Origin of the sequence: Saccharopolyspora endophytica (assembly GCF_018070075.1) — a bacterium.
In the GTDB taxonomy this organism is placed as follows: Bacteria; Actinomycetota; Actinomycetes; order Mycobacteriales; family Pseudonocardiaceae; genus Saccharopolyspora; species Saccharopolyspora endophytica.
Genome location: NZ_JAGPXE010000002.1, coordinates 1 through 56,782, shown reverse-complemented (window position 1 = coordinate 56,782; position 56,782 = coordinate 1). Strand labels below are relative to the sequence as shown.

The window sequence follows — 56,782 nt, the reverse complement described above, 5'->3', positions numbered from 1 at the left end:
ACCGGGGACCGGACGAGAGCGACACGTGGCAGGGCGGTGAGGTCGTCCTCGGCTTCAACCGGCTGTCCATCATCGACCTTGAGCACTCCCACCAGCCGTTGACCTGGGGTCCGCCGGAGAACCCGCGGCGCTACACCATCACGTTCAACGGTGAGATCTACAACTACCTGGAGCTGCGCGCCGAGCTCATCGAGCAGTACGGCGCCCGCTTCGGCACCGACGGCGACACCGAGGTCATCGTCGCCGCGTACCACTACATGGGCCCGCGGTCGGTCGGCCGGCTGCGGGGCATGTTCGCGTTCATGATCTGGGACAGCGAGCGCAAGGTGGTCTACGGCGCGCGCGACCCGTTCGGCATCAAGCCGCTGTTCTACGCCACCGGACCCGGTGGCACGGCCTTCGCCAGCGAGAAGAAGAGCCTGCTCAGCCTGGCCAACACGCTCAAGATCGGCGAGGAGCTCGACCACAAGGCGCTGCAGCACTACTTCGTGCTCCAGTACGTGCCGGAGCCCGAGTCGCTGCACCGGCAGATCCGCCGCATCGAGTCGGGGACCTCGTTCACCGTCTCACCGGGCGGGCAGCTGGTGACCGAGCGGTACTTCCAGCCGAACTTCCGGCCGCGCCCGGCCAACACCGACGCCGACGTGCGGCGGCTGCAGAACGAGATCGTCGATGTGATGCGCGACTCGGTCGCCAAGCACATGCGAGCGGATGTGACGGTCGGCTCGTTCCTGTCGGGCGGCATCGACTCGACGGCGATCGCGGCGCTGGCCAAGGAGCACAACCCGAACCTGATCACCTTCACCACCGGTTTCGAGCGGCAGGGCTACTCGGAGGTGGACGTGGCCGCCGAGTCGGCCGCGGCGATCGGCGTCAAGCACGTGGTCCGCACCGTCTCCGCCGAGGAGATGATGGAGGCGCTGCCGCTGATCATCTGGTACCTCGACGACCCGGTGGCCGACCCGGCGCTGGTCCCGCTGTGGTTCATCGCCCGCGAGGCCCGCCAGCACGTGAAGGTGGTGCTCTCCGGCGAGGGCGCCGACGAGCTGTTCGGCGGCTACACGATCTACCGCGAGCCGCTGTCGCTGGCGCCGTTCGAGAAGGTGCCGGGCGCGCTGCGCAAGGCGATGGGCAAGGTCTCCAGCCGCATCCCGGAGGGCGTGCGCGGCAAGGACCTGCTGCGCCGCGGTTCGCTGGACCTGGAGGAGCGCTACTACGGCAACGCGCGCATCTTCCGGGACGACCAGCTGCGCAACATCATGCGCGCCTTCGACCCGGGCGTGTCGCACAAGGACGTCACCGGTGGCCCGTACAGCCTGTCGAAGGACTGGGACCCGGTGACGCGGATGCAGCACGTGGACCTGTTCACGTGGCTGCGCGGCGACATCCTGGTCAAGGCCGACAAGGTGACCATGGCCAACTCGCTGGAGCTGCGGGTCCCGTTCCTCGACAACGAGGTCTTCCGGGTGGCCAGCACGGTGCCGCTGGAGCAGAAGATCACCAGCGAGACCACCAAGTACGCGCTGCGCCAGGCGCTGTACCAGGTCGTCCCGGCGCACGTGCTCAACCGGCGCAAGCTCGGTTTCCCGGTGCCGATCCGGCTCTGGCTCAAGGACGAGATGCACGACTGGGCGCGCAACATCATCCAGCAGTCCCAGACCGATCACCTGCTGGACCGCCGCGCGATCCTGCAGCTGCTGGAGGAGCACCGCTCCGGCGTCCTCGACCACAGCCGCCGCCTCTGGGCGCTGCTGGTCTTCATGCTCTGGCACGCCATCTTCATCGAGGGCCGCCTCTCCCCCGAGGTCCCGGAACCCCACTACCCCGTGCGCCTCTGACCACGGACCCGCACAACGGCCGGTTCACCTCGCTGGAGGTGGACCGGCCGTTCTCATGTCGCCCGATGGTGAAACAAAGCCAGCTATACCATCTATGGTATGAACTGGGGTACCGTGGAACTCGAGCCGGAAGTTCGAAGGTGGCTGGAAGGGCTCACCACTGCGCACTTCCACGCAGCGGCCTTCTACATCGATCTTCTAGCCCAGCACGGACCATTACTCAGCGAGCCATACACAAAACAACTTCGCGGCAAGCTGCGGGAACTCAGGTTTCACCTGGACGGCGACGCAGTGCGGATCACTTACTGGATCGCATCTGGCAGGCGGATCATCCTGCTCACCGCGTTCCGCAAGACCAGAATGCGGGAGTCACGGGAGATCGAACGGGCCTGGCGAGCGTTTCGCCAGTGCTTGGACGACGTGCACACGGTGGATGAGCATGTTGGGGAGTGAGGGGACAGTGGCCAGAACGGATTGGGAGTCTCTGCGCGAGCGCCGCACGCAGGAACCGGGCGCCGCCGAGGCCTACGAAGCGACCCGAATCGCGTACGAACTCGGCAAGGCCACGCGCGAGCTGCGCGAAGAACGGTCTTGGACGCAGAGCCAGCTCGCCGATGCCGCCGGGATGTCCCAGCCCGCGGTGGCCCGCTTCGAAGCCGGCGGCACGGTCCCGACCATCCCGATTCTCGATCGGCTCGCGCACGCGTTGGGCGTCGAGCTGGTCGTGCGCTTCGACCAGAGCGATTCCGCCGCTAGCGCGTGACTGAAAATCGGCCGGTCCACCTCGCTGGAGGTGGACCGGCCGTTGTCATGCCCCAGGGGAAGTCAGCAGTTGTTCTTGCTGGTGAAGGGGGTGTGGTCGTAGTACGGGACGGCTTTGCCGTTGAGGACGACCCTGCGGTCGGCGCCGTCGAGGATCTGCTCGTAGTGCAGGTGGGGGCCGGTGACTCCACCGGTGGCACCGGCCTCGCCGATCTTGCCGCCTGCCGACACCTTCTCGCCGACCGAGACGGCCTGGCTGGACAGGTGGGCGTAGCGGGTGCGCCAGCCGTTGCCGTGGTCGAGTTCGACCCACCGGCCGTAGCTGGTGTCGCCCTCGTTCTCCGACCTGGTCACGGTGCCTCCGGCGGAAGCGAGGACGGCCATGCCGGTGATGCCCTTGCGCTGGAAGTCGACCGAGTTGGCCGGGCTGTGCCCGCTGAAGGTGGCGGCCGTGACCTCGACGCCGCACTTGAAGGGCACCTGGAAGTTCGGCGCGGCGGACGCCGGCGCCTGGGAACCGACCACGGCGACGACGGACAGCGCCGCCGCTGCCATGGTCGTTGCTAATCGTCGCATCATGCGAGTCACCTCCGTGTCGTTGGTGACTGACATGCGACCACGGTCCTTCGGGCAGAAATAGACCCACTAGGACGATTCTTGGTTAATTCTTCCCGTCCACGAGCCAGACGGTCGTGGACGGCGGCAGCTCTCCCGTCCAGACCTCGGCGCCGTCGCTGCGGAGCAGCAGGTCACCGGGGAGGTCGAGGCTGACCGGGGTCTCGCCGAAGTTGGTGGCGCACGCGAAACCCGGCTCGCGGGCGAACGCCAGCACCTGCTCCGGAGCGTCCAGCCAGGACAGGTCCCCGTCGCCGAGGACGGCCAGTTCGCGGCGCAGCGCCAGCGCCGAGCGGTACAGCCGCAGCACCGAACCCGGGGTGGTGCGCTGGGCCTCCACCGTGGACGACGCCCACTCCCCCGGAACGGGGAGCCAGCTCCCGCCGGGACCGAAGCCGAACGGCGGCTCGTCACCGGACCACGGCAACGGCACGCGGCAGCCGTCGCGGCCGACGTCGGTGCCGCCGGACCGGGTCCAGATCGGGTCCTGGCGGACCTCGTCGGGCAGGTCCAGCACCTCGCGCAGTCCCAGCTCCTCGCCCTGGTGGACGTAAACCGAGCCGGGCAGGGCGAAGCTGAACAGCGCCGCCGCGCGGGCGCGCGACAGGCCGAGCTCGCCATCACCGTAGCGGGTCACCGGGCGCTGGACGTCGTGGTTGCCCAGCACCCACGTGGTGGTCGCGCCGACTTGAGCGGTGGTGGCCAGGGATTCGGTGACGACCTTCCCGAACTCCGCCGCCGACCAGGACGCCTCCAGCAGCGCGAAGTTGAACGCCTGGTGCAGCTCGTCGGGCCGGACGTAGCGGGCCAGCCGCTCCTGGGTGGACGCCCAGGCTTCGGCGACGCCGATCCGCCCGCCGGAGTAGGAGTCGAGCAGCGCGCGCCAGTCGCGGTAGACCTCGTGCACCTCGTCCTGGTCGAAGTACGGCAGCTCTCCCTTCCCCAGCAGGGAGATCTGCTCGCTGCGACCGGTGTCGGGCAGGTCGGGGTGCTTGATCATGCCGTGCGCGACGTCGATGCGGAACCCGTCGACGCCGCGGTCCAGCCAGAACTTGAGCACCTTGCGGAAGTCCGCGCGCACCTGCGGGTTCCGCCAGTTGAGGTCGGGCTGTTCGGGCGCGAACAGGTGCAGGTACCACTGCCCGTCGGGCAGCCGGGTCCAGGCCGGTCCGCCGAAGATCGATTCCCAGTCGTTCGGCGGTTCGTCGCCGCGTCCCTCGCGGAACAGGTAGCGGTCGCGTTCGGCCGAACCCGGCTCGGCGGCCAGGGCTTCGGCGAACCACGCGTGCTGGTCGGAGGTGTGGTTCGGGACGACGTCGACCAGCACCCGCAGACCGGCGTCGTGGGCCTGGGCGAGCAGGGCGTCGAAGTCGTCGAGGTCGCCGAAGAGCGGGTCGACGCCGCAGTAGTCGGCGACGTCGTAGCCGCCGTCGGCCATCGGCGAGGGGTAGAACGGGGTCAGCCAGATCGCGTCGACGCCCAGCTCCACGAGGTGCGGCAGCCGCTCCCGCACTCCCGCGAGGTCGCCGATCCCGTCGCCGTCGCTGTCGGCGAAGCTGCGCACGTAGATCTGGTACACCACGGCGTCACGCCACCAAGACATGCTGCTCCCTTTCCGGAGTGCGGGCGGTTCTGGTCTGAACCGACTTCGATCACGCGCAGTTCGGACCTGCGTCAACGCTCCCGAGTGGACTCCCGGACGATCAGGCTGGGCCGGAACATGCGGCTGAAGCTGGTCGAGCCGTGCTCGTCGCCGTCGGGGTCGAGCTGCCGCAAGAGCTCGTCGACGGCCGCGGCGGCCATGTCGCGGATGGGTTGGGCCAGGGTCGTCAGCGCCGGTTGGCAGTAGGCGGCCAGCGGGATGTCGTCGAAGCCGACCACCGAGATGTCCTCCGGAGTGCTCAGCGCGCGCCTCTTGGCCTCGCCCATCGCGCCCAGCGCCATCACGTCCGACGAGCACAGCACCGCCGTGGGCTGCGGACCGTCGAGCAGCCGGGACATCGCCTCGGCACCGCCTTTGGCGGAGAACGAGCCGTGCGCGACGAGTTCGGCGGCCGGTTCGACGCCGGCCTCCTCCAGGGCCGCGGCCCAGCCCGCGCGCTTGAGCCGGGACGGCAGCGCGCGCGACGGCCCGCTGACGAAGCCGATGCGGCGATGTCCCAGCTCCAGCAGGTGCCGGGCGGCGGTGTGGCCGGCCAGGTGCTCGTCGACGGTGATGTCGGGGACGTCCAGGCTCGGGGCGCCGCCGTTGACGAACACCATCCGGACGCCCTCGCGCGCCAGCTTCTCGTAGTAGCCGCGGGTGCGGCGCTCGTCGTTGTCGGGGTTGGCGATCTCCGGCGACACGAAGATCATGCCCTCGACCCCGCGCGCCTGGAGCATCTGGACGTATTCCCGCTCGCTCATCGCCGCGCGCGTGTTGCACAGCAGCGAGGCGTAACCCGCTTGCGAGGCACGGCTTTCCAGCGCCTCGGCGAAGGCGGGGAACACCGGGTTGGACAGCTCCGGCACCAGCAGGCCGATCACTCCCGTGCGCCGCAGGGCGCCGACGCCCCGGGCGGTGTGCGGCAGCTGGTTGAGCACGTCGAGCACGCGCTGCCGGGTCTCCTCGGCGATGCCGGACTTGCGGTTGAGCACGCGGCTCACCGTGGACACGCTCACCCCGGCCGCTTCCGCGATCTCGGCCAGACCCGCCAACGCCGAACTCCTCCCACTCCGATGGTTCTCGACACGATACTGCACGGCGTAGCAACAATTTGCAATGAAGATCCATTGCCGCTTGCCGGAATCTGTCCATTTCTGCTCGAACACCTTGACGGGCATCACATTCTGGGTATGCAATCAAACGCCAGTCGGTTGCAAAAATTTGCACAACGGGAGGTCTGGAAATGAGACCCAAGGCCACGGTCACCGCTGCCCTGGGCCTGGTCGGAGCCCTCACCCTCACCGGGTGCGGCGGTTCGGCAGGCGACGCGAACCAGGTCGTGTACTGGGACACCAGCGGATCGGCGGAAAGCGCGGTGTTCAGCGAACTCGCCCAGGAGTGCGGTCGCACCGGCGGCTACCGGGTGCGAGTGGAGACGGTGGCCTTCGACCAGGCGCTGAACAACTACAAGACCGCGGCGCAAGGCGGGCAGGGCCCGGACGTGCTGCGCGCCGACGTCGGCTGGGTCTCGCAGCTCGCGCAGGCCGGCCTCATCCAGGACCTCTCCGGGACGCCGCTGACCGCAGGCACCGACGACTTCCTGCCGAACACGCTGGAATCCACCAGGTTCGAGGGCAAGACCTACGCGGTCCCGCAGGTCACCGACGCGCTCGCGCTGTTCTACAACAAGCGCAAGCTCGACGCCGCAGGGGTGAAACCACCGCAGAACTGGGACGAGCTCAAGGCCATCGCCCCGAAGCTGGGCGGCGAGAACGCGCTGTTCCTCAACAACGACGAGTACTACGCGCTGCCGTTCATCTACACCCACGGCGGTGACCTGGTGAACTCCGACGCCCGGATGATCACCGTCAACTCCCCGGAGACCGTGCGCGGCGTGCAGGTCGCCAAGGACCTGCTCGACGCCAAGGCCGCCCGCACCTCGCTCGACCAGCCCAACTCCTACACCAGCATGAAGACCGCGTTCACCACCGGCGAGGCCGCCATGGTCATCGACGGCCCGTGGGCCGTCTCGGAGTTCACCGCCTCCCCGGAGTTCGCCGACCCCGCCAACCTGGGCATCGCACCGGTTCCCGGCTCGGCGACCCCGTCGCCGGTGGGCGGCCACGACTACGTGATCCGGCAGGGCAGCGACGCGACCGAGGCCTCGCAGAAGTTCGTCGCCTGCATGAGCAGCACCGCCGGCCAGGCGAAGGTCGCCGCGGAGCTGGGTCTGCTGCCCACCCGCAAGTCCGCCTACGACGACCCGGCGGTGGCGGCCAACCCGATCGTCACCGCGTTCCGCCCGCTGGCCGCGACCACGCACAGCCGCGCGTGGATCCCGCAGAACAGCGAGCTGCTGGAGCCGCTGCAGACCGCCTACGGCGACGTCCTGTCCGGCCGCAAGCAGACCCAGGCCGCGCTGGACGAGCTGGCGCAGACCTACCAGACCACGATCCTCACCGACTACGCGAAGCGCTGAGCATGCGGAACTTCCTAGCCCGGTACTGGTTCGGCTACGCGATGGTGCTGCCGGTGGTCGCGGTCCTCGCGCTGCTGGTCGTGCTGCCGCTGCTGCAGGGCGTGTACTTCGGGTTCACCGACATCAACGACACCAACATCGCCAACCCGGTCCTGGACCGCGAGGCGCGCTACTCCTTCGTCGGGTGGGACAACTACCTCAACGTGCTGTCCGGCTCGGCGGCGTTCGGGTCGTTCTGGGCGACGCTGGTGCGCACCGTGATCTGGACCTTCGCGTGCGTGGTCTGCCACTACGGCATCGGCCTGGGCCTGGCGATGCTGCTCAACCGGCGGATGCGCGGGCGCGGGCTGTACCGGGTGCTGCTGATCCTGCCGTGGGCGGTGCCGGTGTTCATCAGCGCCTTCGCCTGGCGGTACCTGCTCAACGCCGACTACGGCCTGATCAACTGGGTGTTGGAGGCCCTGGGGCTGGCCGGTCAGGTGTGGCTCGGGCAGTCGGACCTGGCGCTGGTGTCGGTGATCGTGGTCAACGTGTGGCTGGGCGTGCCGTTCATGATGGTCGCCCTGCTCGGCGGGCTGCAGGCCATCCCGCCGGACCTCTACGAGGCCGCCGAGATGGACGGGGCCACGCCCTGGCAGCGGTTCGTCAACGTGACGATGCCGGGGCTGCGCCCGGTGTCGAGCAGCGTGGTGCTGCTCGGGGTGATCTGGACGTTCAACATGTTCCCGGTCATCTACCTGATCACCGGCAACAACCCGCACACCCGGATTCTGGTGACCTACGCCTTCGAGCGGTTCTTCTCCGGCGCCACCAGGGATTACGCGATCGCTTCCACCTACGGCGTGCTGATCCTGTCGGTGCTGCTGGTCTTCGCCGCGATCTACCGCCGCGCGATGGCGCGGCAGGGTGAGGAGCTGTGATGAGCATCGACGCAGCGTCCCTTCGGGCGTCCTCGGCCGCCGCGCGACCGCGCGGTCGGGGCCGCCGCTCGACCCTGGCGAGCATCGGGTTGCACGGCGCGCTGGTCATCGCGTCGCTGATCGCGGTGTTCCCGGTGTTCTGGGTCGTGGTGGTGTCGTTCAAACCGGACGCGAAGGCGATCGAGGCGACGCCGTCGCTGTTCAACGACTCCAGCGTGGACAACTACACCGACGTGCTCAGCGGTGCGAAGGGCTCGTTCCTGGCGTGGTTCGGCAACTCGGTGCTGATCGCGGCGCTGACCACCGTGCTCGGCGTGCTGCTGGCGGCGACCACCGCCTACGCGCTGAGCCGGTTCCGGTTCCCCGGCAGGCACTGGCTGCTGCTGTCGTTCCTGGTCGTGCAGATGTTCCCGTTCGCGGTGCTGATCGTGCCGCTGTACAACATCCTGCTCAAGCTGGGGTTGCAGGGCAGCGCGCTGGGGTTGGTGCTGGTCTACTGCAGCACGGCGATCCCGTTCTGCACGTTCATGCTCAAGGGCTACTTCGACGGCATCCCGGCCGACATCGACGAGGCCGGGCGGGTCGACGGGCTCTCGCCGCTCGGCGTGTTCTGGCGGCTGGTGCTGCCGCTGGCCCGCCCGGGTCTGGCGGTGACCGGCTTCTACTCGTTCATCGTCGCCTGGAGCGAGGTCGCCTTCGCCTCGGCGTTCCTGTCCGCGGCCGACGAGTCCAAGACCCTCGCGGTCGGTCTGCAGGTCTTCGTCCAGCAGAACCGGGCGGAGTGGGGTCACCTCGCGGCGGCGTCGGTGCTGGTGGCGATCCCGGCGGTGATCGTGTTCTACGCCGTGCAGCGCTTCCTGGTCTCCGGGCTGGCGGCGGGCAGCGTGAAGGGCTGAGCCGTTCGAATTTCGCGCGAAATTCGAGTCCGAAGTTCCGGGGTCGAATTTCGCGCGAAATTCGGATCTCCCCACGCCGGGTTTCGAGGGGGTCCGCCCTCCGGAACACCACTACGCTGGACGGCATGCAGGGATTCAGGGTCGATCGGCCGCTGGTGCTCGACGGCGGGTTAGCCACGGAGCTGGAGGCGATGGGGCACGAGCTCGCCGACGCGCTGTGGTCAGCACGCCTGCTGGCCGACGCCCCGGAGGAGATCGTCGCCGCGCACGCCGCGTTCTACCGGGCGGGCGCCGACATCGCCACCACCGCCAGCTACCAGGCGTCGTACGAGGGCTTCGCCGAGCGCGGTCTCGACCGCGCCGGAGCCGAGCGGCTGCTGCGCCGCAGCGTCGAGCTGGCGCGGCTGGCGGGTGAGGTCGAGCCCGGCGAGCACCGGTGGGTCGCGGCCTCCATCGGTCCGTACGGCGCGACCCTCGCCGACGGCTCCGAATACCGGGGCGACTACGGGCTGACCAAGCACGAGCTGCGGGAGTTCCACGTGCCGCGCTTGGAGACGCTGGCCGACGCGGCCCCCGACATCCTCGCGCTGGAGACCATCCCGGACGTCGAGGAAGCCGAGGTCCTGGTGGAAGCCGTCGCCGGACTGGGGGTGCCGGCGTGGCTGTCGTTCACCGTCGACGGCGACCGCACCCGCGCCGGGCAACCGCTCGCCGACGCCTTCGCCCTGGCCGGGTCCGACGCGATCCACGCGATCGGCATCAACTGCTCGAATCCCGAGGACGTCCTGCCCGCCCTCGAAACCGCTCGAGCCGCAACGGAAAAGCCGCTCGTCGCCTACCCCAACAGCGGCGAGGGGTGGGACGCCGAGCACCACGCCTGGACCGGCGATCCCCGCCTGTCCCCGCGCCAGGCCCGCCAGTGGCGCGCAGCCGGCGCGATGCTCGTCGGCGGCTGCTGCCGAGTGCGCCCCGAAGACATCACCGCAGTCGCGGAAGCCCTCCTCGACCCGGAGAGCTGACCGGGCGAAAAACGGTGGTGCTCCGCTGCGGCGTTGGGCACCGTGGTCGTCATGAGCGATGGCGAAAGCACCGACGCCGAGCCGGAATTCGACGCCGAGGGCCCGTTCGACGAGGACTACCTGCACTTCTACGGCCCGCTGATCGACGAGCGCACCCGGGCCGAGTCGGAGTTCGTGCGGCAGCTGCTCGGCGTCTCACCGGGTGATGAGGCCCTGGACCTGGCCTGCGGCACGGCAGGCTGTCCAACCGGCTGGCCGCGATGGGCTGCCGGGTCACCGGCTTGGACAGCTCCGCCACGTTCCTGCGACGCGCCCGCGCGGATGCCGCCGAGCTCGGCGTGGAGGTCACCTACGTCGACGGGGACATGCGAGCGCTCCCCTGGCAGGAGCGCTTCGACGCGGTGCTGAACTGGTTCACCGCCTTCGGCTACTTCTCCGACGCCGGGAACCGCCGGGTGCTCTCGGAGGTCCATCGCGCGCTGCGGCCGGGCGGGAGGTTCGTGGTGGAGCTGAACAACGTCGTCGAACTGCTCACCCGACCGGGCTCAGGTGGTGCACGAGGTCGGCGACGACATGATGATCGACCACCACCGCCTGGACCCGCTGACCATGCGCTCGATCGTCGAGCGGGTGGTGGTCCGGGACGGGCAGGTTCGCCGCATCCCCCACGCGGTGCGCATGTTCACCGCGCCGGAGCTGCGCGATTGGCTGCATCAGGCGGGTTTCACCGACCTCTCGTTCCGGGGCGAGGACGGCGACGCCCTCAGCACCGGGCACCGCCGCGTGATCGCGCTCGCCACCCGGGCATGAGGGCGGGGGTGGAAGTAGTCCCGGCCGGCACTTCCACCCCTCGCGCGCTCAGCCGTGCAGGACCGAGGTGGGGACCGCGTAGCCGCGGACTCGCTGCGGGTGGTCGCCGACGGGGATGCGGGCCGTCTCCTCGGTGCCGTTGAAGTCGACCACCGAGATGTCGTCGCTGTCGCTGTTGGACAGGAAGCAGTACTGGCCGTTGGGGCTGGTCGCGGCCCAGTACGGCTTCTTGCCGACCGGCACGATGGCGTCGGTGGTCAGCGACGGGACCGACACGATGGCCGCGTAGTCCGAGATCGTGCCCGCGTCGCAGAGCTTGGTGCCGTCGGCGTTGGCGCTGAGGCCGTGGTGCGCGGAGTCCAGCGGGTAGTCCTCGCGCTTCATCTGCTGCGCGTCCTCGGACAGCGGCAGGTGCACGGTGCGGGTGACCCGCTTCTCCTCGAGGCTGTACTCGACGAAGCCGTTGTGGAACGACAGCTGCGCGTACATCGTCTTGCCGTCGGGGGTCACCAGGAACGGGCGGATGCCGACGCCGAAGTCGATGGTGTCGCGCACCTGCTGGGTCTCGGCGTCCACGATGGTCAGCTGCCGCTTGCCCTTGAGGCCGTCCAGCGCCGGGTCGTCGGGCATGACCACGCGGCCGATGGTGGCGTTGTACAGCGTCTTCCCGTCGGCGGAGTAGCGGTTCTCGTGCGGGAAGTCACCGGTCGGGAAGCTGCCGGTGACAGAGCCGTCGGCGGGGTTGAGCAGCTGCACGATGTTGGCGGTGGTCGCCGAGACCGCCAGTTCGGTGCCGTCCGGGGACAGCGCCATGTGGTCGGACCGGTAGCCCTCGACCGGGGTGCGCCAGACCTGCTCGCCGGTGGCGATCTCGTAGGCGGCCACGTCGCCGAGGCTGGGCCGCGAGACGTACATCGTCTTGCCGTCCGGGGAGACCGCGATGTCGTCGACCAGCTGGTCGTGTCCCTCGCCCGCGGTTTCGCGGATGATCAGCATGGCCGCGTGCTGGTCCGGGGTCATCTCGCGCACCCGCTGGTCGAGGTCCGGGACCACGTTGATGCGCTGGTACTTGTCGAAGTCGGCGGCGTCGAGCAGGTCGACGGTGCCGTCCCAGTTGTTGCCGACGAACATCACGTCGCGCCGCTCGTCAGCGGTCGCGGAGGCCGGTACCGCCGCGAGCGCGATGAGCGCCGCCGCGCCTACCGCCCAAATCCTGTGTCGCATCCGAATCGCCCTTCCTGCCCACGTGGGATCAACCCCCCAACGAACATGAGATCAATTCGGATATGCCCGGCACGCAGGAGTTCGGCAAATGCATCCGAACAGCCCACGTGCCGGGCGTCGATCAGCCGAGCTTGGCTCCGGCGTGCAGCGCGACACCGGAGTTCGGGGCCACCGTCGCGGTGAACTTCCCGTCCTCACCGACCTCGACGGTCTGGCCGGTGCAGGCGCCGTTCGAGAGCTCACCGGACATCACGTCGCAGTAGCTGCCCGCGGGCAGCGAGGTCTGGAAGGTCTGCGAGAGCTCCCCTCCTTCGCGGTTGATCGCCACGAAGCCCTTGTCCTGACGGCCGAACGCGATCTGACCGCCACCGTTGTCCCACCAGTCGGTGAGCGAGGCGCCCTGGACCGCGTTGTGGAACCCGGTCATCCCGGCGATGATCGGCCGCCGGTGCTCGCACACCCACGCCGGGTCGTCGCAGCTCGCGGGCTTGGTCGTGCCGTCGGCCTCCGCGGGCGGGCCCTGCTCGGAGTTGTCGAAGGCGAAGCTCGAGATCAGCTGCGGCGTGCCGTAGGGGTAGGCGAGCTCGAAGCCCACGGCCAGGTCGTAGGCCGTGCCGTCCTTGTAGGTCAGCGTCGGCGAACTGCGCTGGGTGTCGTGGTTGTCGATGAACACCACGGCCTGATCGGCGGGCAGCGGCATCTCGTTGGTGAAGCCGTCGAGCTGCTCCAGCGAGCCGTTCTTGAACGCGTCGCTGACCTTGCCCTGGTAGGCGAACTCGGTGACGTCACCGTTGCCCGCGTACTCCCCCGCCGTGGTGGTGGAGTCGGCGATGACCTCCTGGAACACGTAGGGCTTCTGGCCCGTTCCGGGAACGGTGTTGAGCCCGCCGAAGATCGCGCCGATGTCCTCCGGCGGCATGTGCTTGACCCCGTCGACCCGGAACCCGGACACGCCCAGGCTGATCAGGTCGTTGAGGTACTTGATCTCGGACTGGCGAACCCAGTCGCTCTCGGTCTTGAGGTCGGCGAGCCCCACGAGCTCGCAGTTCCGGACCTCCCACTTGTCGTTGTAGTTGGCGATGTCCCTGCGGCAGTCGTGGAAATCGGCGTCCGAGTAGGTGCCGGGGTAGTCGTACTTGGTGAACTCCGAACCCGCGCTGCCCGGGTGGTCGCCGTCGGAACCGGCCATGTGGTTGACCACGGCGTCGGCGTAGATCTGCACGCCAGCGTCGTTGCAGGTCTTGACCATGTTGGCGAACTGCTCGCGGTTCCCGCGGCGGGTTTCGAGCTGGTAGCTGACCGGCTGGTAGTCCTGGTACCAGGGGTGACCGGCCTCGGGGAGCACGATGTGCTCCTGCGGCGGCGACACCTGGACCGCGCCGAATCCCTTCGGTCCCAGGAAGTTGGTGCACTCACTCGCGACCGAGTCCCACGGCCACTGGAACATCTGGATGATCGGCCCGGCCACGGGGGCTGTGGCCGGCGCCGGAGCGCGTTCCTGGCCGAACGCGGCGGGCACCAGGGCGGTGCCGACCACGGTCGCGGCCAGCGCTAGCACCGTTAATCGCATCGACATTCTCCTTCGCATCTCCTGCGATGAGCGAACGCCTACGATCACATTTTCTTGCGCAGGTAAAGTCAATACGCCAACGGAACCAGCAATTTACCAGCCATAACACTTCGCAATTTTTTGCAAGAATTGCGAATCGCGAGTCCTATCCAAGCGGCAGCGCGGCGGCGACCTCGGCCGCGGCGTCCTCCCCGTAGGTCGCGGCGAAGCGCTTGCGGGCGCGGCCGTGGTCGAGGGTCCACTCCTGCGTCCCGGTCACCTCCAGCACGTGCACCGCGATCAGCGAGCCGAGCTGCGCGGCCCGCTCCAGCGACAGGCCGCTCTCGACGGCGGCGAGGAAACCGGCGCGGAAGCCGTCACCGACACCCGTCGGGTCGGCGCGGGCCACCTCGGGAACGGCGGGCACCTCCAGCCGCTGACCGTCCCGCTCGACGATCTCCGCCCCGTCGGCGCCGAGCGTGGTGATGCGGACGCCGACCTTGGCGCGCACGTCGTCCTCGCTCCAACCGGTCTTCTGCAGCAGCAGGCCCCACTCGTAGTGGTTGGTGAACAGGTAGTCGGCACCTTCGACCATCCGGCGGATCTCGTCGCCGCTCAGGCGCGCGAGCTGCTGCGACGGGTCGCTGGCGAAGCGGTAGCCGCGCTGCCTGCACTCATCGGCGTGCCGGAGCATGGCCTTGGGGTCGTTCGGGCTGATCAGCACCAGGTCGACCTCGTGCGCGGCCACGACCGGTGCGAGTTCGATGTTGCGGGCCTCGGTCATCGCTCCCGCGTAGAAGGAGGCGATCTGGTTGAAGGCCTGGTCGGTGGTGCACACGAACCGCGCGGTGTGGGCGTACTCCGAGACGTGCACTCCCGCGCAATCGACCCCGTTGCGCTCCAGCCACGACCGGTAGTCGGCGAAGTCCTCGCCCACCGCGCCCACCAGCACCGGACGTCTGCCGAGCACTCCGAGCGCGAAGGCGATGTTGGCCGCCGCACCGCCCCGCCGCACCACCAGGTCGTCCACGAGGAAGCTCAGCGAGACCTGCTGCAGGTTGTCGGCGACGAGCTGGTCGGTGAACTTGCCGGGGAAGTGCATCAGGTGGTCGCTGGCGATGCTTCCGGTCACTGCGACTGACACAGCGCGCCTCCAATTCACTACGGACGGTGACGGAAATTCGAGAGTAGCGCTCTCGACGACCGCCGGTCCTGCCCCCACGCCGTGATCGAGGGCGACAGCAGACAATGGGGGCATGCGCGAAGTGGAGATCTCCGACGACATGATCCGGCTGGGTCAGCTGCTCAAGCTGTCCGGGCTGGTCGAGCACGGTGCCGAAGCCAAGGACGTGCTGGAAGAGGGCCTGGTCATGGTCAACGGCGCGGTGGAGACCCGCCGCGGCCGCCAGCTCGTCGACGGCGACGAGATCGTGCTCGACGACGAGATCGTCCGCGTCGTCAGCGCGGCCTGAACAGCAACGAGGCCGGCACCCGAGCGGGTGCCGGCCTCGTTGTCAGAACGGGTTGCTCGTCAGTGGAACGAGTCGCCGCAGGCGCACGATCCGCCGGCGTTGGGGTTGTCGATCGTGAAGCCCTGCTTCTCGATGGAGTCGACGAAGTCGATGACCGCGCCCTCCACGTACGGGGCGCTCATCCGGTCGACGACCACGCCGAGGCCCTCGAAGTCGCGGCGCGCGTCGCCGTCGAGGCTGCGCTCGTCGAAGAAGAGCTGGTAGCGCAGACCGGCGCAGCCACCCGGCTGCACGGCGATGCGCAGGTGCATGTCGTCGCGACCCTCCTGGTCCAGCAGGGCCTTGGCCTTCTGGGCAGCAGAGTCGGTCAGCGTGACACCGTGGGCAGGCGCCTCGGTCTCGGTAACAGTGTTCGGGGCGGTCATGGACACTCCCTCGTGGTCTCGCTCTCCGATTCCGGCGTGACGTTCAACCACGACCGGATCCGGGGTATTCCCGCGGGCGAACCCGGGGACGTTGTTGTCTCCTCCCTACATGGTGGCACAAGCACGGCCGGAACTGGTGTGACGTGGTAGGCGCAGGACGAACCGGACGGTCTCCTGCAAGCCCGTTCGACGCGTCGAATAACCTGGAGGGGTGAGGTTCCTTCGCCGCAGCAGCGCTGAGCAGACCGCAAGCACGGACTCCGAAAACGACGCAGAGCAGTCCGCGGAGGAGCGCGCGCAGAATCACACCCCCAAGAAGGGGAAGCCGACGCCTTCGCGGCGCGAGGCCGAGGGCAGGCGGCGCGGCCCGGTCCCGCCGCCCCCGATGACGCAGCGCGAGGCGGTCAAGCGCGCCCGGGGCAACAAGGGCGAGCGCCGCAAGGCCGCCACGGAGCGCCGCGAGCGCATGATGCAGGGCGACGACCGCTACCTGATGCCGCGCGACAAGGGCCCGGTCCGCGCCCACGTCCGCGACCTGGTCGACACCCGCAGGCACCTGATGGGCCTGTTCATGCCGCTGGTGCTGATCGTCTTCGCCACCACGCTGGCGCAGAACATGCTCATCCAGCAGTACGCGACGCTGTTCTGCCTGGCCCTGCTGATCATGATGGTCGTCGAGGGCACGCTGCTGGGCCGCTACGTCAACAAGCGGGTCCGCGCCAAGTTCCCGGACCACAAGGACCGGCCGTTCTCGCTGGGCTGGTACGCCTTCACCCGCGCCATGCAGATCCGCAAGCTCCGCGTCCCGCGCCCCCGCTACACCCCCAAGGACATCGCCAAGATCAGCTGATCCGAAGCTTCGAATAGCGCCTCGCTCGATCGTGAGCGAGGCGCTTTTTCGCGCCGTCTCAAGATGAGACACGCTCACCCTGCAGCCGCACGTGCACCGCTCCTACGCTCGGCCGATCCATCGCCTCGTGGCCCCGAAGGAGCGGCAACCATGACGATCCGCACGATGATCAGCCCCGGCCGGTACGTCCAGGGCAAGGGAGCGATCCACCAGCTCGGTCACCACCTCGCCCAGCTGGGTTCCACGCCAATGCTGGTCGCCGACGGCGTGGTGTGGGGGTTCGTCGGCCACGACGTCGAGACATCGCTGACCGAGGCCGGGCTCCCGGTCGACCGGCGGGACTTCGGCGGGGTGCCGAGCGCGAAGGAGGTGGACCGGCTCGTCGGCGAGATCACCTCGTCCGGCGCTGACGTCGTGGTCGCGATCGGCGGCGGCAGCACGATCGACGCGGTGAAGGCCGCCGGGCACCTCGCCGGGATCCGCTGGGCCAACGCACCCACCGTGGCCTCGACGGACGCACCGTGCAGCGCCCTGTCGGTGATCTACACCGAGGAAGGCGAGTTCGAGGCGTACCGGTTCTTCCCCCGCAATCCCGACCTGGTCCTGGTCGACTCGCAGGTCGTCGCCAACGCCCCCGCGGAGTTCCTGATCGCCGGAGTCGGCGACGCGCTGGCCACCTGGCTGGAGGCCCGCGCCACAGCCCAGTCGGGCTCGAAGACGATGGCCGGGGGCCTGCCCACGCTCACCGGCACCGCGCTGGCGAAGCTCAGCTGGGACGTCCTGTGGGAGAACGCGCTGCCCGCCATCGACGCGGTCCGCGACCACCAGGTGACCCCGGCGGTGGAGAAGGTCATCGAGGCCAACACGCTGCTCTCCGGCCTGGGCTTCGAGTCGGGTGGACTCGCCGCGGCCCACGCGATCCACAACGGCCTGACCTCGGTCGCCGCCACCCACGGCCTGGCCCACGGTCAGAAGGTCAACCTCGGCTCAGTCGCCCAGCTGGTCATGGAAGGCGCCACCCCTGGCGACCTGCGCGAATTCATCGAGTTCACCACAGCCGTCGGCCTGCCCACCACCCTCACCGAGGTCGGCATCCGCCCCGACGACACCGACTCGGTTCGCGCCGTGGCCACCGCAGCAACCGCCGAAGGCGAAACGATCCACTCCATGCCCTTCGAGGTCACCCCCGACGACGTCGCCGCCGCCCTCACCTCCATCGACCGCCACGCGACCCGAATCCGCGAAAAGTCCAACCTCCCCGCCCCGGCCCCCTACACCGCGAAGCACTAGCGGTTCAGACCCAGCCGGGGGCTTCCTCCGGGAAGGCGCTCGCGGCCCAGTAGTGCGGTAGCGCCTCCCGCAGCGTCACCCATTGGATCGTGATCGGGTCCGACGACGCGGGGACGGCCACGAGCACGTCCGGGCCGTGAACCGCGAGGCGCTCGCGGCAGATCCCGCACGGGCTGAGGACGAGATGCCTGCCGTCCTCGGTCCGGTGCAGGCACACCGAGGCCACGATCCTGCGATCGAGCCGGAACGCCGCGCAGTAGGGCTCGACCTCGTGGCAGAGCGTCGCGCCGGCGTTGAGGAAGTCGGGGCTCGACCCGGTCAGGATCGCGCCGTCGTCCAGCAGCACCGCCGCCGCTCCCCGCTCCGCATCCCCGGGAAACCGCCGCGCGATGAGCCCCCGACACTCGTCGACAACCCTGTTCAGCAACTCGTCTCGCCCCACCACGCGCCTTCCCTCCACCAACGGCATCAGCGCACATCGTCGTCGACGATCGTCGTTGCCCGCCGCGAACCTGACCCGAACCGACCGGAGGAAGTAGCGCTCGACGGCCCCAAAATCGCCGCTCCCCCGAGCTCTCCGGAGCCACGAGGGCTCCCGACGGCCTTACCCGCAAGGCGAAGCGAAGTCACTGCTGACATGGCGCTGCGGAGAACCGCAGACCCACTTTCAACGGAGGAGAGCTGCGCGTGCACTTTGGAACCGAGCGTCGGCCCGGCCGCCGCACGCCTGACGTACGGCGGTGGCCGTCACCTCCTCGTCGCAGGCGATCGGAAACACGCCTGCGCACTGGAGCGCTGGGGTGCCTCAGCCCTTCTTCGCCAAGCCCCCGCCCCAGTTTTTCTGGTCGTGCTGCGCCAACTCGCCTCCTCTCGGCTTTGATCCGGTCGCAACCTGCAACCTGATCACCCATTTGAGGGAGTGATGCTACACACTTTCGAGTGACGCCAAATGGCGGGTAGCGCTCAGTCGCTCCAGGCAGTAGTGCTAAGTTGATCATGACGAGTGCCGAACGCACGCTCGATCGAGGCACAGCTCCGTGGCGTCAGGCGCTGAGCGGGTCGATGTCCGCGCGTAGCTCTCTGAGCCTTCTCCGGCCTTCAGCCGCGGCCTCGTGGCGTCCTTTGCACTGCAGGACCGCGGTCACCACTTCGACGGCTCCGATCTCACCGGCGGTGTCACGCATCTGTTCGCAGTGTTCCGCCGCGATCCGGCCGTACCTCAAGCCCTCGTTGAAAAACCCCTCGTCCAACGCGCTCTGAGCCACCACCAGTGCAGCGCGACCGCAGGTTCCCTTGTCCCGCATCAACTCGCCGAGGTGCAGGGCTCGGAGCGCGTACTCCCTGCTCATCGTCGAGTCACCAGCAGCCTTGCAGATGAGCGCCAACTCGGTCAGCGCGTCGGCCTGACCTTGGGAGTCACCGACTCTCTCGTGGTGGAAGATCGCTTCCCTGCAGTTCATGGCGGCGTCGTCGAGCTTGCCCTGACGACGCCGGACCTCCGCGATTCGGCGTTTGGTGCTCCCGACGCGGTACCGGTCGCCCGCTGCTGATGCGATCCCCAAGGCTTCGTTGTAAACGCTGAGGGCGCCCTCGTAGTTCTGCGAGTCCGCTTCACAGCGGGCGTAGTTTTGCAGCGCACCGTGATGGACCGCCAGATCCTCCGCGTCGCCCGCCATCAGGATCGCCTTCTGCAGCAGTGCGCGGGCCTCGTCTCGCTGCCCCATCCACAGCAAGCACGAACCGAGGTTGCCCATGGTTCCGGCGATGGCCCGGGCGTCGTCGTCCTCGCGGGCTGAGTCCAGACCCATCGTCAGGAGCTCCTTGGCCGCGTCCAGCCAACCCGGCAACCGCAGGAGTTCCCACACGGTGTTCGCGAGTCGCCAGCAATGACCGTGCAACCCGTTGTCACGAGCGTCGGCTGCCGCGGCCAGCAGTTCGGACTGATTCCGCCCGGCCCATCGAAAAGCGTCCTCAACACTGGCGAACGCGCGGGCCCACGGGCTCGGCCGGAACCCGTCGAGCGGCGGAGCGCTTCTGGTGGGAAAGACCGTCTCGCGCGCTCGCAGTCCGCTCCACAGCACGTAATCGGCCAGCCGTCTGGTCGCCGCCGCCGTGGTCGAGTGGTCGCGATTCCAACTCGCCGCGCAAGTGCGAACCAAGTCGTGCATCTCGTAGCGGTCCGATGAACGCTCAACGAGGTGCAACGACACCAGTGCGTCGAGAGCCTGCCCGACCTCGGCGGGTTCCCACTGCGTCAAGGACTCGGCGGCTCCGCTGTCGAACTCCCTGCCCGGGTAGAGCCCGAGCAGCCGGAAGAGCGTCTGCTGGGCCGGAGTCAGCGCCCGGTAAGAACACCCCAGCGCTGCCTCGATCGTCGCGCCCTCGTCGTCGTTGCCTCCCAGGCGGAGCAGGACGCGGCGATCAGCGTGCAACTCCTCCGTGAGGCTCGTCAGCGATTGCCGGGAGCGCGTCGATGCGTGTTGAGCAATGATCCGCACGACGAGAGGAATGCCCGCGCATAGGTCTACGAGGCGTTTCGCCGCGTGCGGCTCGACGAGAAACCGCGAGTGCAGCTCTGCCCGCAGCCACCGGAACACCTCCGCGGCGTCGAGCGGCGGGACTTCAATCGATCGAGCGCCGTCGAGATGGATCAGACCTTGGAGCTTCTTGCGACTGGCGACCAAAACCAGGCATTCGCGCACGAATCGCAACAGGGGCCTGACGTACTGCGAATCCTTCGCGTCGTCGAAGACGACGAGGTAACGGCGTCGAGCCAACTTCTGCCTGAGCCGGTGCACGCGCATGTCCTTGCTGGGTATCCGCTCGGCGACAACGCCGAGCTGCGAGAGCAGGGTCCCGACGATTTCGTCCTCCGTGAGCGGGTTCTTCCCGTGGTATCCCTGCAGATCGACGTAGAGAACGCGATCCACCAGCTCACCGGCCGCTTGCCTGGCCCAGTGAACCGCGAGCGCCGACTTGCCGATCCCAGCCGCTCCGTCGAGCGCGATCACTCCTGTGGGACGTGTCCGAGCCGCCTCGTTGAGATCGTCCAGCAACTCGGCTCGACCGTAGAAACTCCACGAGCCGGAGGGAAGATCACCCAGAGCAGAGACGTCATCATCATCTGGGTGATCGCTCGCCACCGGCAACCGCGGACTTCCGGACGCAAGCAGGTCGTCGTGTTCACGACGGATCCATTCGGGGACGTCCTGCCCGACAAGTTCTCGGTATTCCTGAGCGAAGCGCATGTAGTAGCCCGAGATCTCGGTAGCGCGCCCGAGCCCGTTGAGAGCGCGCATGCGCTGCACGACGAGTCGTGGGTTGACGCCATCGGCAGCCATCGGGCCGTCGATGTCAGCGAGTGCGTCGGCGAACTGCCCCAGTTCGAGTCGGCAGTCGACCAGGAGGAATCTCGCCTCCATCTCCGCGGGACGAGCCACGTTCTGCCGGAAACCGCGTGCCGATTCCGTTTCCAGGTCCGCTAGTGGGATTCCCGCCCACAGTCCGAGCGCTTCCTCGAGCAAACAGATCGCGTCCAGGTGAGCACCGCTGTCAGCGACCTCACCGGCGGTCTTGGTAACTCGTCGGAAGTGGTGGAAGTCAACGCTCTCCGGATCGACCTCCACCCAGTGCCCGGCCTTGCTCGTGTGCACTTCTGCGGGAACTCCGATTCCCTCAAGAGTGCGCTTGAGCCTGCTGACCAACTGCTGGAGATTGCGACGACGTCGACCCGAATCGTCCGCCCAGATCCAGCGGGCCAGTTCATCCCGCGTCAGGCGTCGCTCCCCCGCTCCCTGCAGCAAGGCCCCGAGCAGACCGCGTTCCTGGCGTTTTCCCCAGGTGTCGTCGAAGTCTCCGTTGATGCGCAGGCCGGTGGTTCCCAGGATCTTGAACTGGATGGTCACCAGCACCCCCAGTGCCGTTCTCCCCCCGCAAACCTTTCGAGTCATCCAGTGTTGCGCGGATGTCTCCCCTCATATACGTCCATCGAGGCGAAAAACTGCTGCTCGCGGGTGGTTTTGGTGCTCGATGGCGACAAAACGGCGACAACGCGGCGACATGGTCTCGAGACCATCCGAAATCCGCGTTCCGGCGATCGGAGCGAGACGGTGCGACGGTGTTCGGCAACGAATTGACCTGCGCGTCTACGTCTCCGACAGGTGCGCGGCGACTGCTGGACGACATGCGTGGGTGATGCTTGTCGGCGTACCCGGTCGATGGGGATAGGGCTTGTCGGGGAGCTCTACGGCCGGGCATCGGAGGAAACATGAACCGGACTGATGTCGTGGTCGTGGGGCTCGGGGTCGTCGGCCTGAGCCTCGCTGCCGCGGTGGCCAGAGCGGGATATCGGGTTTGTGGGGTCGAGACCTCCCCCGCACGTCGTGCCCAGATCGAGCAGCCCGGCACCGGGGCTGCCGGAGAGGAGGATCTGCAGCCGCTGCTCGCGTCCGGGCAGCTGCGACTGCAGGGTGAGGGTGAGCTTCCGTCCGCCGAGGTCTACTGCGTGAGCGTGCCCAGTCCCTGCCGCAGCGACGGCTTCATGGACGTGTCATGGCTGCGCAATGCGGCCGAATCGGTGGGACGGGCGTTGCGACGCGGCGGACTGGTCCTGGTGCACAGCACGTGTGCGCCGGGGACGATCGAGCGGCAGATCGTCAAAGTCCTGTCGCAGACCTCCCAGCTCGTCGCCGGCGTCGACTACCACGTGGCGCACGCGCCGGATCGGATCGATCCCGCGCGGCAAACTCCCGCTGAGGGAGTTCCCAGGGTCGTCGGCGGGCTCACGCCGACCTGCACGAAGACGGCTGTGACGTTCCTGCGGAGCGTCTTCGGCCACGTGCACCCGGTGAACCGCATCGAAACCGCGGAATTCGTCAAGACCTTCGAGAACACGTTCCGCTTGGTCAACATCGCGCTTGCCCACGAGCTGGCGTCGATCTGCCACAAGCACGACATCGATCCGGTGGAGGTGATCGAAGCCGCCGCCACCAAGCCGTACGGCTTCCTGCCGCACCGACCGGGGATCGGTGCTGGTGGAGCTTGCATTCCGGTGGTCGCGGCCTTCTTCAGGGCGACCGCGACCAGGCGAGGCATCATGCCGCACCTCGTCGATGCTGCGCTCGACGTGAACGACACGATTCCAGGCCGGTTGGTGGAGCTCGTCCGGGAACAGCTCGGTGCGCTGCGCCTGCGGCCACTGCCCGGCAGCCGGGTGCTGGCCGTGGGGGTGACGTACAAGCCGGACGTCAACGACATCCGGAACTCCAGCGCACTGCGGGTGATCGAGGAACTGGTGGTGGCCGGCGCGGACGTGGACTACTACGACCCCTTCGTCCCCGAGCTGGAGCTGCGGGACGGCCCGGTGCTGCGCTCGCTTCCGAAACCGGAGGCCGGCGGGTACGACCTGGTCGTGCTGCTGACCAAGCACTCGTCGGTCAACCACTCAGTGCTCGCCGATCCCGGGACCGCGGTGCTCGACTGCTCCACCGGCACACCGATGGTCGTCGTCGATGGACGGCTCTGACCTCACCTTACGGCCTGGCCCGCCGGTGAGCGTTCCGGCTCGCGGGGTCGTGAGGGTCGATGGGTTCGTCATCGTGTGGCTCGGTATCGCCGAGGAGTCCTGGTGGGAGCTGGGGGACCTGCTGGTGGTGCCGGACCCGGCCGAGGAGATGTTGCGGCGATTTCCCGGATGCCTGGCCGTCATTCGAGTTCAGCCAGGCGTCTCCTGAGCGGTTCGGCGTGCGGGCCACCGATGCCTTCGTGGAGTTCGCACGCCTCCGTCAGATGAGTTCGAGCCTGCGCGATCTCGCCCGCGGCTTGGTGCGCAGCGGCGAGGGCGACCAGCAGCTCGGCGACGTAGAAGTCGGAGCCGATCTCTCTCAGCACCGTCAGCGCCTCCATCAGTGGCGCGACGGCGTGGCGGGGACGGCCTGCGGCGGTGAAGGCTTCACCGAGGCGGGTCGACACGCGTGCGGCTCCACCCGCGTCCGGCAGCGCGAGCATCAGGTCCACCGATTTCGACAGCTCCGCGATCGCATCACCGTGACGTCCCATCGCGGAGAGGGTTTCGCCGATGCGTCGCAGCCGGAGCGCGGCGCCTCTGCGGTCGTCGACTCGCAGGTCGATCTCCAACGCGCGGCGGAACGACTCCAGCGCTTCCTCCGGCTGTGCACGCTGCCTGGCCAGGATGCCGAGACGGGAGGTCGCGGTGGCCTGCCCTCTCGGGTCTCCTGCCACCTCCGCGAGTCGCGCGGCCGCGCGCAGCTCGTGCTCGGCCTCATCGAAGCGGTGCAGGTTCGACAGGGCGTGTCCGAGCTGACCGCGCAGCCGGGACTCGGCGTGGACGTGCTGCTCGGCTTCGGCGGCTTCAACGGCGAATCGTGTGGTCTCCAGCCAGTCGCCGTAGTGCTTGCGGTAGACGAACAGGCTCCACATCGCCTCGCCGAAGCACCAGGTCAGGTCGTTCCAGCCCTGTTCGCGCGCTTCCCGCTGCGCGAGCACGAGGTTCAGCCGCTCCAGTTCCAGCCAGTCCAGGGCCTCGACGGCGGTGGTGAACGGCAGGCCCGCGTCGTGCCGCTCGCCGAGGTACCAGCGTCCCGGTGTGACCAGCCGGTCCGCGGCATAAGCGCCGTCCAAGTACCAGGTGACGAAGCGCCGCAGCACCTCCCGGCGCTGCAGGCCAGACTCCGCCGCGCAGTCCGCGGCATGCAGTCGCAGCAGGTCGTGGAACCGGAAGCGCTCGTCCTCCACCTCGTCGAGGAGGCTCGCCTCCACCAGGACTTCCAGCGAGTCTGCGACGTCCTCGGGGGCACGACCCACCGCAGCGGCGGCGACGTCCGCACCGAAGGTGGTGCCGGGATGGCAGGACAAAGCCCGGTACAGCTCGGCCTGCTCGGCGCTCAGCTTCCGATAGGACAGGTCGAACACAGCACGCACCGAAACATCACCACGCAAGGCCAGGGAAGGCAGTCGGTTCCGCTCGTCCTCCAGGTCCGCGGTCATCCGCCGCAGGGTCCACTTGCGGTGAGTCGTCAGCCGAGATGCCGCGACCATCAGCGCAACCGGGAACCCCGCGCACAGATCCGCCATGCGCTCAGCGGCACCTGGCTCACGCCCGACGCGTTGCTCCCCCAGCACGCTGCGCAGCAGCTCGATCGAATCCGCTGTGTGCAACGGAGGAAGCTCCACGAAGTGCGCGCCTTCCAGCCCCAGCCCGGGGAGACGGTAACGGCTGGTCACCATCACCAGTGCGGAATCCGCCGGGATGAGGGGGCGCACCTGGGCGGCGGAGAAGGCATCGTCCAGGCACACCACGAGCCTCCGGCCCGCGGTGACGGCCTGGTACATCGCGGCGAGCTCGTCGAGGTCGGCCGGGATGTCCTCCGGCTCGCAACCGAGTGAACGCAGGAACGTCGCCAGCACCCGCGACGTGGAAGCCGGTCGGGACGAGGAGAACGCACCGAGGCCCGCGTGGAGCGAGCCGTCCGGGTAGTGACCGTGGCAGAGGTGGACCCACCGCGCTGCCAGCGCGCTCTTGCCCACCCCACCGGCACCGCTGATCACCACGATCGTCGTGCCCAGGTCCTCCGCCGCGAGCAGGTCCTGGAACTTCTCGGTCTCCGCGACGCGGTTGACGAAGTGGCGGGGTGCGCGCGGGCGCTGCGACGGGGTTGGTCTCGTGCGGTGGAGACCGTGCACGTGCACGTCACCGTGCACCACTCCGGCCTGCACCAGGCTGCCCGCGACGGGCCCCGAGGACGCGTTGGCGATCCCGCTCGCACCCTGCTGCTCGAATTCCATCCCCACCGCCCTTCCCCCAAACGTTCCAAGGCTGTCACGCGGGAACACCGGCTGGAACCGCCGACGAAGGGTGGCGAGGGCTCCGATCCGGTGAATGATGCGGGCCACTGCTGGTCCGTTGGTGCGGTGGGAGCCGGGTACGGTCTCGGCGGTTGTTGAGCGGGAGGTTTTCGTGCGGTCGTTGGTGTTGGGTGGGGCTCGGTCCGGGAAGTCGGCGCATGCCGAGGGGTTGGTGCCCGGGGACGCTGCGGTGACCTACGTGGCCACCGCGCGGCGGGATCCTTCGGACGGCGAGTGGAACGAGCGGATCGCCAAGCACGTGGCGCGGCGGCCCGACTGCTGGCGGACCGTGGAGGCGCCGGACTCCGATTCGCTGCGGCGGGTTCTCGCCGAGGCTTCCGGGGGTGATCCCGTGCTGGTGGATGATCTGGCCACCTGGCTGACCGGGGTGCTCGACGACGCCGGGGCCTGGGAGCGCGATCCGGCGGCGCTGGACGTCGTCGCCTCGCACTGCGACGCGCTGGTCGAAGCCGTGTCGGCGAGCGCCGCGCGCGTCGTGCTGGTGTCGGCGGAGGTCGGCCTCGGCGTCGTGCCCGGGACCCGGTCTGGAAGGCTGTTCCGGGACGAGCTCGGCTCGCTCAACGCCCGGTTGGCGGCGGTGTGCGACGAGGTGCTGCTGCTGGTCGCCGGATGTCCGCTGCGGATCCGGTGAGCTTCCGCAAACCCTGCTGAGCTGCGGTTTTTGAACACGGAGGTTTCGCTTGCCCACCGAACAGAACGACCCCGGCACGATCGAGTTCCCGCCCGTTCCCGCACCCGACGAGCAGGCATCCCGGGAAGCCGTGGCGCGGCAGGCGCAGTTGACCAAGCCGGCCGGGTCGCTGGGACGGCTGGAGGAGCTCGGCGTGTGGTTCGCCGCGCGGCAGGGCGTGTGCCCGCCGCACGCGCCTGCGCGCGCCCGCGTGGTCGTCTTCGCAGGTGACCACGGCATCGCCCAGCACGGCGTGTCGGCCTACCCGCCCGAGGTGACCGGCCAGATGGTCAGCAACTTCCTCTCCGGTGGCGCGGCCGTCAACGTGCTGGCCTCGCACGCCGGAGCGACCGTGCGCGTCGTGGACATGTCGGTCACCGTCGACACGCAGCCGGTGGTCAGCGCGCACAAGGTGCGGCGCGGCTCCGGGGCGATCGACCGCGAGGACGCGCTGACCGACGAGGAGGTCCGGGCCGCCGTCCAGGCCGGGCGGACGATCGCCGACGAGGAGGTCGACTCCGGGGCCGACCTGCTCATCGCCGGCGACATGGGCATCGGCAACACCACGCCCGCCGCCGTGCTGATCTCGCTGCTCACCGGCACCGAACCGGTCGCCGTCGTCGGGCGCGGCACCGGCATCGACGACAACGCGTGGATGCGCAAGACCGCGGCGATCCGCGACGCGCTGCGCCGGGCCCGCAAGGTGCACAACGACCCGATCGCGCTGCTGCGCACCTCGACCGGCGCCGACATCGCCGCCCTCGCGGGCTTCCTCGCGCAGGCCGCCGTGCGCAAGACCCCGGTGATGCTGGACGGGGTCGTCGTCGGAGCGGCGGCGCTGGTCGCCGAGGAGCTCGCGCCCGGAGCGCGGCAGTGGTGGCTGGCCGGGCACCGCTCCGCCGAACCGGGCGGACCGCTGGTGCTCCAGCACCTCGATCTCGAACCGGTGCTGGACATGCGGCTGCGGCTCGGCGAAGGTTCCGGGGCGCTCACGGCGCTGCCGGTGCTGACCGCCGCGGTCAAGGTGCTCGGCGAGATGGCCACGTTCGACGAAGCCGGCGTCGCCGGAGAGGCCGGGGCGTGACCGACGGTCTGCGGCTGGCGGTGTCCTGGCTGACGGTGCTGCCGTGGCCCGCGAGGCAGGTCGACGACCGCGCGTGCCGGCAGGCGATCTCCTTCGCACCGCTGGTCGGGGCGCTCGTCGGCGGCGCCGGGGCGCTGGTGCTGTGGGGGCTGAGCTCGCTGGGCGCTCCCCCGCTGCTCGCGGGCCTGCTCGTGGTGGCGCTGCTGGTGCTGGTCACCCGGGGCATGCACGTGGACGGTCTGGCCGACACCGTCGACGGGCTCGGCTGCTACGGACCTCCGGAGCGCGCGCTGCAGGTGATGCGCGACGGCGGCGCCGGACCGTTCGCGGTGGTCGCGCTGATCCTGGTGATCGGTGTGCAGGCCGTCAGCATCGGAGCGGTCGCGCAGACCCCGTGGGTGCTGGTGCTGGCCTGCACCACCGGTCGCGCGGCGTTCGTGCTGTGCTGCCGCAGCGGCCTGCCGTCGGCGCGCCCGGAGGGCATGGGTGCGCTGGTCGCCGGGAGCCAACCGCTGTGGCTGGTGATCGGCTGGTGGCTCGCGGCGACGCTGGCCGCCGCGCTGATCAGCCCGGCCGCCGCGGTGTCGGTCCTGGTCGCAGCGGGAGGGCTGCTGCTGTTCACCCGGCACGTCCGCCGTCGCTTCGGCGGGATCACCGGCGACGTCCTGGGTGCGGCCTCGGAGCTCGCGACGACCATCGTCCTGGTGGGCGCGACGCTCGGGCAGTTCTAGACCCTCAGGTCGCGCGGCGGTGGGCGCTCGGCGTCGTGCCGCGGATGCGCTTGAACGCCGCGCTGAAGGTGAAGGGATCGGCGTAGCCGACGGTGCGAGCGATCTCGCCGATGGTCGCCGCATCCCGCTCGGTCAGCAGGTCCGCCGCGAGGGTCATGCGCCAGCGGGTGAGGTAGGTCAGCGGCGGTTCACCGACCAGATCGGTGAACCGCTTGGCCAGGGTCGAGCGCGACACCCCGATGCGCCCGGCGAGCGCGGCGACCGTCCACGACGTCGCCGGTTCCGCGTGTAGCAGGCGCAGCGCCTCACCCGCGACCGGGTCCCGCTGGGCCTCCCACCAGGCCGGCGGTTCACCACCGGGACGGTCGAACCACTCGCGCAAGGTGCAGACGAGCATCCAGTCCAGCAGCCGGTCGAGCACCAGCTGCTGGCCCGGCGCGTCCACCGCCACCTCGGCGGCGAGGTGGTCGAGCACCGGGTCACCCGTGCCACCCGACTCCACGCGCAGCACGACCGGCAGGGCTTCCAGCAGCCTTCGGCTGATCTCGCCGCGCAGCGGGTAGGCGCCGACGATCAACGTCGTCCCGCTCCCCCGGCCCGGGTCGTGCCAGCCGAGCCGGTGCCGCGTGCCGCCCAGTTCGGGAGTCGCGCAGAACTCGCCGCACGCCAGCGGTTGCACCGAGGTGCCGATCTCGTCGACGAAGGTGAACGTCGCAGGTCCGCGGACCACGACGGTGTCGCGGTCCCGCAGCGGTTCGGGCTCGCCGCGCTCGGGCACGATCCAGCCCTGTCCGTCGAGGACGGTGCACAGGGTCAGCGGTGCTCCGTCCACGAAGTGCAGCGACCACGGCGGCGTCAGCGTCGAGCTGCCGAACAGCGAGCCCTGGGCCCGCAGCCCCCGGAAGAGGTCCCCGAACGCGTCCACGTCACCGACGTTAGACGATGACGCAGGTGATCCGGCTTCTCACCCATGGAACCGTCCAGGATCGGGGCGTTGAATCGTCGGCATGAGCACGCTGAACGCCCAGGACCTCGAGTTCCTCCGCCGCCCGCTGCACGGCTTCCTGTCGGTGGCCGCGGGCCCGACCCCGCCGCAGCCCCGGCCGGTGTGGTTCGAGGCCACCACCGAGGGCACGATCGAGCTGTTCACCGACCCCGCCTCGCCCAAGGTGGAGCGCCTGCGGCGCGATCCGCGGGCGTCGCTGGTCGTCGCCGCACCCGCGACCGAACGCGAACGCTGGGTGTCGGTCGCCGGCCGCACCTCGGTGGAAACCGGCGGAGCGTCCGAGCTGGTGGAACGCCTCGCGGCCCGGTACTGGGACCTCGACGACCCGAGCCGCGCGCACGACCTCGCCGGACTCCGCACCGGGACCTGGTTCCGCATCGTCCTGCACCCGGACAAGGTCACCCGCCTCGACTTCTAGACACGACGACGCCCCCTGCGATCGACCGCAAGGGGCGTCGGTGGACCAGGTGCTTAGCCGAGCTTGGTCATCCAGCCGTGGGTGTCCTCGACCGTGCCGTACTGGATCGCGGTCAGGCGCTCGCGGAGCTTCATCGTGACCTCGCCGGGCCGGCCGTCGGCGACGCCGAACTCGCCGTCGCGGTGCTTGACGTGGCCGACCGGGGTGATCACCGCGGCGGTGCCGCAGGCGAAGACCTCGGTGAGCTCGCCGGTGGTGGCCGCCTTCTCCCACTCCTCGACGGTGATCTTGCGCTCCTCGACCTGCATGCCGAGCTCCTTGCCCAGCTCCAGCAGCGAGGACCGGGTCACGCCGGGCAGCAGGCTGCCGCTCAGCGCCGGGGTCACCAGCTTCGCGTCGGCACCGGAGCCGAACACGAAGAACAGGTTCATGCCGCCCATCTCCTCGACCGTGTGCCGGTCGCAGGCGTCCAGCCAGACCACCTGGTCACAGCCCTGCTCCACGGCCTGCGCCTGCGCCAGGAACGACGCCGCGTAGTTGCCCGCGAACTTGGCCGCACCGGTGCCACCGGGAGCGGCGCGCACGTACTCGTGGCTCAGCCACACCGTCACCGGCTTCACGCCACCGGCGAAGTAGGAGCCGGCCGGCGAGGCGATCAGCGAGTACAGGTAGGTCTTCGACGGGTGGTTCACGCCCAGGCCGATCTCGGTGGAGACCATGAAGGGCCGCAGGTACAGCGAGCTCTCACCAGTGCTGGGCACCCAGTCGCGATCCACCGCGACCAGCTCGCGCAGCGATTCGAGGAACAGCTCCTCGGGCAACTCCGCCATCGCGATCCGGTTCGCGGAGCTGCGGAAACGGCGGGCGTTGGCGTCCGGGCGGAACGCCGCGATCGAGCCATCGGGCTGGCGGTAGGCCTTGAGCCCCTCGAAGATCGCCTGCGCGTAGTGCAGGACCGACGTCGCCGGGTCGAACTCCAGCGTGTGGTACGCCTCCAGGCGGGCGTCGTGCCAGCCCTGGTCCTCGGACCACTTGATCGTCACCATGTGGTCGGTGAAGAACTTGCCGAACCCGGGATTGCCCAGTACCTCCGCGCGGCGCTCGGCAGAGGCCGGTTGCGGGTTGGGGGTCCGGGTGAAAGACAGTTCTCCGTTCATGCGCGTACGGTATCGCGTGCGCTGGAGCAGTGAAAACCGGCTTGGCGTCAGTTGGTCATCCAAGTATCCGGGCGTTGCTAAACGGACGCGGAGATTCTGCTGATTCCTCCGCGGCGGGCGACATATGATGGAGCCATGACGCAGGCCCAGAACACCCCCGCGCCGCAGCCCACCTCGGTCCCCCAGGACGTCCGCGCAGGTGTGCTGGCCGGCCTGATGCCGTTCGGCGCGGGCATGCTGCTCACCCTCGGCTACGCCTGGATCGGCGTGTTCGGCGTCGTCCTCGCAGCGATCGGGGCCGCGGGCTGGGCCTTCTGGTGGCGCAACAAGTACCAGCAGTGGTTCCCGCAGCAGGTGACCACCGGCTCGGTGGTCGGCACGACCGTCCTGGTCGCGGTGATCACCCTTCTGCTGTTCATCTCGATCAGCTGACGAACTTTGATCGCACCCACCTTGCTTCGCGGTGCGAGCAGGGGAACCTGAGCGGTTCACGCCGCTCGGATCAGCTGAGCAGGTGCGCGGGGAGCTTCGGGACGGACCAGGACGGGTCCGGACGGGCGTCGCAGTAGGTCCCGTCGAAGGGGAACGCGCCGTCCTTGGCCAGGGAGATCATCTCCTCTCCCTCGGCGCGCAGCTTCGCCAGTTCGGCGTGGCTGAAACGGCCTGCGGCCAGCGCGTCGTCGAGCTCGTCCTCGTCCTTCCAGGACCAACTGCCGTCCGCCATGACCTCCACGTCCAGCACGCCGTCGACCCGCCGCACGCCGTATTCGTCCCGGCCGCGCGGGATTTCGAGATTGACGTACCAGTTCCGGAATTCCCCGCTCGGTTCGAAGAACCACCACACCGACGACCACCGGCTCTCGTGGACCAAGCGCAACGTCGAGGTACCGCGCCAGGTCGACAGGGCCGGCACGCGCGGTCCGGAGAACCGCTCCGCGAGCGGCAATTCACGCGGGTGCCGCCCGTCCGGGGAGGTCGTGGTCCGGACCGGGGTGTCCGGCAGCACCCAGCACAGCAGCTCCTCGCCGTCGTCGGAGACGACGCGAGCCGGGTGCACGTTCCCGAGCGAGCCGTCCAGGCGCCAGAAGCTGTAGAGCACCTGGTCGCCCGAGGACCACTGGTAGCGCTGAGAATTCCAGGTCATCTCGTCCACAATCGAATTGGGCATGACCGCCTCATTTCCACCGGCGCGAAACGATTCCCGCCAGCAAAGGACCGACAACAACCACTCCGAGCGTTGTCAGCATCGCAGAAACCGGCATGCTCATCGCCAGCACGACCGACAAACCCATCCCAAGGCATGCACCCCGCATGGGCCAAGTGGGTCCATCGGAGAGCAGCAAACGGGCGCCTGCGTTGGCAAGAGCGTAGTGCAGGAGCAGCGCGCAGGCCGCGAAGGACATCAACGCGATCGGGTCGATCAGCTGGGAGACGATCACCGCCGCGACCCCGGCGATCAGGTCCAGCAGGTACGGGGTTCCGGCGGGACCGGTGCGGCCCAGGACTGGCGGGAGCTCGCCGTCGCGCACCATCCCCAGCCCCGTCGAGCGAAGCGATTCCAGCGCGCCCAGCAGCACCGGCAGCAGCGCGACGGCCGCCCCGACGCTCACCAGCGGCACCAGGTCGGCGGCAGCGGCGGCGGTGAGGACGTCGCGGATCGGCATCGGCGACAGCGCCAGGCGCTCCCAGCCGAGCTGGTAGGTCAGGGCCGCGGTCATCACCGCCAACAGCACCGTCACCGCGATCAGCGAGATCGTGATCGCGCGGCGGGTCGCCGCCCAGGGCGCGCGGTCGCCGTCCTCGGCGGGCGCGGCGAGTCGCTCGAAACCGGTGAACGCGAGGAACAGCACCCCACCTGCGCCGATGATCCCCACGGCGCTCTCGTTGGAGGCGCCGGGGTCGACGTGCGCGGGAAGTCCTCCGACCGGGTCGATGGCGAAGCAGATCGCCACCACCAGCGCGATCACCGCCAAGCTCAGCGCGACCCACAACCAGGCCGCGGCACCGCGGATCCGAAGCCCGGTGGTCGCCGAGAGGACCACGAGCAGGATCGCGGCCCCCGCCACCAGGGCGCTGGCCGACGGCAGGAAGAACTCGCCGATCACGCGGGCGATCGCGGCGATCGCGGCGACCTGCGCGGCCAGGTGGGCCGAGGCGCCGATGCGGGCGGGCAGCAGGCCCATCCGCTCGCGCACGCACGCGTAGGTCGCGCCGGGCCCGCGGTGGGCTCGGGACTGGTAGGCGACGGCCGAGGACGCGCACACCGCTGCCAGCAGCGCGACCAGCAGTCCCAGCGGCGCCCACGGTCCGGCCGCCGCCGCTGCGGGTGCGGGTCCGAGCAGCACGCCGATGCCGACCATGCCGCTGAGCGCGAGCGGTAACGCGTCGCGGCCGGTCGTGGACCGGCTGTCCGTTTCCACCTGTCGGGTCACCGGACCACCCTTGCAGACGAGTGCGGGCACTTCAGCCTCCTGTCGGCTGACTCATGGCGGGAGACCGCCGGTGAGCGTATGACGGACGTGTTGACCACTGCCCTTCCCGCCACGCTCACGGTGAACACGCCGATCATCGGCGGACCCGGCGTTCTAGAGTGCGGGAAAGGCACCGATCCGGAGGATGACCACGTGACGACCCCGAAACTCGCCCTCACCGACACCGCGGTGGCCAAGCTGAGCGCGGACGCGCTCGTCATCGGCACCGTTTCCGGCGCCGACGGCCTGCGGCTCGCACCCGGTGCCGAGCCGGTCGCCACGGCCTTCGACGGCGACCTGGTCAAGGTGCTGACCTCGCTGGGCGCGAGCGGGAAGGCCGATGAGGTCGTCAAGCTGCCCGCCCACGGGCTGGCCGCGACCGTGCTGGTGGCCGTCGGCCTGGGCAAGGCCGGCGAGGACGGCCCGAGCGCCGAGGCGGTCCGCCGCGCCTCCGGTGCCGCCGCTCGCGCGCTGTCCGGTGTGGAGCACGCCGCGACCACGCTGCCCGCCGCCGACCTGCCCGCCGCGGTGCAGGGCACGGTCATGGGCGCCTACGCCTTCACCCAGTACAAGTCGAGCGACGGTGACGGCCCGGTGGCCGCGGTGGACTTCGTGGTCGCCGACGCCAAGGCCGACACCGCCGCCCACGCGCTCAAGGGCGGCACCGCGATCGGCGAGGCGGTCAACACCGCCCGCGACCTGATCAACACCCCGGCGAACGACCTGTTCCCGGCCTCCTTCGCCGAGCGCGCCACCGAGCTGGCCAAGGCCGCCGGCCTGGAGGTCGAGGTCCTCGACGAGGCGGCGCTGCGCAAGCAGGGCTTCGGCGGCATCCTCGGCGTCGGCGCGGGCTCGTCGCGCCCGCCGCGCATGGTGCGCCTGCGGCACAAGGGCCCGAAGGCGGCGAAGAAGGTCGCGCTGGTCGGCAAGGGCATCACCTTCGACACCGGCGGCATCTCGCTGAAGCCGGGCGCGGGCATGGAGAACATGACCTCGGACATGTCCGGTGCCGCTTCGGTGATCGCGACGATGGTGCTGGCGGCGAAGCTGAACTACCCGCTGGAGATCACCGCGACCGTCCCGATGGCGGAGAACATGCCGTCGGGCACCGCCTACCGCCCCGGTGACGTGCTGAAGATGTACGGCGGCAAGACCGTCGAGGTGCTCAACACCGACGCCGAGGGCCGGCTGATCCTGGTCGACGCGATGGCCCGCGCCTGCGAGGACGAGCCCGACTACCTGATCGAGACCTCGACGCTGACCGGTGCGCAGGTCGTCGCGCTGGGCAACCGCACCCCGGGCGTGATGGGCGAGGACGGTTTCCGCGACCGGGTCGCCAGGCTGTCGCAGGCCGTGGGCGAGGGCGGCTGGCCGATGCCGCTGCCGGACGAGCTGCGCGCGGACCTGGACTCGAAGCTCGCCGACCTGGCCAACGTCACCAACCACCGCTGGGGCGGCATGCTGGCCGCGGGCATCTTCCTCCGGGAGTTCGTGGCCGAAGGCGTGCAGTGGGCGCACATCGACATCGCGGGCCCGTCCTACAACACCAACTCGCCGTGGGGCTACACGCCCAAGGGCGGCACCGGTGTCCCGGTCCGGACCCTCGCGGCGGTGCTCGCCGACATCGCCGAGAACGGCTGAGCCCGCACTCGCCGGCCCGCCCGGAGCCGGCCGACCAACCCGGTCGGCTCCGGGCGGAACCCGGCGAACCGCCCACGATGCGGAACGAGAAGTTCAACCCGGGGTGACCTCGGCCCTGTCTTTGTGATCCGGGTCACGAAAAGGTCACCACTGCGGGGTGTGCCGATGTCACGATGGGTTTATGACCGAATCGCAACCGGCCACGCTGACCGCGGCCAGGCACGGCTATCAGGTCGACGTGGTGTGGACCGGCAACACCGGCCAGGGCACCAGCTCCTACCACAGCTACGAGCGCACCCACGAGGTGCGAGCCGTCGGCAAGGACTCCATCGACGCCTCCGCAGACCCGGTGTTCCTGGGTGACGCGGACCGCTACAACCCCGAAGAGCTCCTGGTCGCATCGCTGTCGCAGTGCCACATGCTCTGGTTCCTGCACCTCGCGGCCGACTCCGGCGTCGTCGTCACCGGCTACCACGACCACGCTCGCGGCATCCTGACCGAGAACTCCGACGGCACCGGCCAGTTCGAGGCCATCGAGCTGGCACCGGAGGTCACCGTCTGCGACCTGGCGACCGTCGACGTCGCCGAAGCGCTGCACGAGCGCGCCCACGAGCTCTGCTACATCGCCAAGTCCGTGACGTTCCCGGTGCGGTGCACGCCGACGACGCGCGTCGCGAACTGATTCACCGACGAATCGATTCAGCCTTCACCCGCGGCCGTGCGCGCAGCGAATCCGCGAAAAACCGCGACTCGCGCGTTCACGGCCGTTCGTCGGCGGCGCGCTGCGCGCGCTTGCGGAGAATGCGCTGCCGGGCCTGGTAATCGCGCATTCGTTGCGGATATCCGACCTTCGCGACTTCGTAGAGCGGAATGCCGAGCCGACGGGTGAAGCGCCCGGCCGCCGAAGGCGACTCGATCCGCCGACGCGTCCATTCCCCGTCGTGGGCGATGAGCAGCAACGTCGTCTCGGTGACCAACGTCTGCGGTTCGAGGTAGCCCTCGACACCGCGGCGCTGCGCCGCCCAGTTCCGGAGGTGGTCGGTGTCCGCGGCCGTGGCGCGTCGCCCGGTGCCGGGACGGCGGTTGCGGAACCGGTCGAATAAGCCCACCGAACTCCCCTCCCCAATCCCGATTCGGGCCGACTGCATTCGATTTTGCCACCGCGACCATGTGCGGAGTGTGAAAACGAGCTGAGAATGCGCGGCGCCCAGGTGATGAATGCAGCACAGATCACCCGGCCCACCGCGCATCGGCCGCTCGGGTGGTGACAAGATGGCTGGTGGTGTGCATGACCACCAGGTCACGCGACCAACCGCAAGTCAATGACGCCCTGTCGAGGAGTGCGAAGTGACCGACACGTCCGCCGATCTGGTCATTCTCGGCGGCGGTTCGGGCGGCTACGCCTGCGCTTTCCGCGCGGCCGAGCTCGGCCTGTCCGTCGTCCTCATTGAAAAGGACAAGCTCGGTGGGACCTGCCTTCACCGAGGTTGCATCCCGACCAAGGCCCTGCTGCACGCGGCCGAGGTCGCCGATTCCACCCGAGACGCCGACCAGTTCGGGGTGCGCGCCGCCCTCGAAGGCATCGACATCGACGGTGTCAACAAGTACAAGGACAACATCGTCTCGGGCCTGTACAAGGGCCTGCAGGGCCTGGCCAAGGCCCACAAGGTGACGATGGTCGAGGGTGCGGGCACCCTCGTCGACGCCAACACCGTCGAGGTCGACGGCACCCGCTACACCGGCAAGAACGTGGTTCTGGCCACCGGTTCCTACTCCAAGACGCTGCCCGGCCTGGAGCTCGGCGGGCGCGTCATCGCCAGCGAGCAGGCGCTGAACCTGGACTTCATCCCGAACAAGGTCGTCGTGCTCGGCGGCGGCGTGATCGGCGTGGAGTTCGCCAGCGTCTGGGCCTCGTTCGGCGCCGAGGTCACCGTCGTGGAAGCGCTGCCGCACCTGGTGCCCAACGAGGACGAGTTCGCCTCGAAGCGCCTGGAGCGCGCCTTCCGCAAGCGCGGCATCAAGTTCAAGACCGGCGTGAAGTTCACCGGCGCCACCCAGAGCGACGACGGCGTGTCGGTCAGCCTGGAGAACGGCGAGACCTACGACGCCGACCTGCTGCTGGTCGCCGTCGGCCGCGGCCCGAACACCGCCGGACACGGCTTCGAGCAGGTCGGCGTCACCATGGAGCGCGGTTTCGTGCGCACCGACGAGCGCCTGCGCACCAACGTCCCGGGCGTGTTCGCCGTCGGCGACATCGTGCCGGGCCTGCAGCTGGCGCACCGCGGCTTCCAGCAGGGCATTTTCATCGCCGAGGAGATCGCGGGCCTGAACCCGCAGCCGATCGACGAGGCCGGCATCCCGCGCGTGACCTACTGCCACCCCGAGGTCGCCTCGGTGGGCCTGACCGAAGCCGCCGCCAAGGAGCAGTACGGCTCGGTGGAGACCTTCACCTACGACCTGGCGGGCAACGGCAAGAGCCAGATCCTCAAGACCCAGGGCGCGGTCAAGCTGATCCGCGCGACCGACGGCCCCGTCGTCGGCCTGCACATGGTCGGCGACCGCGTCGGTGAGCTCATCGGCGAGGCGCAGCTGATCTACAACTGGGAGGCGCTGCCGGAGGACGTCGCTCCGCTGGTCCACGCCCACCCCACCCAGACCGAAGCTCTGGGCGAGGCGCACCTCGCCCTGGCCGGCAAGCCGCTGCACGTGCACGGCTGACAGCCGCACGCAGCAGCAGCGAAAAGACAGCCGCACCCCGCCACACCCACGAGGAGTCAGCAACCGATGGCCTTCTCCGTTCAGATGCCGGCGCTCGGCGAGAGCGTCGCCGAGGGCACGATCACCCGGTGGCTCAAGCAGGAGGGCGAGACCGTCGAGGTCGACGAACCCCTGCTCGAGGTCTCCACCGACAAGGTCGACACCGAAATCCCGTCCCCGGCCGCCGGCGTGCTGCAGCGCATCGTCGCCCAGGAGGACGACACCGTTGAGATCGGCGGCGAGCTCGCCGTCATCGGCGACGCCGGCGAGGCGTCCGCCGCCCCGGCCGCGGCTCCTGCCGCCGAGCCGGAGCCGGAGCCTGAGCCCGAGCCCGCTCCCGCCGCCGAGGCCCCCGCCGCTCCGGCGGCCGAGCCCGCTCCGGCCCCGGCCGCCCCCTCCGGTGGTGGGCAGGGCACCGACGTGACCATGCCCGCCCTGGGCGAGAGCGTCGCCGAAGGCACGATCACCCGGTGGCTCAAGCAGATCGGCGAGTCGGTCGAGGTCGACGAGCCGCTGCTGGAGGTCTCCACCGACAAGGTCGACACCGAAATCCCGTCGCCGGTGGCCGGCACGCTGCTGGAGATCAGCGCCGGTGAGGACGACACCGTCGAGGTCGGCGCCAAGCTGGCCGTGATCGGCGCCGCCGGTGCCGCCGCGCCCGCCGCCCCGGCTCCCGAGCCCGCTCCGGAACCCCCGGCTGCTCCGGCCGCCGCTGCTCCGGCTCCGGCCGCTCCGGCTGCTCCCGCCGCAGCCCCGGCCGCTCCGGCTCAGGAGGAAGAGGCGCCGGCGAACAACGGTGGCGCTCCGTACGTGACTCCGCTGGTGCGCAAGCTGGCCAACGAGCACGGCATCGACCTGACCTCGATCAAGGGCAGCGGCGTCGGCGGTCGCATCCGCAAGCAGGACGTCCAGGCCGCGATCGACGCCAAGCAGGCCCCGGCCCAGACCGCTCCGGCCGCTCCGGCCGCTCCGGCCGCCGCGGCGACGAGCTCCGCCCCGGTCACCGCGGTCGAGCCGTCGGACGAGGCCAAGGCGCTGCGCGGCACCACGCAGAAGATGTCGCGCCTGCGGCAGCTGCTGGCCCGCCGCATGGTCGAGTCGCTGCAGACCGCGGCCCAGCTGACCACGGTGATCGAGGTCGACGTCACCCGGATCGCCCGGCTCCGCGACCGCGCCAAGGGCAGCTTCGAGGCGTCCGAGGGCGTCAAGCTCTCGTTCCTGCCGTTCTTCGCCAAGGCCGCGGCCGAGGCGCTGAAGCTGCACCCGAAGCTCAACGCCTCGATCGACGAGGAGAACTCCTCGGTGACCTACCACGGCGCCGAGCACCTCGCGATCGCGGTGGACACCGAGCGCGGCCTGGTCTCGCCGGTGATCCACGACGCCGGGGACCTCAACCTCGGCGGGCTGGCCCGCAAGATCGCCGACCTGGCGGCGCGGACCCGCAACAACAAGATCAAGCCCGACGAGCTCTCCGGTGGCACCTTCACCATCACCAACACCGGTAGCCGGGGCGCGCTGTTCGACACGCCGATCCTGAACCCGCCGCAGGTGGGCATGCTGGGCACCGGCACCGTCGTCAAGCGCCCGGTCGTGGTGGCCGACGAGAACGGCGGCGACACGATCGCCATCCGCTCGATGGTCTACCTGGCGCTGTCCTACGACCACCGCCTGGTCGACGGCGCCGACGCCGCCCGCTTCCTGACCACGCTCAAGCAGCGCCTGGAAGAGGGAGCGTTCGAGGCCGACCTCGGCCTCTAGAGAGGGGTTCGTACTCACCCTGCTCAGCGGTGCGGGTAGCGGAGCCTCAGACGTCCTCCGGGTCCGGGCGCCACTCCTGATGTATGCCAATGCACGGCGTCGCGGCGTCCTCCCCGGAGAACGTCTGAGAACCCGCGGCGGAGCAAGTTGAGTCCCACACCTGGAACAAGAAGAAGCGGCCGCTCACCGGTTTCGGTGGGCGGTCGCTTCTTTCGCACCGGAAAGGTTCGCGCGGGCCCCACCGGTGCGGGACGATGCCGGACATGCGCGTCGTCGTCGCCGGATCGTCAGGGTTGATCGGTACGTCCTTGGTGGCCGGGCTCCGCCAAGGTGAGCACGAGGTGGTGCGGCTCGTCCGCCGCGCGCCCGCCGCTCCGGACGAGCGGAGCTGGGACCCCGACGCCGGGAAGCTGGACGCCGAGGCGCTGGACGGCGCGGACGCGGTGGTGAACCTGAGCGGGCCGGGCATCGGCGACAAGCGCTGGAGCCCGGAGCGCAAGCGCCACCTGCTGCAGGCCAGGGTGCGCGCCACCGAGGTCATCGCGGGGGCGGTCGCGGCGGCCGGTGTCCCGGTCTTGGCCAACGCGTCGGCGGTCGGCTTCTACGGCGACACCGGTTCGCACCCGGCCACCGAGACCTCCCCGCCGGGCACGGACTTCCTGGCCACGCTGTGCCGCAGGTGGGAAGCCGCGACGGCGCCCGCGGCCGATGCCGGTGCCCGGGTCGTGCTGCTGCGCACCGGCCTGGTGATCTCACCTTCCGGCGGTCTGCTCGGGCAGCTCCGTCCGCTGTTCTCGCTGATGCTCGGCGGCAGGCTCGGTTCGGGGACCCAGTACATGCCCTGGATCTCGCTGGACGACGAGATCGCCGCGATCCGGTTCGCGCTGGAGAACCCGGACGTCTCGGGGCCGGTGAACCTCACCGGACCGGCCCCGGTCACCAACGCCGAGTTCACCCGCGCCCTCGGCGAGGCGCTGGGCCGCCCGGCTCCGTGGGTCGTGCCCGGTTTCGCGCTGCGGATCGCCATGGGCGAGCTCGCCGACACCGCGCTGACCGGTCAGCGGGCGATGCCGACGGTGTTGGAGGCCAACGGTTTCAACTTCCAGCACCCGACGCTGGGAGCAGCGCTGGCCGCGGCTACCGGGAGGTAACCGACCTTCGGCCGCCGCCCTGTTCAGGAGGCGTAGCCTGGCGCCGTGAGTCGTGCCAATTCTTCGTGTCGCGAGTCGTCCGAGCCGATGGCCGTGCGGCACCTGGGAACCATCGATTACCTGGACGCCTGGGACCTGCAGCGCGAGTTGGCCACCGGCCGCGTCGAGGGCCAGAACCCCGACACCCTGCTGCTGCTGGAACATCCGTCGGTCTACACGGCGGGCAAGCGGACGCAGCCGGAGGACCGCCCGTCGGACGGCACGCCGGTCATCGACGTGGACCGCGGTGGCAAGATCACCTGGCACGGCCCCGGCCAGATCGTCGGCTACCCGATCGTGCAGCTGTCCGACCCGATCGACGTCGTGGACTACGTGCGCCGCCTGGAGCAGGCGCTGATCCACGTGTGCGACCAGTTCGGCCTCGACGCGGGTCGGGTGGAGGGCCGCAGCGGCGTGTGGCTGCCCGCGGTCGACGGACGCCCGGAGCGCAAGATCGCCGCGATCGGCATCCGCGTGCAGCGCGGCGTGACGATGCACGGCCTGGAGCTCAACTGCAACGCCGACCTGCGCGAGTTCGACCGCATCGTGCCGTGCGGCATCGCCGACGCGGGGACCACGTCGCTGTCGGACGAGCTCGGTCGCGACGTCCCGGTCGACGAGGTGTATCCGCTGGTCGAGCAGGCGGTGCAGGACGCGCTGGACGGCCGGCTGGAACTCGTCGAGCGCAACATCCCCCGCCACCAGCCCGCCGCCGCGGGCGTCACCCTGGCGCTGGACCCCAGCCTCCGCTGACAGCGCGTCGAAGCCCGCGTGGCCGCCCTGGAGTCCGAGCGCTCCGCCGGTTCGGAACCGGCCGCGGAGCCCAGCGGCGGCCGCCTGCGCTACGGGGGCCACCTGGCCGAGGCCGCCGAGCTGGGCTCGACCGGCCGCCTCTACCACCACCTCAAGTCGCTGACCGCGACCAACCTCGTGGAGCAGGACAAGCGCGGTTCCTACCGGCTCCGGCCGAAGGCCGCGATCCCGGCGCTCGTCCTGCTCACGGCGGCCTCCGACGTCGCCGACCAGCTCCGCTGATCGGCGTCAGCCACTGCGGAGGGCCGTCCGCAGCACCTCGGCGAGGTGGGTCGCCCGGCGGGAAGTCCCCTCCGCGATCTGGGTGCGGCAGGAGAAGCCGTCGGCCAGCACGAGCGCGTCCGCGCCGGCCTCGCGGACCTTGGGGTAGAGCTCGCGCTCCGCGCACGCCTGGGAGACCTCCCAGTGCCCGGGTTCGAAACCGAAGTTGCCCGCCAGACCGCAGCATCCGGCGGAGATGACGTCGGGTTCGACGCCGAGGCGTTCGAGCAGTGCCCGGTCCGGTTCCCAGCTCCCCTTCGCCTCCTGGTGGCAGTGGACCTGGGCGATGGCCTCGACGTCGAGCCGCCCGAACGGCAGCGGACCGTCGTGAGCGGCGACGAACTCACCGAACGTCCTGGTCTGAGCAGCCAGGCGCTTCGCGCGCGGGTCGTCGGGCAGCAGCTCGGTGGCCTCGTCGCGCAGCATCACGGTGCACGACGGTTCGAGCCCGATCACCGCGCGCCCGGCCGCCAGGTGCGGCGCGAGGACCTTCAGCGAGCGGGCCAGGACCTTCCGGGCCGTGCCCAGCTGACCGGTGGAGTGCCAGGTCAGGCCGCAGCACACGAATCCCTCCGGCAGCACGACCCGGTACCCCAGCGCCTCCAGCACCTCCACCGCCGCTTCGCCGACCTCGGGGCTGAGGTGGTTGGTGAAGGTGTCCGGCCACAGCACGACGGTCTCGCCGCCGCGGGCTTCGCGCCGCCGCAGGCGCCGGGCCAGCGATCGGGGTGCGAAGCGGATCATCTCCCGCCGCCGCTCGATCCCGCCGAGCCGTGCGACCAGCTGCGACACCGGCCGCGCGGCCAGCACCCGGTTCACGGCGACGGCGGCACCGGGCACCGCCGACATCAGCCGGGTCCACACCGGCAGCCAGCCCATCGAGTAGTGCGCCCTCGGACGCAGCCGGCCCCGGTAGTGGTGGTGCAGGAACTCGGCCTTGTAGGTGGCCATGTCGACGTTGACCGGGCAGTCGCTCGCGCACGCCTTGCAGGACAAGCACAGGTCCAGCGCCTCCAGCGCTTCGGCGGACCGCCATCCGCCCTCGACGGACTCCCCGCGCAGCATCTCGGCCAACACCCTGGCCCTCCCCCGCGTCGAGTGCACCTCGTCACGGGTCACCTTGAACGACGGGCACATGCTCCCGGTGTCGAGGTTGCGGCAGGCCCCGACGCCGACGCAGCGGTCGACGGCGGCGGCGAACGAACCCCGATCGCGGCTGAACGCGTGCACCGGGGTGACCTCCAGCGCGCGATGTCCCGGTCCCGGCCGCACACCGGCGTCGATCGGCGCCGGATCCACCAGGACCTCGGGGTTGAGGACTCCGCCGGGATCGAAGATCCGCTTGAACTCCGCGAAGCACTCCCGCGCGCGGCGGGAGTACATGTGCCGCAGCAGCTCCGAGCGCGCCCGCCCGTCGCCGTGCTCCCCGGACACCGAACCACCGTGGGAGGCGACCAGCCGGGCGGCTTCGGTGATGAACGACCGGTAGGCGGCCAGACCGTCCTCGGTGCCCAGCTGGAAGTCGACCCGCAGGTGCAGGCAACCTTCGCCGAAGTGCCCGAACGGAACACCGCGCAGGCCGTGGGAATCCAGCAGCGCGTACAGATCCCGCAGGTAGGAGGCCAGGTTCTCGGGCGGGACGGCGGAGTCCTCCCAGCCCGGCCACGCCTCGCCGCCGTCGGACAGGCGCGTGACGATGCCCGCTCCGGACTCCCGGATCCGCCACAGCTCGCGGCTCCGGCCAGGATCGGTCACGACCACCGAGCGCGCCCCCGCGATCCGCGACGTCGCCAGCCGCGCGAGCTCCTCGGCCCGCCGCTCGGCTTCGTCGGGCGTGTCCGCTCCGGCTTCGCAGTAGAGCCAGGCACGACCGTCCGGCAGCGCTTGGCCCGCGCTCTCGCGGCCCGGCCGGGACCGCAGCGCCGCGAGCAGGTCGGCGCCCATCCCCTCGACGGTCATCGCTCCCGCCGCGGCGAGCTCCGGCGCGACTTCCGCGGCCAGGTAGACGTCCGGGAAGCCGATCACCGCGAGCGCGCCAGCGATCGGCGTCGGCACCAGACGCACGGTCGCCTCGGTGACGATCCCGCAGGTGCTCTCGCTGCCGACCAGGGCCTTGGCCAGGTCGAACCCCCGCTCCGGGAGCAGGTGCTGGAGGCCGTAGCCGGAGACCTGCCGGCTGAACCGGCCGAGTTCGGTGCGCAGCAGCGCGAGGTTCTCACCCACCAGCTCGCGCAGTCGCGCGTCCAGCTCCGGGTCGTCGCCGCCGGTCGCGGTGGCGGTGAGCGGGCTGCCGTCGGCGCGGATCATCCGCAGCTCGACGACGTTGTCGGCCGTGGTGCCCCAGACGACGGAGTGCGCGCCGCAAGCGTTGTTGCCGATCATCCCGCCGATCGTGCAGCGGGAGTGGGTGGACGGGTCGGGCGCGAAGGTCAGCCCGTGCACCGCAGCGGCCGCGCGCAGGTCGTCGAGCACGACGCCCGGCTGCACCCGCGCGGTGCGGGCCTGCGGATCGATCTCCAGGATCCGGTCCATCCGCCGCGAGAAGTCCAGCACCACGCCGGATCCGATGGCGTTGCCCGCCACCGAGGTCCCGCCGCCCCGCGCGGTCACCGCGACCCCGGCATCGGCCGCCGCCCGCACCACCAGTGCGACGTCGGCGGCGTCCTCCGGCTCGACGATCGCCAGCGGCACCCGCCGGTAGATCGACGCGTCGGAGGCGTAGGCCGCGCAGGCGGTCCGGTCGGTCCGCACCTTCCCGGGCAACGCGGCGTCGAGCTCCCGCTGCAACGAGACCGCTTCCACCTGTGACAACACGACCTCCCGCAATGCCCGCTGAAACCCGGGGGACCCGACTTCCACTGAAACCCGGCACCTGATTCCACTGAAACCCGGAGCCCGACTTCCACTGAAATCCGGGGCGAGGGTGCGGAACCGGGTCCCCGGCAGGGACTCTAGATTCGCGTCAGGGGGTGGGGAACCCGAGCGTGCGGGGTGGACCGTCCGCGGGTGACCGGAGCGAGCCGGCCACCCGCGGTGGGGTCACAGCTGCGGGGCGACCTGATCGGCGACGACGTCGAGGTGATCGAGGTCGGCGAGATCGAGGACCTGCAGGTAGAGACGGGTGATGCCGGTGCGCTCGCGCCAGGAGCCGATCTTGTCGACGACCTCGTCCGGCGTGCCCGCCAAGCCGTTGTCGCGCAGCTCGGCGACCTCGCGGCCGATGGATTCGGCGCGGCGGGCGAGCTCGCCCTCGTCCTTGCCGACGCACAGCACCATCGCCGCGGACCGCACGATCTCACCGCTGTCCCGGCCGATCGCCTGGCAGGCGGCGTCGACGCGCTCGAACTGCGCGGCGGCGGTCTCGACGTCGACGAACGGCAGGTTGAACTCATCGGCGAACCGGGCCGCCAAAGCCGGGGTGCGCTTCTTGCCCGCACCGCCGATCAGCACCGGCGGGCGTGGACGCTGAGCGGGCTTGGGCAGCGCCGGGGAGTCGGTGAGCTGGTAGTGCTCGCCGTCGAAGGAGTACGTCTCGCCGTCCGGCGTCTCCCACAGACCGGTGATGATCTCCAGCTGTTCGGCGTACCGGTCGAACCGCTCCTTCAGCGACGGGAACGGGATCCCGTAGGCGGTGTGCTCCTCCTCGTACCAGCCGCTGCCCAGGCCGAACTCGACGCGGCCACCGGACATCTGGTCGACCTGCGCGACCGCGATCGCCAGCGGGCCGGGCAACCGGAAGGTCCCGGCCGTCATGAGTGTGCCCAGCCGCAACCTGCTGGTCTCGCGCGCGAGGCCGCCCAGCGTCACCCAGGCGTCGGTCGGCCCGGGCTCGCCGGTGACGGCACCCATCTTCAGGTAGTGGTCGGAGCGGAAGAACGCGTCGTAGCCGGTGTCCTCGGCGCGCTTGGCGACGCGCAGCAGGTCGTCGTAGCTCGCGCCCTGCTGGGGTTCGGTGAAGATCCGCAACTGGAAGTTCTCTGTCACGATCACCGAGGCTAGTTGCCCGATCCACCGGGCGCCGTGGCGGTCAGCCCACGCGCAGACCGTTGAGCACCCGCTCGATGCACACCGCGATGTCGGCGCGTTCCTGCATCGGCGAGGAGGACGCGGCGATCGCGGTCGCGCCCGCCGACAGCGCGCCGAACATGATCCGCGCCAGCGCGTCGACCGGCAGCGCGTCGCCGATCTCGCCGGAGGCGATCAGGTTGGACACGACGGTGCGCAGCACGCCGAAGGTGTAGGCCTCCTCGGCGTCGCGCCAGCGCCCCCAGCCCATCACCGCGGGCCCGTCCTGCACGACGATGCGCTGGTAGGAGGGCTCCAAGCAGACCTCCAGGAACGCCCGCAGCCCGGACCGGGTGGCCTCCCACGGGTCGCCGGGATCCGAGACGACCTCCGACAGCCGCGCCACGACACCGGACTCCACCGCGCTGAAAGCGGCTTCGAACAGCGCCTGCTTGCCGCCGAAGTGGTGGTACAGCGCGCCCTTGGTGACCCGCGCCCGCTTGGCGATCTCCTCGAGCGAGGTCTGCGAGTAGCCGTGCTCGGTGAACAGGTCCACGGCCGAATCCACCAGCGCCTGCCTGGTGGCTTCGGAGTACTCGACGCGCCGCGGACGTGCTGTAGCCATGCTCACAAGCCTATGACATACCGACGGTACGCCGCCGTGGTACCGTGGACACGCGACATACCGAGGGTATGTCGCTGCACCTCGGGTATCCCCGACCCCTGGAGAGCGCCATGAGCTGGAACGACTTCCACCAGAGGCAACAGGCGTTGGCCGAGGTACTCGACAGCGCTCGTCGAGACCTCACCGCGGCCCTCGACACCGTGCCCAGCCCCTTCCGCGACACCGACGAGCTGCTCGCCGCGCTGCACCACAAGTGGATGCAGCAGCTGACCGGCCGCGTCGAAGTCGCGCTGATCGACACCGAGAACGAGCCGCACGACGACCGCGTCAAGGCGGTCACCATGGCGTGGCGCCGCACCGCCGGCGCGAACCCGGGCCTGCGCGCCGCGCTGGACGTCCACTCCGCCAACCCCGCGCTGTCGGCGGCCACCGAGCGCGAGCACCGGCTGCTGGCGATCGCCGCCGGTCTCGCCGACGAGCACGAGCCGCCGCACGAGGTCGCTCGCGTCGGCCGCACCTTCGTCCAACTGCTGCGCGCGACCCCGATCGCGAAGCGCGACGATCGACCCAGCCCGCTCCGCAAGCTCATCCCGAGCCTGTAGGAGCGCGCCCTGCGCCGGCCCGGACTGTGCAGCATGCCTGGTTCCGGGCTGGCGCTCGCAGCATTCCGCACAGCTTCCGAGCCCGGGGTGAGGGCCATCACCACCTGCGGAAATCTTCCCAGCTCAGCCCGACTCCCTTGACCAACACCGGGGGTGGAGGGCGTAGCCTGGGCGCGTGACTGTGGCGCCTGAGGGTCGCAAGCTGCTGCGGTTGGAGGCCCGCAACAGCCAGACCCCGATCGAGAAGAAGCCGTCGTGGATCAAGACCCGCGCGCGGATGGGTCCCGAGTACAAGGAGCTCAAGGGACTCGTCAAGCGCGAGGGTTTGCACACCGTCTGCGAGGAGGCGGGCTGCCCGAACATCTTCGAGTGCTGGGAAGACCGCGAGGCCACCTTCCTCATCGGTGGTGACCAGTGCACCCGTCGTTGCGACTTCTGCCAGATCGACACCGGTAAGCCTGCCGCGCTGGACACCTCCGAACCGCGCAAGGTCGCCGAGTCCGTGCAGGCCATGGGCCTGCGCTACTCCACCGTCACCGGTGTCGCCCGCGACGACCTGGACGACGGCGGGGCCTGGCTGTACGCCGAGACCGTCCGCCAGATCCACGACCTCAACCCGGGCACCGGCGTGGAGCTGCTCATCCCGGACTTCAACGCCGAGCCCGACCAGCTCGAAGAGGTCTTCGGCTCCCGGCCGGAGGTGCTCGCGCACAACCTGGAGACCGTGCCCAGCGTGTTCCGCCGGATCCGCCCCGGCTTCCGCTACGAGCGGTCGCTCGAGGTGATCACCAAGGCGCGCGAGGCGGGCCTGGTCACCAAGTCGAACCTGATCCTCGGCATGGGCGAGACCCCCGACGAGGTCCGCCCCGCGCTGCAGGACCTGCACGACGCGGGCTGCGACATCATCACGATCACCCAGTACCTGCGCCCGAGCCCGCGGCACCACCCGGTGGACCGCTGGGTGAAGCCGGAGGAGTTCGTCGAGCACACCCAGGCCGCCGAGGAGATCGGCTTCCCGGGCGTCATGGCCGGCCCGCTGGTCCGCTCCAGCTACCGAGCAGGCCGCCTGTTCGCCAAGGCCACCGTCCACCGAGGCATGCCCCTCCCGGACAACATGGCCCACCTCGCAGAAGCAGGAACAGCAGCACAAGAAGCCAGCAGCCTGCTCAACCGCTGAGAAGAAAAAGAGGGGCGCTTCCGACAGGAAGCGCCCCTTCTTCTTTCAACAAAAGCCCACGTCAAGCAACCGGCGAAGCCGGTTTCTCAGTGCCCCACCCGAGCAACCGGCACCGCCGCGGGTTCTGAGCGGCTTCGTGACGAGTACGCCGTGACGCCGCGTATTCACATACTCAAGGAGCGGCGCACGGAGTCCACGGAGCCGCTCAGGTTCCGCTTCTGGCACCGCCGAGCAGGACGACCACTGAGTCTTGTCAGTGGACCGAGCTCCCCGGACACCGGACACATCTCGATCACGCCACCAGGGACGCGCCTACAGAGAACAAGAAGAGAGCCGTATCCTGAGAGGCATGGCCAAGCAGGACAAGGCCGCTAAGAAAGAGGCGGCCAAACAGCGACGTCAGGCTTCGGTAGGCCGCGTCAAGCAGATCTTCGAGGCGTTCAAGATGCAGCGCCGGGAGGACAAGCTCCTCCTGCCGCTGATGCTCGGGGCGTTCCTCGGTGTGACCGTCGTGGTCTTCCTGCTGGGCATGATCTGGGGTCTGCACTGGGTGTTCCTGCCCGTGGGCCTCGCGTTCGGCCTGCTCGCAGCCGTGATCATCTTCGGCCGCCGGGTGCAGGCGACGGTGTTCCGCAAGGCGGAGGGGCAGCCCGGGGCTGCCGGTTGGGCGCTGGACAACCTGCGGGGACGCTGGGTCGTCTCCCAGGCGGTGGCCGGCACCCAGCAGCTCGACGCGGTGCACCGGATCATCGGCCGGCCGGGCATCGTGCTCGTCGGCGAAGGCTCGCCGGGCCGGGTCAAGAACCTGGTCTCGCAGGAGAAGAAGCGCGTGTCGCGCCTGGTCGGCGAGACCCCGATCTACGAGATGATCGTGGGCAACGAGGAGGGCCAGGTCCCGCTGCCGAAGTTGCAGCAGCGGATCATGAAGCTGCCGCGCAACATCGGCCCGGCCCAGATCGACAACATCGAGAACCGCCTGTCGGCTCTGGCCAGCCGCGGCAACGCGATGCCCAAGGGCCCGGTTCCGCAGGGCGCCAAGATGCGCAACGTGTCGCGCGCGATGCGCCGCGCCAAGTAACGCGAAGCGAACGAGAACGGGCCCGGGGATGCTTCCCCGGGTCCGTTCTCGTAACCGGGTGTCAGCGGCGCAGGACGATGGTGCCGCTGATGCGGTCGTGCCAGGAGCGTCCGTCGAAGTTCCAGATCACGGCCGGGATGATGAACACGGTGAGCAGGCCGCGCAGCGCCGCGCGCAGCGGGCCGACCATCTTGGGGGCATCGACGCGCGCCACCAAGATCTTGGTCAGGGCCATGCCGGGGGTCGCGCCGAAGAACGACACCGGCACCACTGTGATGACCAGCCAGGTCAGCAGGCTCCAGTCGCCCGGGTAGGCGGGTGCGGTGAAGGCGGCGGTGATCAGCGCGGCGAGCACCAGGTCGACCACGAAGGCCAGCAGCCGCTTGCGCAGCGGTGCCGCGGAGCCGGGCCCGGATTCGGGCAACCCGAGCTTCTCGCCGCGGAACGCAGGCCGGCTCTCGCCGGCCTGTTCACGCGCCTGGTTCATTGCGCTCTTCGGGCCGTCCAGCCACGAGCCGAGGACATTTCGCACGTCATCCAGGGTACGCACCGGCTCCACCAGCCCGCTCGGAGCATCGGTTTCCACCGCGATCTGTAACCGGCATCACCCGTTCAGGTGGCCGTTAACGCCCGCGAAACATTCAGGAGACGCCGGGGCAACACCGGTGACATACCGTCATTGACGAGCCGGCGGCGACCAGATCTACGTGGCACCGGTGAGCTGTACGACTGCGTGAAGGAGCCACCGAGCTTGTTCAAGAATCCAGACGAGGTCCTCCGCTTCATCGCCGATGAGGACGTGAAGTTCGTCGATGTCCGGTTCTGCGACCTGCCGGGCGTCATGCAGCACTTCACGGTGCCCGCCGGCGCGTTCGACGAGGACTCGTTCACCAACGGTCTCGCTTTCGACGGTTCGTCCGTGCGCGGCTTCCAGTCGATCCACGAATCGGACATGCTGCTGCTGCCGGACCCCTACACGGCGCGCGTGGACCCGTTCCGCACCGAGAAGACGCTGATCCTGAACTTCTTCGTGCACGACCCGTTCACGTTGGAGCCCTACAGCCGCGACCCGCGCAACATCGCGCGCAAGGCCGAGCAGTACCTGACCGAGTCCGGCGTGGCCGACACCGCCTTCTTCGGCGCTGAGGCCGAGTTCTACATCTTCGACTCGGTCAAGTTCGGGGAAGCCCCGAACAAGACCTTCGCCGAGGTCGACTCCATCGAGGGCTGGTGGAACACCGGTCGTGACGAGGAGGGCGGCAACCGGGGTTACAAGACCCGGATGAAGGGCGGCTACTTCCCCGTCTCGCCGTACGACCACTTCGCCGACCTGCGCGACAAGATGGTCGTGCAGCTGCAGGGCTCGGGCTTCGAGATCGAGCGCGCCCACCACGAGGTCGGCACCGGCGGCCAGGCCGAGATCAACTACAAGTTCAACACGCTGCTGCACGCGGCGGACGACTTGCAGCTGTTCAAGTACGTCATCAAGAACACGGCGTGGGAGGCCGGCAAGACCGTGACCTTCATGCCGAAGCCGTTGTTCGAGGACAACGGATCGGGCATGCACAGCCACATGTCGCTGTGGAAGGACGGCAACCCGCTGTTCTACGACGAGGCCGGTTACGCGGGCCTGTCGGACATGGCGCGCTACTACATCGGTGGCATCCTGCACCACGCCCCGAAGCTGCTGGCCTTCACCAACCCGTCGGTGAACTCCTACCACCGCCTGGTGCCGGGCTTCGAGGCTCCGGTGAACCTGGTGTACTCGCAGCGGAACCGCTCCGCCTGCATGCGCATCCCGATCACCGGCTCGAACCCGAAGGCCAAGCGCGTCGAGTTCCGCTGCCCGGACCCGTCCGGCAACCCGTACCTGGCGTTCGCCGCGATGATGATGGCGGGCCTGGACGGCATCAAGAACAAGATCGAGCCGGCCGAGCCGATCGACAAGGACCTCTACGAGCTCCCGCCGGAAGAGGCCAAGAACGTGCCGACCGTCCCGAGCTCGCTGGCCGAGGCGATCGACAACCTGGAAGCCGACCACGACTTCCTGCTCGAGGGTGGCGTCTTCACCCCGGACCTGATCGAGACCTGGATCCGGTTGAAGCGCGAAGAGGAGATCGACCCGATCCGCCTCCGCCCGCACCCGCACGAGTTCTCGCTGTACTTCGACGTGTGAGTCGATGACCAGCTGAAAAGCGGCCCCGCCGGTCCCCGGACCAGCGGGGCCGCTTCCTTTCCCGGATCAGTGGGCGATGCGAACGGCTATTAGCACTGGGTGATCAACATCAGTGATCAGATCCCCTGCCAGGGAGGCAGCGGGGTGCCCGTCGCGCCGGGGCGGAAGCGCAGGAGAGAACCCGCGTAGGGGTCGGCGTTGAAGGCCGGTTCGTCGTAGCCGAAGCAGGCCGAGGTCACGTAGAGCTCCTCCAGGCGGGAACCGCCGAAGGCCAGGCCGCTGACGCGCCTCGTCGGCGCCCACAAGATCGTCTCCAGATCGCCGGAAGGCGCGTAGCGATGTATCCGGCCCGTCCAGTGCATCGCCACCCACACGCAACCCTCCGAGTCGACCGCCAGCCCCTCCGGAATGCCATCCGACTCCGCGCACACCACCCACTTGCGCCCGCCGTAGGCGCGGGCGCGCTGCGGGTCGTAGTCGTAGATCCAGATCGTGCGCACGTCCACCACGTACATCCGGGTGCCGTCCGGGCTCCACGCCACCCCGCCCGGCCCGGTCAGCCCGTCGATCAGCAGCCGCGCCCGGTTGCTCTCCAGGACGTAGCAACCGCTGGCCCGCAGGTCCGCCGCGTGGGTCAGGGTGCAGGCCACGAACCGGCCCGCCGGATCACAGCCACCGATGCTCATCCGATCCCCGTTGCGCACCTGCACCACCGGTTCCAGACCGGAACGGCCCAGATGCACCCGGGAGAACCCGCCGTTGGCCGCGGCGATGAGCTGCCCCTGCCGCGTGGCCCCCAGCGCGGTGACCTTGCCCGGCAGCACCCGGACCTCGTCGACGCCGGTATCGCGGTAGAAGGTGTGCAATTCCCTGCGCAGCAGATCCACCCAATACACGCAATTCTGGGCGGACATCCACAGCGGAGCGCTTCCACATAAGGCCTGTCGGTCGACGAGCAGCTCGAAGTCCTCGGACATTTTCCAGTCCCCTTATCCCAGACCGCGGTGCATTGATCAGGTTAGGGATCCATTCGCCCCCGAAGCGACCGCCGACCGGCGGGTTTCGGCGTTCGGCTGGTCCAACCCAGTTCGAGGGCGAAACGGACGCGAGCACCACCGCGACCGGCGTCATCGCAGATCACGGGGATGCCATCGATTTCGCCATCACCGCCGGAGGACGCGGAAGCCCGTGCTCCGATGGAATTCGATCGACCCCTTGTTCTCCGGTGAGGGGATCGCGTGGACCTCTGTTCGTCCGGCGAGCGAAATGGTCTCGAATAATTCGGTGCAGGTGGCCGACCTGCACCGATCAGCCGAGAATAATCGGAACGGGAAACCCCACCAGTTGCTCCCCGGCCTGCCGGATCGTGATCACGCCTCGTAGAAGATCCGCTCGACGACCGTTCTGGCGTGGCGGGTGACCCGCAGGTAGTCGTCGACCACCTCACCGGTGTCGACCTCGGCCGAGTAGCCCAGGGCAGCCGCGACCCCGGCTCGCTCCTGCACGTGCTTGGGCAGCTGATCGCCCGGCTTGCCGCGGACCAGCATGACCGCGTTGCGGAAGCGGGTCGCCAGCATCCACGCGTCGATGAGCTCCTGCGCGTCGGACTCGCTGAGCAGTCCGGCCTCCGCCGCCGCGCGCAGGCCGTCCAGCGTCGAGGTCGTGCGCAGCTGCGGCGTCTCGTGGGCGTGCTGGAGCTGCAGCAGCTGCACCGTCCACTCGACATCGGCCAGCCCTCCCCGGCCGAGCTTGGTGTGCGTCGCCGGGTCCGCGCCGCGCGGCAGCCGCTCGGCGTCCACGCGAGCCTTGATCCGCCGGATCTCCCGCACCTTGGTCTCGTCGAGACCGCCCTCGGGGTAGCGGATCGGGTCGATGGCGCGGCAGAACCGCTCCCCCAGGTCCGGGTCACCGGCCACCGCGCGGGCCCGCAGCAGCGCCTGGAACTCCCACGCCTCGCCCCACCGCCGGTAGTAGGACAGGTAGGAGTCCAGCGTCCGCACCAGAGGTCCCTGCTTGCCCTCCGGCCGCAGGTCGATGTCGACCTCCAACGGCGGGTCCTGGCTCGGTGCGCCCAGCAACGCGCGCACCCGCTCCACCACGGTGCCCGCGAACTTCAACGCCGTGGCCTCATCGGCCTGGCCGATCGGCTCGCACACGAACAGGACGTCGGCGTCCGAGCCGTAACCGAGCTCCGCGCCGCCGAGCCTGCCCATCCCGATCACCGCGATCCTCGCGGGGATCTCGCCGTCCCACTTCGACGCGGTGTCCCGGACCGACACGTCCAGCGCCGACTCCAGCACCGCGACCCAGATGTTCGACAACGCCCGGCACACCGTGTCGAGCTCCACCAGCCCCAGCAGGTCCGCGCAGGCTATGCGCAGCAGCTCGTGCCTGCGCAGCGAACGCGCAGCGGCCGCCGCCCGCTGCGGATCCGCGTAACGACCGACCGTGCTGCGCAGCGAGATCGCCGCCTCGTGGGAACCGCGCTCCGCCAGCGCCGGCGTGTCGGCCAGCAGCCGCAGCACCTCCGGAGCGCGGATCAGCAGTTCCGGCACCAGCTTCGACGTGCCCAGCAGCTGAGCGAGCCGCTCGGCCACCACTCCCTCGTCCCGCAACAGCCTCAGGTACCAGGGAGTTTCGGCGAGCGCCTCGGAAACCTTGCGGTAGGCGAGCAGACCACCGTCGGGATCCGGCGTGTTTCCCAGCAGGTCCAGCAGCACCGGCAGCAGCGCGCCCTGGATGCTCGCCCGGCGCGAGACACCCGAGGTCAGCGCGCCGATGTGCCGCAACGCCCCCTGCGGTGAGGTGTAGCCCAGCGCGGCGAGCCGTTCGGCGGCGGCCGAGGTCGTCAACCGCATCGCCTCGGTCGGCACCTTCGCCACCGCCTCCAGCAGCGGGCGGTAGAACAGCTTCTCGTGCAGTCTCCGGACCCGCTTGGCGTGCCTGCGGAACTCGGCCACGAGCGCTTGCGCGGCCGTGTTGCGCCCGCTGGACCGGAACCCGACCGCCCGTCCCAGCACGCCCAGCGCGTCCGCGTCGTCGAACTCCGGGAACAGGTGCGTGCGTCGCAGCTGGCGCAGCTGCAATCGGTGCTCCACGGTCCGAAGGAACCGGTAGGAGTCGATCAGGTCGGCGGCGTCGGCCCTGGCCACGTAACCGCCGTCGCCGAGCGATCGCAGCGCCTCCAGAGTGGACGAGGAGCGCAACGATTCGTCGCTGCGGCCGTGCACCATCTGCAGCAGCTGCACCGCGAACTCCACGTCGCGCAGACCCCCGCGCCCCAGCTTCAGCTCCCGCTCGGCCAGGTCCAACGGCACGTGGGCCTCGACCCGCCTGCGCATCGAGCGCACGTCGGCCACGAAGTCATCCCGCTCGGCGGCGGTCCACACCATCGGCCGCACCGCCTGGAGGTACCGCAGCCCCAGCTCCGCGTCACCGGCGACCGGACGCGCCTTCAGCAGCGCCTGGAACTCCCAGGTCCTGGCCCAGCGCCGGTAGTAGGTGAGATGCCCGTCGAGGGTGCGGACCAACGCACCCGCCTTGCCCTCCGGGCGGAGGTTCGCGTCGATCTCGAAGAACGCCGGCCCCACGATGCGCATCATCAGGCTCGCCAAGCGAGTTCCGGGCGCGACATCGGCTTCGCTGTCGGCGAGGAACACGACGTCGACATCACTGACGTAGTTCAGCTCGCGACTGCCGCACTTGCCCATCGCGATGACCGACAGCCGCGGCACCTCGGTGATCCCGGCCTCGGCGACCGCCACCGCGAGGGCCGCCTTGAGCGCCGCGACCGCCAGATCCGAGAGCATGTCCGCGACCTCGTCGTAGGACACCTGCGGGAGACCGGGCTCGGCGATGCTACCCAGGTCGCGCGCGGCGACGTCCAGCAGCAGCGCCCGGTAGGTCGCGCGCAGCTCGCGGACCGCCTCCTGGCCTTGGAGCTTGGCGACGGGTCCGCCCGCGGTTCCCGGCTCCCCATCCCCTTCAGCGCCCACAGCGGCCAGCAGCGCGGCGGTCCACTCGTCGACCGTCTCCGGCGGAGTCGCGTCCGAGCCCAGCCGAACCCAGTCACCCGGGTGGGCGGCGAGGTGATCGGCGAAGGCCGTGGACTCGCCCAGCACGCTGAACAGCCGTCCTCGAAGTCCCACGTCCTGCGACAGCGCCGCGGCGAGGGCGTCCCACTCGTCGGGGGACGATTCCCGCATCCGCTCCAGCGAGTGCAACGCAAGATCCGGGTCAGGGGTGCGCGACAGCGCGGCCAGAATCGGTTCGGCTTCACCAGGACCGCGCGCCGACCACCACCCGGCACGCTTCAACTGGTCCTCGGCTCGTTCGGCGTCGCTGAACCCGTACCGGGCCGTCGACGGGACCGAACCAGACCTGGACGAGTTGCTGTTGGCCATATCCGAACCGTAGTCGGCAGCGGGCCCCTGTGTGGAGCCGCCTGCGCGAGGTCACGCGAGCGGGAGGAACCTGCTCGCCTTCCGCTCTTCCGGTGGCGTGCCGACGATGCGCACGAATCGCTCTGCGACCGGCTGCCAGGTTTCAGCGAGATCGGCGTGGAACTCAACGAGGTGTTCGGGGTCGAGCTGGCCGGGGCGCGCGGTGGCCGCCATCTCCGGCGAGTTCCGGGCCCATTCCAGAACGACTTCCGGCGTCGTCTCGATGTGGAACTGCAAGCCGTAGGCGCACTCTCCGAGACGGAACGCCTGGTTGTCGCACTTCGGGGACGAAGCCAGCAGCTGCGCCGAGGGAGGCAGGCTGAACTCGTCGTTGTGGAACTGCACCACGTCCGGCGTCAGCGGCAGCGGACCGAGCAGCGGATCCTCGGCGGCGACATCGCGCTTGGCCACCAGAAGGGTGCCGACCTCCGGGCCCTTCCGAATGGGCCGCACCTGGCCACCGGTCGCCGCCGCCAGGAGCTGCGCGCCGAGGCAGATCGCGAGAACCGGCAGCCGCTTGGCCACCGCGCCGCTGAGCATCTGCCGGACGGCCGACAACCACGGGTGGTCGATGTCGTCGTACGCGCCCATCTCGCCGCCGAGAACGACGAGCGCGTCGTAATCGTCGCGGCTCGGCAGAGCGCGTTCCGCGGGTTGCACGACCTCCAGTTCGGCGCCGGCATCCCTCAACCAGTCACCGAGGCGCCCCAGAGGGTCCACAGGCGACGGTTGCACGACCAAGATCCGAACACCGCTCATGGCACGAGGTTACGGGCGGCGGGTCCACTTCCTCAACAACGAACTCGCGCCACAACCCGTGTTCGTCCGCCGGCGGGCCCTGAATCAGGTTTCCCCGCGGCTTTTCGGGCATGAAAATGGGGTGGGCGGAAGAATTTCTTCTCCTGCCCACCCCATCTAAGGATTGTGTCGGCGGTGTCTTACTCTCCCACACCCTAGCGAGTGCAGTACCATCAGCGCTGGGGAGCTTAGCTACCGGGTTCGGAATGGGACCGGGCGGACCCTCCCCGCCATCGCCACCGAC

50 protein-coding genes, 1 rRNA gene and 2 pseudogenes (1 of these 53 cut by a window edge) are annotated in these 56,782 nt (G+C 69.7%); 30 read left to right on the top strand and 23 right to left on the bottom strand.

Going from position 1 to position 56,782, the window contains the following annotated elements:
• From asnB to KBO27_RS04360, 3 genes are all read left to right on the top strand, one after another.
• Positions 1 to 1,838: the 3' portion of an asparagine synthase (glutamine-hydrolyzing) gene (asnB, locus tag KBO27_RS04370; RefSeq protein ID WP_210968688.1), read on the top strand. It extends 91 nt beyond the left edge of the window; 1,838 of the gene's 1,929 nt are visible here — the last part of the coding sequence; its start codon lies beyond the left edge, outside the window; it ends in the stop codon at positions 1,836 to 1,838.
• Between the two features lie 99 nt (positions 1,839 to 1,937).
• Positions 1,938 to 2,291, top strand: a complete 354-nt coding sequence (locus KBO27_RS04365) for a type II toxin-antitoxin system RelE/ParE family toxin (protein ID WP_210968687.1) — start codon at positions 1,938 to 1,940, stop codon at positions 2,289 to 2,291.
• Between the two features lie 7 nt (positions 2,292 to 2,298).
• Positions 2,299 to 2,601, top strand: a complete 303-nt coding sequence (locus tag KBO27_RS04360) for a helix-turn-helix domain-containing protein (protein WP_307870232.1) — start codon at positions 2,299 to 2,301, stop codon at positions 2,599 to 2,601.
• Between the two features lie 65 nt (positions 2,602 to 2,666).
• Here KBO27_RS04360 and KBO27_RS04355 read toward each other — a convergent pair.
• From KBO27_RS04355 to KBO27_RS04345, 3 genes and pseudogenes are all read right to left on the bottom strand, one after another.
• A pseudogene (locus KBO27_RS04355) lies at positions 2,667 to 3,176 on the bottom strand (M23 family metallopeptidase); the annotation flags it as partial.
• Positions 3,177 to 3,261: 85 nt separating this feature from the next.
• Positions 3,262 to 4,818 carry a glycoside hydrolase family 13 protein gene (locus tag KBO27_RS04350; RefSeq protein WP_210968685.1) on the bottom strand — a complete coding sequence of 519 codons (1,557 nt, stop codon included), beginning with the start codon at positions 4,816 to 4,818 and terminating at the stop codon, positions 3,262 to 3,264.
• A gap of 71 nt (positions 4,819 to 4,889) precedes the next feature.
• Positions 4,890 to 5,912 carry a LacI family DNA-binding transcriptional regulator gene (locus KBO27_RS04345; protein ID WP_210968684.1) on the bottom strand — a complete coding sequence of 341 codons (1,023 nt, stop codon included), beginning with the start codon at positions 5,910 to 5,912 and terminating at the stop codon, positions 4,890 to 4,892.
• A gap of 191 nt (positions 5,913 to 6,103) precedes the next feature.
• On the opposite strand from KBO27_RS04345, the gene KBO27_RS04340 reads away from it, so the two are divergent.
• The 6 genes and pseudogenes from KBO27_RS04340 (at position 6,104) to KBO27_RS34500 (ending at position 10,984) form a co-directional block, all read left to right on the top strand.
• Positions 6,104 to 7,339, top strand: a complete 1,236-nt coding sequence (locus KBO27_RS04340; protein ID WP_210968683.1) for an extracellular solute-binding protein — start codon at positions 6,104 to 6,106, stop codon at positions 7,337 to 7,339.
• 2 nt (positions 7,340 to 7,341) lie between these two features.
• Positions 7,342 to 8,259, top strand: coding sequence for a carbohydrate ABC transporter permease (locus KBO27_RS04335; protein WP_210968682.1), 918 nt, complete (start codon positions 7,342 to 7,344; stop codon positions 8,257 to 8,259).
• Entirely contained in the window at positions 8,259 to 9,155 is an 897-nt protein-coding gene (locus tag KBO27_RS04330; protein WP_210968681.1) for a sugar ABC transporter permease, read from the top strand. The genes KBO27_RS04335 and KBO27_RS04330 overlap by 1 nt, the downstream gene beginning before the upstream one ends.
• 125 nt (positions 9,156 to 9,280) lie before the next feature.
• Complete coding sequence (gene mmuM / locus KBO27_RS04325) at positions 9,281 to 10,174, top strand: homocysteine S-methyltransferase (RefSeq protein ID WP_210968680.1); 894 nt, start codon at positions 9,281 to 9,283, stop codon at positions 10,172 to 10,174.
• A gap of 260 nt (positions 10,175 to 10,434) precedes the next feature.
• Positions 10,435 to 10,632 (top strand): annotated as a pseudogene (locus KBO27_RS34505) (class I SAM-dependent methyltransferase); the annotation flags it as partial.
• Positions 10,633 to 10,723: 91 nt separating this feature from the next.
• Positions 10,724 to 10,984 (top strand): hypothetical protein, encoded by a 261-nt coding sequence (locus KBO27_RS34500; RefSeq protein ID WP_307870284.1) that lies wholly within the window; start codon positions 10,724 to 10,726, stop codon positions 10,982 to 10,984.
• A 48-nt stretch (positions 10,985 to 11,032) separates the two neighbouring features.
• Here KBO27_RS34500 and KBO27_RS04315 read toward each other — a convergent pair whose 3' ends face one another.
• The 3 genes from KBO27_RS04315 to KBO27_RS04305 form a co-directional block, all read right to left on the bottom strand.
• Entirely contained in the window at positions 11,033 to 12,208 is a 1,176-nt protein-coding gene (locus KBO27_RS04315; protein WP_210968679.1) for a YncE family protein, read from the bottom strand.
• A 121-nt stretch (positions 12,209 to 12,329) separates the two neighbouring features.
• Complete coding sequence (locus tag KBO27_RS04310) at positions 12,330 to 13,778, bottom strand: alpha-amylase (protein ID WP_210968678.1); 1,449 nt, start codon at positions 13,776 to 13,778, stop codon at positions 12,330 to 12,332.
• Between the two features lie 145 nt (positions 13,779 to 13,923).
• The gene (locus KBO27_RS04305; protein ID WP_210969202.1) at positions 13,924 to 14,859 is read right to left on the bottom strand and encodes a carbohydrate kinase family protein; all 936 of its coding nucleotides are present in this window, start codon (positions 14,857 to 14,859) and stop codon (positions 13,924 to 13,926) included.
• A 154-nt stretch (positions 14,860 to 15,013) separates the two neighbouring features.
• Between KBO27_RS04305 and KBO27_RS04300 the strand changes: the two genes are divergently transcribed.
• Positions 15,014 to 15,229: an RNA-binding S4 domain-containing protein gene (locus KBO27_RS04300; RefSeq protein ID WP_132681380.1), complete on the top strand. Its 216-nt coding sequence runs from the start codon at positions 15,014 to 15,016 to the stop codon at positions 15,227 to 15,229.
• A 59-nt stretch (positions 15,230 to 15,288) separates the two neighbouring features.
• Here the strand turns inward: KBO27_RS04300 and KBO27_RS04295 are convergent, their stop codons facing one another.
• Positions 15,289 to 15,654 (bottom strand): HesB/IscA family protein, encoded by a 366-nt coding sequence (locus KBO27_RS04295; protein ID WP_132620441.1) that lies wholly within the window; start codon positions 15,652 to 15,654, stop codon positions 15,289 to 15,291.
• 211 nt (positions 15,655 to 15,865) lie between these two features.
• Here KBO27_RS04295 and KBO27_RS04290 point away from each other — a divergent pair, with 211 nt between their 5' ends.
• Positions 15,866 to 16,504 (top strand): DUF3043 domain-containing protein, encoded by a 639-nt coding sequence (locus tag KBO27_RS04290; protein WP_210968677.1) that lies wholly within the window; start codon positions 15,866 to 15,868, stop codon positions 16,502 to 16,504.
• 150 nt (positions 16,505 to 16,654) lie between these two features.
• Entirely contained in the window at positions 16,655 to 17,794 is a 1,140-nt protein-coding gene (locus KBO27_RS04285; protein ID WP_210968676.1) for a glycerol dehydrogenase, read from the top strand.
• Positions 17,795 to 17,798: 4 nt separating this feature from the next.
• Here the strand turns inward: KBO27_RS04285 and KBO27_RS04280 are convergent, their stop codons facing one another.
• Together KBO27_RS04280 and KBO27_RS04275 are read right to left on the bottom strand one after the other, a co-directional pair.
• Positions 17,799 to 18,263, bottom strand: coding sequence for a cytidine deaminase (locus KBO27_RS04280; protein ID WP_246536297.1), 465 nt, complete (start codon positions 18,261 to 18,263; stop codon positions 17,799 to 17,801).
• Between the two features lie 574 nt (positions 18,264 to 18,837).
• Complete coding sequence (locus KBO27_RS04275; RefSeq protein ID WP_210968674.1) at positions 18,838 to 21,420, bottom strand: ATP-binding protein; 2,583 nt, start codon at positions 21,418 to 21,420, stop codon at positions 18,838 to 18,840.
• Positions 21,421 to 22,061: 641 nt separating this feature from the next.
• On the opposite strand from KBO27_RS04275, the gene KBO27_RS04270 reads away from it, so the two are divergent.
• Positions 22,062 to 23,318: a nucleotide sugar dehydrogenase gene (locus KBO27_RS04270; protein ID WP_210968673.1), complete on the top strand. Its 1,257-nt coding sequence runs from the start codon at positions 22,062 to 22,064 to the stop codon at positions 23,316 to 23,318.
• Positions 23,319 to 23,367: 49 nt separating this feature from the next.
• Positions 23,368 to 23,526, top strand: coding sequence for a hypothetical protein (locus KBO27_RS04265; protein WP_210968672.1), 159 nt, complete (start codon positions 23,368 to 23,370; stop codon positions 23,524 to 23,526).
• On the opposite strand, the gene KBO27_RS04260 is transcribed toward KBO27_RS04265, so the two are convergent.
• Positions 23,498 to 25,597 carry a tetratricopeptide repeat protein gene (locus KBO27_RS04260; protein ID WP_246536386.1) on the bottom strand — a complete coding sequence of 700 codons (2,100 nt, stop codon included), beginning with the start codon at positions 25,595 to 25,597 and terminating at the stop codon, positions 23,498 to 23,500. The genes KBO27_RS04265 and KBO27_RS04260 overlap by 29 nt on opposite strands.
• 172 nt (positions 25,598 to 25,769) lie before the next feature.
• On the opposite strand from KBO27_RS04260, the gene cobU reads away from it, so the two are divergent.
• The 3 genes from cobU to cobS are packed head-to-tail and all read left to right on the top strand — an operon-like array spanning position 25,770 to position 28,163.
• Positions 25,770 to 26,309: a bifunctional adenosylcobinamide kinase/adenosylcobinamide-phosphate guanylyltransferase gene (gene cobU / locus KBO27_RS04255; protein WP_372448821.1), complete on the top strand. Its 540-nt coding sequence runs from the start codon at positions 25,770 to 25,772 to the stop codon at positions 26,307 to 26,309.
• Positions 26,310 to 26,358: 49 nt separating this feature from the next.
• Positions 26,359 to 27,432, top strand: a complete 1,074-nt coding sequence (gene cobT / locus KBO27_RS04250; protein WP_210968670.1) for a nicotinate-nucleotide--dimethylbenzimidazole phosphoribosyltransferase — start codon at positions 26,359 to 26,361, stop codon at positions 27,430 to 27,432.
• Positions 27,429 to 28,163 carry an adenosylcobinamide-GDP ribazoletransferase gene (gene cobS, locus KBO27_RS04245; protein WP_307870230.1) on the top strand — a complete coding sequence of 245 codons (735 nt, stop codon included), beginning with the start codon at positions 27,429 to 27,431 and terminating at the stop codon, positions 28,161 to 28,163. The genes cobT and cobS overlap by 4 nt, the downstream gene beginning before the upstream one ends.
• 4 nt (positions 28,164 to 28,167) lie before the next feature.
• Here the strand turns inward: cobS and KBO27_RS04240 are convergent, their stop codons facing one another.
• On the bottom strand, positions 28,168 to 29,088 hold the full coding sequence (locus KBO27_RS04240; protein WP_210968669.1) for an AraC family transcriptional regulator: 921 nt from the start codon (positions 29,086 to 29,088) through the stop codon (positions 28,168 to 28,170).
• Positions 29,089 to 29,170: 82 nt separating this feature from the next.
• On the opposite strand from KBO27_RS04240, the gene KBO27_RS04235 reads away from it, so the two are divergent.
• Complete coding sequence (locus tag KBO27_RS04235) at positions 29,171 to 29,587, top strand: pyridoxamine 5'-phosphate oxidase family protein (RefSeq protein WP_210968668.1); 417 nt, start codon at positions 29,171 to 29,173, stop codon at positions 29,585 to 29,587.
• A 53-nt stretch (positions 29,588 to 29,640) separates the two neighbouring features.
• Here KBO27_RS04235 and KBO27_RS04230 read toward each other — a convergent pair whose 3' ends face one another.
• A complete protein-coding gene (locus KBO27_RS04230) occupies positions 29,641 to 30,744 on the bottom strand; it encodes a branched-chain amino acid aminotransferase (protein ID WP_210968667.1) in 1,104 nt (367 codons plus the stop codon).
• Positions 30,745 to 30,879: 135 nt separating this feature from the next.
• Here KBO27_RS04230 and KBO27_RS04225 point away from each other — a divergent pair, with 135 nt between their 5' ends.
• The gene (locus KBO27_RS04225; protein ID WP_132672526.1) at positions 30,880 to 31,176 is read left to right on the top strand and encodes a hypothetical protein; all 297 of its coding nucleotides are present in this window, start codon (positions 30,880 to 30,882) and stop codon (positions 31,174 to 31,176) included.
• Positions 31,177 to 31,246: 70 nt separating this feature from the next.
• Here the strand turns inward: KBO27_RS04225 and KBO27_RS04220 are convergent, their stop codons facing one another.
• Together KBO27_RS04220 and KBO27_RS04215 are read right to left on the bottom strand one after the other, a co-directional pair.
• Complete coding sequence (locus tag KBO27_RS04220; RefSeq protein WP_246536295.1) at positions 31,247 to 31,912, bottom strand: ribonuclease FAU-1 family protein; 666 nt, start codon at positions 31,910 to 31,912, stop codon at positions 31,247 to 31,249.
• A gap of 7 nt (positions 31,913 to 31,919) precedes the next feature.
• On the bottom strand, positions 31,920 to 33,176 hold the full coding sequence (locus KBO27_RS04215; protein ID WP_210968666.1) for an APC family permease: 1,257 nt from the start codon (positions 33,174 to 33,176) through the stop codon (positions 31,920 to 31,922).
• Between the two features lie 192 nt (positions 33,177 to 33,368).
• On the opposite strand from KBO27_RS04215, the gene KBO27_RS04210 reads away from it, so the two are divergent.
• Both KBO27_RS04210 and KBO27_RS04205 read left to right on the top strand, forming a co-directional pair.
• Positions 33,369 to 34,856 carry a leucyl aminopeptidase gene (locus KBO27_RS04210; protein ID WP_210968665.1) on the top strand — a complete coding sequence of 496 codons (1,488 nt, stop codon included), beginning with the start codon at positions 33,369 to 33,371 and terminating at the stop codon, positions 34,854 to 34,856.
• Between the two features lie 181 nt (positions 34,857 to 35,037).
• Positions 35,038 to 35,538: an OsmC family protein gene (locus KBO27_RS04205; RefSeq protein ID WP_132672523.1), complete on the top strand. Its 501-nt coding sequence runs from the start codon at positions 35,038 to 35,040 to the stop codon at positions 35,536 to 35,538.
• Between the two features lie 76 nt (positions 35,539 to 35,614).
• Here the strand turns inward: KBO27_RS04205 and KBO27_RS04200 are convergent, their stop codons facing one another.
• Positions 35,615 to 35,965 carry an oxidoreductase gene (locus KBO27_RS04200; protein WP_210968664.1) on the bottom strand — a complete coding sequence of 117 codons (351 nt, stop codon included), beginning with the start codon at positions 35,963 to 35,965 and terminating at the stop codon, positions 35,615 to 35,617.
• A 238-nt stretch (positions 35,966 to 36,203) separates the two neighbouring features.
• Between KBO27_RS04200 and lpdA the strand changes: the two genes are divergently transcribed.
• From lpdA to KBO27_RS04175, 5 genes are all read left to right on the top strand, one after another.
• Positions 36,204 to 37,574 (top strand): dihydrolipoyl dehydrogenase, encoded by a 1,371-nt coding sequence (gene lpdA, locus KBO27_RS04195; RefSeq protein ID WP_210968663.1) that lies wholly within the window; start codon positions 36,204 to 36,206, stop codon positions 37,572 to 37,574.
• 66 nt (positions 37,575 to 37,640) lie between these two features.
• On the top strand, positions 37,641 to 39,371 hold the full coding sequence (gene sucB, locus KBO27_RS04190; RefSeq protein WP_210968662.1) for a 2-oxoglutarate dehydrogenase, E2 component, dihydrolipoamide succinyltransferase: 1,731 nt from the start codon (positions 37,641 to 37,643) through the stop codon (positions 39,369 to 39,371).
• Positions 39,372 to 39,634: 263 nt separating this feature from the next.
• The gene (locus KBO27_RS04185; protein WP_210968661.1) at positions 39,635 to 40,522 is read left to right on the top strand and encodes a TIGR01777 family oxidoreductase; all 888 of its coding nucleotides are present in this window, start codon (positions 39,635 to 39,637) and stop codon (positions 40,520 to 40,522) included.
• 45 nt (positions 40,523 to 40,567) lie between these two features.
• Positions 40,568 to 41,314, top strand: coding sequence for a lipoyl(octanoyl) transferase LipB (lipB, locus tag KBO27_RS04180; RefSeq protein WP_210968660.1), 747 nt, complete (start codon positions 40,568 to 40,570; stop codon positions 41,312 to 41,314).
• Positions 41,315 to 41,332: 18 nt separating this feature from the next.
• Complete coding sequence (locus KBO27_RS04175; protein ID WP_210968659.1) at positions 41,333 to 41,596, top strand: hypothetical protein; 264 nt, start codon at positions 41,333 to 41,335, stop codon at positions 41,594 to 41,596.
• Positions 41,597 to 41,602: 6 nt separating this feature from the next.
• Here KBO27_RS04175 and KBO27_RS04170 read toward each other — a convergent pair whose 3' ends face one another.
• The 3 genes from KBO27_RS04170 to KBO27_RS04160 form a co-directional block, all read right to left on the bottom strand.
• A complete protein-coding gene (locus KBO27_RS04170) occupies positions 41,603 to 44,437 on the bottom strand; it encodes an FAD-binding and (Fe-S)-binding domain-containing protein (RefSeq protein ID WP_210969198.1) in 2,835 nt (944 codons plus the stop codon).
• A gap of 237 nt (positions 44,438 to 44,674) precedes the next feature.
• Entirely contained in the window at positions 44,675 to 45,619 is a 945-nt protein-coding gene (locus KBO27_RS04165) for an LLM class F420-dependent oxidoreductase (protein ID WP_210968658.1), read from the bottom strand.
• Positions 45,620 to 45,662: 43 nt separating this feature from the next.
• Positions 45,663 to 46,265 (bottom strand): TetR/AcrR family transcriptional regulator, encoded by a 603-nt coding sequence (locus KBO27_RS04160; RefSeq protein ID WP_210968657.1) that lies wholly within the window; start codon positions 46,263 to 46,265, stop codon positions 45,663 to 45,665.
• Between the two features lie 110 nt (positions 46,266 to 46,375).
• Here KBO27_RS04160 and KBO27_RS04155 point away from each other — a divergent pair, with 110 nt between their 5' ends.
• From KBO27_RS04155 to KBO27_RS04145, 3 genes are all read left to right on the top strand, one after another.
• Positions 46,376 to 46,867 (top strand): hypothetical protein, encoded by a 492-nt coding sequence (locus KBO27_RS04155; protein ID WP_210968656.1) that lies wholly within the window; start codon positions 46,376 to 46,378, stop codon positions 46,865 to 46,867.
• A 175-nt stretch (positions 46,868 to 47,042) separates the two neighbouring features.
• The gene (gene lipA / locus KBO27_RS04150; protein ID WP_132679603.1) at positions 47,043 to 48,044 is read left to right on the top strand and encodes a lipoyl synthase; all 1,002 of its coding nucleotides are present in this window, start codon (positions 47,043 to 47,045) and stop codon (positions 48,042 to 48,044) included.
• Positions 48,045 to 48,393: 349 nt separating this feature from the next.
• Positions 48,394 to 49,122 (top strand): DUF4191 domain-containing protein, encoded by a 729-nt coding sequence (locus KBO27_RS04145; RefSeq protein WP_132679602.1) that lies wholly within the window; start codon positions 48,394 to 48,396, stop codon positions 49,120 to 49,122.
• 61 nt (positions 49,123 to 49,183) lie between these two features.
• Here the strand turns inward: KBO27_RS04145 and KBO27_RS04140 are convergent, their stop codons facing one another.
• On the bottom strand, positions 49,184 to 49,654 hold the full coding sequence (locus tag KBO27_RS04140; protein WP_307870229.1) for an RDD family protein: 471 nt from the start codon (positions 49,652 to 49,654) through the stop codon (positions 49,184 to 49,186).
• 219 nt (positions 49,655 to 49,873) lie between these two features.
• Here KBO27_RS04140 and glnA point away from each other — a divergent pair, with 219 nt between their 5' ends.
• On the top strand, positions 49,874 to 51,298 hold the full coding sequence (gene glnA / locus KBO27_RS04135) for a type I glutamate--ammonia ligase (protein ID WP_210968655.1): 1,425 nt from the start codon (positions 49,874 to 49,876) through the stop codon (positions 51,296 to 51,298).
• 116 nt (positions 51,299 to 51,414) lie between these two features.
• Here the strand turns inward: glnA and KBO27_RS04130 are convergent, their stop codons facing one another.
• The 4 genes from KBO27_RS04130 to rrf form a co-directional block, all read right to left on the bottom strand.
• Positions 51,415 to 52,275 (bottom strand): SMP-30/gluconolactonase/LRE family protein, encoded by an 861-nt coding sequence (locus KBO27_RS04130; RefSeq protein WP_210968654.1) that lies wholly within the window; start codon positions 52,273 to 52,275, stop codon positions 51,415 to 51,417.
• A 393-nt stretch (positions 52,276 to 52,668) separates the two neighbouring features.
• The gene (locus tag KBO27_RS04125; RefSeq protein WP_210968653.1) at positions 52,669 to 55,701 is read right to left on the bottom strand and encodes a bifunctional [glutamine synthetase] adenylyltransferase/[glutamine synthetase]-adenylyl-L-tyrosine phosphorylase; all 3,033 of its coding nucleotides are present in this window, start codon (positions 55,699 to 55,701) and stop codon (positions 52,669 to 52,671) included.
• Between the two features lie 51 nt (positions 55,702 to 55,752).
• Positions 55,753 to 56,499, bottom strand: coding sequence for a type 1 glutamine amidotransferase (locus KBO27_RS04120; RefSeq protein WP_210968652.1), 747 nt, complete (start codon positions 56,497 to 56,499; stop codon positions 55,753 to 55,755).
• 166 nt (positions 56,500 to 56,665) lie between these two features.
• Positions 56,666 to 56,782: ribosomal RNA gene (gene rrf / locus KBO27_RS04115) — 5S ribosomal RNA — on the bottom strand.

Bases quoted from the DNA above. Each gene is read 5' to 3' on its own strand.
- KBO27_RS04230 (WP_210968667.1), bottom strand. From the start codon at position 30,744: ATGAACGGAGAACTGTCTTTCACCCGGACCCCCAACCCGCAACCGGCC.
- KBO27_RS04335 (WP_210968682.1), top strand. From the start codon at position 7,342: ATGCGGAACTTCCTAGCCCGGTACTGGTTCGGCTACGCGATGGTGCTG.
- KBO27_RS04270 (WP_210968673.1), top strand. From the start codon at position 22,062: ATGAACCGGACTGATGTCGTGGTCGTGGGGCTCGGGGTCGTCGGCCTG.
- KBO27_RS04120 (WP_210968652.1), bottom strand. From the start codon at position 56,499: ATGAGCGGTGTTCGGATCTTGGTCGTGCAACCGTCGCCTGTGGACCCT.
- mmuM (WP_210968680.1), top strand. From the start codon at position 9,281: ATGCAGGGATTCAGGGTCGATCGGCCGCTGGTGCTCGACGGCGGGTTA.
- KBO27_RS04340 (WP_210968683.1), top strand. From the start codon at position 6,104: ATGAGACCCAAGGCCACGGTCACCGCTGCCCTGGGCCTGGTCGGAGCC.
- KBO27_RS04145 (WP_132679602.1), top strand. From the start codon at position 48,394: ATGGCCAAGCAGGACAAGGCCGCTAAGAAAGAGGCGGCCAAACAGCGA.
- KBO27_RS04125 (WP_210968653.1), bottom strand. From the start codon at position 55,701: ATGGCCAACAGCAACTCGTCCAGGTCTGGTTCGGTCCCGTCGACGGCC.
- KBO27_RS04155 (WP_210968656.1), top strand. From the start codon at position 46,376: ATGAGCTGGAACGACTTCCACCAGAGGCAACAGGCGTTGGCCGAGGTA.
- KBO27_RS04205 (WP_132672523.1), top strand. From the start codon at position 35,038: ATGACCGAATCGCAACCGGCCACGCTGACCGCGGCCAGGCACGGCTAT.
- KBO27_RS04350 (WP_210968685.1), bottom strand. From the start codon at position 4,818: ATGTCTTGGTGGCGTGACGCCGTGGTGTACCAGATCTACGTGCGCAGC.
- KBO27_RS04285 (WP_210968676.1), top strand. From the start codon at position 16,655: ATGACGATCCGCACGATGATCAGCCCCGGCCGGTACGTCCAGGGCAAG.
- KBO27_RS04225 (WP_132672526.1), top strand. From the start codon at position 30,880: ATGACGCAGGCCCAGAACACCCCCGCGCCGCAGCCCACCTCGGTCCCC.
- KBO27_RS04185 (WP_210968661.1), top strand. From the start codon at position 39,635: ATGCGCGTCGTCGTCGCCGGATCGTCAGGGTTGATCGGTACGTCCTTG.
- KBO27_RS04295 (WP_132620441.1), bottom strand. From the start codon at position 15,654: ATGACCGCCCCGAACACTGTTACCGAGACCGAGGCGCCTGCCCACGGT.
- sucB (WP_210968662.1), top strand. From the start codon at position 37,641: ATGGCCTTCTCCGTTCAGATGCCGGCGCTCGGCGAGAGCGTCGCCGAG.
- KBO27_RS04130 (WP_210968654.1), bottom strand. From the start codon at position 52,275: ATGTCCGAGGACTTCGAGCTGCTCGTCGACCGACAGGCCTTATGTGGA.
- KBO27_RS04365 (WP_210968687.1), top strand. From the start codon at position 1,938: ATGAACTGGGGTACCGTGGAACTCGAGCCGGAAGTTCGAAGGTGGCTG.
- KBO27_RS04310 (WP_210968678.1), bottom strand. From the start codon at position 13,778: ATGCGATTAACGGTGCTAGCGCTGGCCGCGACCGTGGTCGGCACCGCC.
- KBO27_RS04315 (WP_210968679.1), bottom strand. From the start codon at position 12,208: ATGCGACACAGGATTTGGGCGGTAGGCGCGGCGGCGCTCATCGCGCTC.
- KBO27_RS04235 (WP_210968668.1), top strand. From the start codon at position 29,171: ATGAGCACGCTGAACGCCCAGGACCTCGAGTTCCTCCGCCGCCCGCTG.
- KBO27_RS04220 (WP_246536295.1), bottom strand. From the start codon at position 31,912: ATGCCCAATTCGATTGTGGACGAGATGACCTGGAATTCTCAGCGCTAC.
- KBO27_RS04160 (WP_210968657.1), bottom strand. From the start codon at position 46,265: ATGGCTACAGCACGTCCGCGGCGCGTCGAGTACTCCGAAGCCACCAGG.
- KBO27_RS04280 (WP_246536297.1), bottom strand. From the start codon at position 18,263: ATGCCGTTGGTGGAGGGAAGGCGCGTGGTGGGGCGAGACGAGTTGCTG.
- KBO27_RS04330 (WP_210968681.1), top strand. From the start codon at position 8,259: ATGAGCATCGACGCAGCGTCCCTTCGGGCGTCCTCGGCCGCCGCGCGA.
- KBO27_RS04305 (WP_210969202.1), bottom strand. From the start codon at position 14,859: ATGCACTTCCCCGGCAAGTTCACCGACCAGCTCGTCGCCGACAACCTG.
- KBO27_RS04260 (WP_246536386.1), bottom strand. From the start codon at position 25,597: ATGGAATTCGAGCAGCAGGGTGCGAGCGGGATCGCCAACGCGTCCTCG.
- KBO27_RS04300 (WP_132681380.1), top strand. From the start codon at position 15,014: ATGCGCGAAGTGGAGATCTCCGACGACATGATCCGGCTGGGTCAGCTG.